Source organism: Nocardioides sp. NPDC092400 (genome assembly GCF_040684155.1).
Classification (GTDB): Bacteria; Actinomycetota; Actinomycetes; order Propionibacteriales; family Nocardioidaceae; genus Nocardioides.
Window position 1 is genome coordinate 112,501 of sequence record NZ_JBFBFJ010000008.1, and the last position, 57,671, is coordinate 170,171.

The 57,671-nt window shown below is 75.2% G+C and carries 47 protein-coding genes (2 of these 47 only partly in view); 31 read left to right on the forward strand and 16 right to left on the reverse strand.

The window, feature by feature from the left end; all coding sequences use genetic code 11:
• The 5 genes in view from AB0N29_RS19320 to AB0N29_RS19340 are tightly spaced (each overlapping or abutting the next) and all read right to left on the reverse strand, a layout consistent with a single transcriptional unit that may run on beyond the window.
• Positions 1–117, reverse strand: partial view of a nuclear transport factor 2 family protein gene (locus tag AB0N29_RS19320; RefSeq protein ID WP_364869390.1) — the start only. 387 nt of this gene lie to the left of the window's left edge; the window shows 117 of its 504 coding nt (coding positions 1–117); it begins with the start codon at positions 115–117; its stop codon lies off the left edge, out of view.
• The gene (locus AB0N29_RS19325; protein WP_364869393.1) at positions 114–992 is read right to left on the reverse strand and encodes a TIGR03619 family F420-dependent LLM class oxidoreductase; all 879 of its coding nucleotides are present in this window, start codon (positions 990–992) and stop codon (positions 114–116) included. Before AB0N29_RS19325 ends, AB0N29_RS19320 begins: the two co-directional genes overlap by 4 nt.
• Complete coding sequence (locus AB0N29_RS19330) at positions 989–1,795, reverse strand: SDR family NAD(P)-dependent oxidoreductase (RefSeq protein ID WP_302267053.1); 807 nt, start codon at positions 1,793–1,795, stop codon at positions 989–991. Before AB0N29_RS19330 ends, AB0N29_RS19325 begins: the two co-directional genes overlap by 4 nt.
• Positions 1,792–2,139 (reverse strand): hypothetical protein, encoded by a 348-nt coding sequence (locus AB0N29_RS19335; RefSeq protein ID WP_302267052.1) that lies wholly within the window; start codon positions 2,137–2,139, stop codon positions 1,792–1,794. The genes AB0N29_RS19330 and AB0N29_RS19335 overlap by 4 nt, the downstream gene beginning before the upstream one ends.
• Positions 2,139–3,293 (reverse strand): Rieske 2Fe-2S domain-containing protein, encoded by a 1,155-nt coding sequence (locus AB0N29_RS19340; RefSeq protein WP_364869398.1) that lies wholly within the window; start codon positions 3,291–3,293, stop codon positions 2,139–2,141. The genes AB0N29_RS19335 and AB0N29_RS19340 overlap by 1 nt, the downstream gene beginning before the upstream one ends.
• A 228-nt stretch (positions 3,294–3,521) precedes the next feature.
• Here AB0N29_RS19340 and AB0N29_RS19345 point away from each other — a divergent pair, with 228 nt between their 5' ends.
• The 6 genes from AB0N29_RS19345 to AB0N29_RS19370 all read left to right on the forward strand — a co-directional run bounded on the left by AB0N29_RS19345 (position 3,522) and on the right by AB0N29_RS19370 (position 8,956).
• Positions 3,522–4,343, forward strand: coding sequence for an IclR family transcriptional regulator (locus AB0N29_RS19345; protein WP_302267050.1), 822 nt, complete (start codon positions 3,522–3,524; stop codon positions 4,341–4,343).
• The gene (locus AB0N29_RS19350) at positions 4,340–5,218 is read left to right on the forward strand and encodes an alpha/beta fold hydrolase (protein WP_364869402.1); all 879 of its coding nucleotides are present in this window, start codon (positions 4,340–4,342) and stop codon (positions 5,216–5,218) included. The genes AB0N29_RS19345 and AB0N29_RS19350 overlap by 4 nt, the downstream gene beginning before the upstream one ends.
• A 121-nt stretch (positions 5,219–5,339) precedes the next feature.
• The gene (locus AB0N29_RS19355) at positions 5,340–6,524 is read left to right on the forward strand and encodes an acyl-CoA dehydrogenase family protein (RefSeq protein WP_302267048.1); all 1,185 of its coding nucleotides are present in this window, start codon (positions 5,340–5,342) and stop codon (positions 6,522–6,524) included.
• Between the two features lie 25 nt (positions 6,525–6,549).
• Positions 6,550–7,479, forward strand: a complete 930-nt coding sequence (locus AB0N29_RS19360) for a VOC family protein (protein ID WP_364869405.1) — start codon at positions 6,550–6,552, stop codon at positions 7,477–7,479.
• A gap of 109 nt (positions 7,480–7,588) precedes the next feature.
• Entirely contained in the window at positions 7,589–8,212 is a 624-nt protein-coding gene (locus tag AB0N29_RS19365; RefSeq protein WP_302267046.1) for a PaaI family thioesterase, read from the forward strand.
• A 105-nt stretch (positions 8,213–8,317) separates the two neighbouring features.
• Entirely contained in the window at positions 8,318–8,956 is a 639-nt protein-coding gene (locus tag AB0N29_RS19370) for a TetR family transcriptional regulator (RefSeq protein ID WP_302267045.1), read from the forward strand.
• Positions 8,957–8,972: 16 nt separating this feature from the next.
• On the opposite strand, the gene AB0N29_RS19375 is transcribed toward AB0N29_RS19370, so the two are convergent.
• Positions 8,973–10,640, reverse strand: a complete 1,668-nt coding sequence (locus AB0N29_RS19375; RefSeq protein ID WP_364869410.1) for a class I adenylate-forming enzyme family protein — start codon at positions 10,638–10,640, stop codon at positions 8,973–8,975.
• A gap of 402 nt (positions 10,641–11,042) precedes the next feature.
• On the opposite strand from AB0N29_RS19375, the gene AB0N29_RS19380 reads away from it, so the two are divergent.
• The 7 genes from AB0N29_RS19380 (at position 11,043) to AB0N29_RS19410 (ending at position 18,984) form a co-directional block, all read left to right on the forward strand.
• Positions 11,043–12,446: an ABC transporter substrate-binding protein gene (locus tag AB0N29_RS19380; protein WP_302267043.1), complete on the forward strand. Its 1,404-nt coding sequence runs from the start codon at positions 11,043–11,045 to the stop codon at positions 12,444–12,446.
• A 93-nt stretch (positions 12,447–12,539) separates the two neighbouring features.
• Positions 12,540–14,858: an ABC transporter permease gene (locus tag AB0N29_RS19385; RefSeq protein ID WP_364869413.1), complete on the forward strand. Its 2,319-nt coding sequence runs from the start codon at positions 12,540–12,542 to the stop codon at positions 14,856–14,858.
• Positions 14,845–15,600, forward strand: coding sequence for an ABC transporter ATP-binding protein (locus tag AB0N29_RS19390; protein ID WP_302267041.1), 756 nt, complete (start codon positions 14,845–14,847; stop codon positions 15,598–15,600). The genes AB0N29_RS19385 and AB0N29_RS19390 overlap by 14 nt, the downstream gene beginning before the upstream one ends.
• Positions 15,597–16,349 carry an ABC transporter ATP-binding protein gene (locus tag AB0N29_RS19395; protein WP_302267040.1) on the forward strand — a complete coding sequence of 251 codons (753 nt, stop codon included), beginning with the start codon at positions 15,597–15,599 and terminating at the stop codon, positions 16,347–16,349. The genes AB0N29_RS19390 and AB0N29_RS19395 overlap by 4 nt, the downstream gene beginning before the upstream one ends.
• A gap of 3 nt (positions 16,350–16,352) precedes the next feature.
• Entirely contained in the window at positions 16,353–16,706 is a 354-nt protein-coding gene (locus AB0N29_RS19400; RefSeq protein ID WP_364869417.1) for a hypothetical protein, read from the forward strand.
• A gap of 1 nt (position 16,707) precedes the next feature.
• Positions 16,708–18,135, forward strand: a complete 1,428-nt coding sequence (locus tag AB0N29_RS19405; protein WP_364869420.1) for an amidase — start codon at positions 16,708–16,710, stop codon at positions 18,133–18,135.
• A 162-nt stretch (positions 18,136–18,297) separates the two neighbouring features.
• The gene (locus tag AB0N29_RS19410; protein WP_364869423.1) at positions 18,298–18,984 is read left to right on the forward strand and encodes a hypothetical protein; all 687 of its coding nucleotides are present in this window, start codon (positions 18,298–18,300) and stop codon (positions 18,982–18,984) included.
• 7 nt (positions 18,985–18,991) lie between these two features.
• Here AB0N29_RS19410 and AB0N29_RS19415 read toward each other — a convergent pair whose 3' ends face one another.
• Both AB0N29_RS19415 and AB0N29_RS19420 read right to left on the reverse strand, forming a co-directional pair.
• Positions 18,992–19,678 carry a response regulator transcription factor gene (locus AB0N29_RS19415; RefSeq protein ID WP_302267036.1) on the reverse strand — a complete coding sequence of 229 codons (687 nt, stop codon included), beginning with the start codon at positions 19,676–19,678 and terminating at the stop codon, positions 18,992–18,994.
• Entirely contained in the window at positions 19,675–21,081 is a 1,407-nt protein-coding gene (locus AB0N29_RS19420; RefSeq protein WP_364869427.1) for an ATP-binding protein, read from the reverse strand. Before AB0N29_RS19420 ends, AB0N29_RS19415 begins: the two co-directional genes overlap by 4 nt.
• 619 nt (positions 21,082–21,700) lie before the next feature.
• Between AB0N29_RS19420 and AB0N29_RS19425 the strand changes: the two genes are divergently transcribed.
• The 5 genes from AB0N29_RS19425 to AB0N29_RS19445 are packed head-to-tail and all read left to right on the forward strand — an operon-like array spanning position 21,701 to position 28,512.
• A complete protein-coding gene (locus AB0N29_RS19425) occupies positions 21,701–23,416 on the forward strand; it encodes a hypothetical protein (RefSeq protein ID WP_364869430.1) in 1,716 nt (571 codons plus the stop codon).
• Positions 23,413–25,116 (forward strand): lipopolysaccharide biosynthesis protein, encoded by a 1,704-nt coding sequence (locus AB0N29_RS19430; protein ID WP_364869433.1) that lies wholly within the window; start codon positions 23,413–23,415, stop codon positions 25,114–25,116. Before AB0N29_RS19425 ends, AB0N29_RS19430 begins: the two co-directional genes overlap by 4 nt.
• A complete protein-coding gene (locus AB0N29_RS19435) occupies positions 25,098–25,997 on the forward strand; it encodes a sulfotransferase (RefSeq protein WP_364869436.1) in 900 nt (299 codons plus the stop codon). Before AB0N29_RS19430 ends, AB0N29_RS19435 begins: the two co-directional genes overlap by 19 nt.
• Positions 25,994–27,322: a methyltransferase domain-containing protein gene (locus AB0N29_RS19440; RefSeq protein ID WP_364869439.1), complete on the forward strand. Its 1,329-nt coding sequence runs from the start codon at positions 25,994–25,996 to the stop codon at positions 27,320–27,322. The genes AB0N29_RS19435 and AB0N29_RS19440 overlap by 4 nt, the downstream gene beginning before the upstream one ends.
• On the forward strand, positions 27,319–28,512 hold the full coding sequence (locus tag AB0N29_RS19445; protein ID WP_364869442.1) for a hypothetical protein: 1,194 nt from the start codon (positions 27,319–27,321) through the stop codon (positions 28,510–28,512). Before AB0N29_RS19440 ends, AB0N29_RS19445 begins: the two co-directional genes overlap by 4 nt.
• Before the next feature lie 51 nt (positions 28,513–28,563).
• Here AB0N29_RS19445 and AB0N29_RS19450 read toward each other — a convergent pair whose 3' ends face one another.
• Genes AB0N29_RS19450 through AB0N29_RS19460 form a run of 3 tightly spaced genes read right to left on the reverse strand, consistent with a single transcriptional unit; the run spans position 28,564 to position 32,715 of the window.
• Entirely contained in the window at positions 28,564–29,577 is a 1,014-nt protein-coding gene (locus AB0N29_RS19450; protein WP_364869445.1) for a hypothetical protein, read from the reverse strand.
• Between the two features lie 7 nt (positions 29,578–29,584).
• On the reverse strand, positions 29,585–30,598 hold the full coding sequence (locus AB0N29_RS19455; RefSeq protein WP_364869448.1) for a glycosyltransferase family A protein: 1,014 nt from the start codon (positions 30,596–30,598) through the stop codon (positions 29,585–29,587).
• Complete coding sequence (locus AB0N29_RS19460) at positions 30,595–32,715, reverse strand: hypothetical protein (protein WP_364869451.1); 2,121 nt, start codon at positions 32,713–32,715, stop codon at positions 30,595–30,597. The genes AB0N29_RS19455 and AB0N29_RS19460 overlap by 4 nt, the downstream gene beginning before the upstream one ends.
• Positions 32,716–32,950: 235 nt before the next feature.
• Here AB0N29_RS19460 and AB0N29_RS19465 point away from each other — a divergent pair, with 235 nt between their 5' ends.
• From AB0N29_RS19465 to AB0N29_RS19475, 3 genes are all read left to right on the forward strand, one after another.
• Positions 32,951–35,122 carry a delta-60 repeat domain-containing protein gene (locus AB0N29_RS19465; RefSeq protein ID WP_364869454.1) on the forward strand — a complete coding sequence of 724 codons (2,172 nt, stop codon included), beginning with the start codon at positions 32,951–32,953 and terminating at the stop codon, positions 35,120–35,122.
• Positions 35,119–35,943, forward strand: coding sequence for a hypothetical protein (locus tag AB0N29_RS19470; protein WP_364869457.1), 825 nt, complete (start codon positions 35,119–35,121; stop codon positions 35,941–35,943). The genes AB0N29_RS19465 and AB0N29_RS19470 overlap by 4 nt, the downstream gene beginning before the upstream one ends.
• Positions 35,944–36,083: 140 nt before the next feature.
• Positions 36,084–36,788, forward strand: a complete 705-nt coding sequence (locus AB0N29_RS19475) for a LuxR C-terminal-related transcriptional regulator (RefSeq protein WP_364869460.1) — start codon at positions 36,084–36,086, stop codon at positions 36,786–36,788.
• 6 nt (positions 36,789–36,794) lie between these two features.
• On the opposite strand, the gene AB0N29_RS19480 is transcribed toward AB0N29_RS19475, so the two are convergent.
• The 4 genes from AB0N29_RS19480 to AB0N29_RS19495 all read right to left on the reverse strand — a co-directional run bounded on the left by AB0N29_RS19480 (position 36,795) and on the right by AB0N29_RS19495 (position 41,026).
• Positions 36,795–38,324 (reverse strand): hypothetical protein, encoded by a 1,530-nt coding sequence (locus AB0N29_RS19480; RefSeq protein WP_364869463.1) that lies wholly within the window; start codon positions 38,322–38,324, stop codon positions 36,795–36,797.
• A gap of 99 nt (positions 38,325–38,423) precedes the next feature.
• Entirely contained in the window at positions 38,424–40,004 is a 1,581-nt protein-coding gene (locus AB0N29_RS19485; RefSeq protein ID WP_364869466.1) for a sugar transferase, read from the reverse strand.
• 12 nt (positions 40,005–40,016) lie between these two features.
• A complete protein-coding gene (locus tag AB0N29_RS19490; RefSeq protein ID WP_364869469.1) occupies positions 40,017–40,577 on the reverse strand; it encodes a glycosyltransferase in 561 nt (186 codons plus the stop codon).
• Positions 40,577–41,026: a UDP-N-acetylglucosamine--LPS N-acetylglucosamine transferase gene (locus tag AB0N29_RS19495; protein ID WP_302267020.1), complete on the reverse strand. Its 450-nt coding sequence runs from the start codon at positions 41,024–41,026 to the stop codon at positions 40,577–40,579. The genes AB0N29_RS19490 and AB0N29_RS19495 overlap by 1 nt, the downstream gene beginning before the upstream one ends.
• A 277-nt stretch (positions 41,027–41,303) precedes the next feature.
• On the opposite strand from AB0N29_RS19495, the gene AB0N29_RS19500 reads away from it, so the two are divergent.
• From AB0N29_RS19500 to AB0N29_RS19540, 9 genes are all read left to right on the forward strand, one after another.
• Positions 41,304–47,723: a PKD domain-containing protein gene (locus AB0N29_RS19500; protein ID WP_364869473.1), complete on the forward strand. Its 6,420-nt coding sequence runs from the start codon at positions 41,304–41,306 to the stop codon at positions 47,721–47,723.
• Positions 47,724–47,813: 90 nt separating this feature from the next.
• On the forward strand, positions 47,814–48,347 hold the full coding sequence (locus tag AB0N29_RS19505; RefSeq protein ID WP_364869476.1) for a hypothetical protein: 534 nt from the start codon (positions 47,814–47,816) through the stop codon (positions 48,345–48,347).
• A gap of 64 nt (positions 48,348–48,411) precedes the next feature.
• Complete coding sequence (locus AB0N29_RS19510; protein ID WP_364869479.1) at positions 48,412–49,164, forward strand: histidine phosphatase family protein; 753 nt, start codon at positions 48,412–48,414, stop codon at positions 49,162–49,164.
• Positions 49,154–50,035, forward strand: coding sequence for an NAD(P)H-hydrate dehydratase (locus AB0N29_RS19515; RefSeq protein ID WP_364869482.1), 882 nt, complete (start codon positions 49,154–49,156; stop codon positions 50,033–50,035). Before AB0N29_RS19510 ends, AB0N29_RS19515 begins: the two co-directional genes overlap by 11 nt.
• Before the next feature lie 16 nt (positions 50,036–50,051).
• A complete protein-coding gene (locus AB0N29_RS19520) occupies positions 50,052–51,665 on the forward strand; it encodes an MFS transporter (RefSeq protein ID WP_364869485.1) in 1,614 nt (537 codons plus the stop codon).
• A 54-nt stretch (positions 51,666–51,719) separates the two neighbouring features.
• Positions 51,720–53,408, forward strand: coding sequence for a bifunctional 3'-5' exonuclease/DNA polymerase (locus tag AB0N29_RS19525; RefSeq protein ID WP_364869488.1), 1,689 nt, complete (start codon positions 51,720–51,722; stop codon positions 53,406–53,408).
• Positions 53,409–53,627: 219 nt separating this feature from the next.
• Positions 53,628–53,855, forward strand: a complete 228-nt coding sequence (locus tag AB0N29_RS19530; RefSeq protein ID WP_364869491.1) for a hypothetical protein — start codon at positions 53,628–53,630, stop codon at positions 53,853–53,855.
• Between the two features lie 84 nt (positions 53,856–53,939).
• Positions 53,940–54,467 carry a SigE family RNA polymerase sigma factor gene (locus tag AB0N29_RS19535; RefSeq protein WP_302267014.1) on the forward strand — a complete coding sequence of 176 codons (528 nt, stop codon included), beginning with the start codon at positions 53,940–53,942 and terminating at the stop codon, positions 54,465–54,467.
• Complete coding sequence (locus tag AB0N29_RS19540) at positions 54,464–55,381, forward strand: hypothetical protein (RefSeq protein WP_364869495.1); 918 nt, start codon at positions 54,464–54,466, stop codon at positions 55,379–55,381. Before AB0N29_RS19535 ends, AB0N29_RS19540 begins: the two co-directional genes overlap by 4 nt.
• Positions 55,382–55,387: 6 nt before the next feature.
• Here the strand turns inward: AB0N29_RS19540 and AB0N29_RS19545 are convergent, their stop codons facing one another.
• Entirely contained in the window at positions 55,388–56,260 is an 873-nt protein-coding gene (locus AB0N29_RS19545) for a sigma-70 family RNA polymerase sigma factor (RefSeq protein WP_302267012.1), read from the reverse strand.
• A 267-nt stretch (positions 56,261–56,527) separates the two neighbouring features.
• On the opposite strand from AB0N29_RS19545, the gene AB0N29_RS19550 reads away from it, so the two are divergent.
• Positions 56,528–57,671, forward strand: the 5' portion of a protein-coding gene (locus AB0N29_RS19550) for a methyl-accepting chemotaxis protein (protein ID WP_364869498.1). 365 nt of this gene lie beyond the right edge of the window; the window shows 1,144 of its 1,509 coding nt (coding positions 1–1,144); its start codon is at positions 56,528–56,530; the stop codon falls past the right edge of the window.

The following is a 57,671-nucleotide window of genomic DNA, read 5'->3' on the forward strand; positions in this document are numbered from 1 at the left end:
GACCAGCGGGCCGTAGCCGGTGATCAGGTGGGTGATCTCGCGCTCGTCCTCGAGCTGTCCCAGCCGGCGCTCGAGCGCCTCGAGCCGGGCGGTGGTCTCCTCGGGCGGGGTGCTCATCCGATCTCCTCGCCGACGGCGGCCAGCGCCGCCAGCTGCTCGCAGTAGTGGTCGGCCGACTCGGCGTGGACCGCCGTGCTGACCAGGGTGGCTCCGGCGCCCAGCACGCGGCGCAGCCGGTCGGCGGTCGCCTCGGGGTCGCCGAGGGGGTCGACAGGTCGGCCCGGGGAGAGGACGACCTCGAATCCCTCGGGCACCTCCGCGCGCGCCAGCATCTCGGTCAGCGCCGAGAGCCCGAGACCGAAGGGGACCCAGCCGTCGCCGAGGGCCAGCGCGCGGCGCAGCGACCGCGGGGTGCGTCCGCCGATCCACAGCGGCACCCGGTCCTGGACGGCGTGCGGCTCGACGACGACGTCGCCGAAGGAGAAGTGCGGGCCCTGGTAGGACGGCGTGCGGCGGCCGAGCGCCGCGCGGAGGGCGGCGAGGGCGTCGTCGGCGATCGCGCCGCGGCCCTCGAACGTCGCGCCCAGCAGCGCGAACTCCTCCTCGAGGGAGCCGACGCCGAGCCCCAGCACCACGCGTCCGCCGCTGACCAGGTCGAGGGTGCCGTAGCGCTTCGCGATCTCCAGCGGGTGGTGGTAGCCCAGGACGAGCACCTGCGTGGCGAGCCGGATCCGCTCGGTGCGGGCGGCGAGGTAGCCGAGGGTCGCCAGCGGGTCCCAGTACGTTGCGCCGCGCTCGGCCGCGATCGCGGTCGGCACGGCGACGTGCTCGCTGCAGGTCAGGTGGTGGAAGCCCAGCCCGTCGGCCACCGCCGCGATCCGGGCGAGCTCCTCGATGCCGGCCCCCGCCTCCCACTCCTGGTGGGCGCCCGGGTTGGCGGTCACGACCGGGCTGACGACCCCGATCCGCAGCGCGGGCGCGTGGGCGCTCACCGGGCCGGCGCGGAGGCCGGGGGCAGCATCTTCTTCGACGCCTCGTGCGCGCCGAGCACCAGCCGCGCGCGGTCGGTGCGGCTGCGGACCTCGACGGCCTTCTCGTTGCCCGCGGCCACCTGGACCGGGCCGTCGCCGAGCGAGGCGAGCGCCTGGCGGGCGACGTCGTCGGGCTCGGAGACGTGCAGGCCGGGGATGTCCATGGACAGCCCGGCGCGTGCCATCGCCGGGGTGCGCGTCACGCCCAGCACGAACTCCAGGACGTCCACGTCGTGCTCGCGCATCTCCAGCCACAGCCCCTCGGCGAAGACGCGGCAGAACGCCTTGACCGCGGCGTACACCGAGATCTGGGCGGAGCCCATGAAGCCGGCCAGCGACCCCACGAGGAGCAGGCCGCCGCGGCGGCGCTCCTTCATGAGCCCGCCGAAGTGGCGGACCAGGGCGAGCTGGGCGGTGATGTTGAGGTCGATGACCTGCTGGAAGCGGTCGAGCTCGCCGGACACGAACTCGTGCCCGTAGGTGTTCGCGCCGGCGTTGTAGACCAGCAGGCCGACCTCGAGGTCGGCGGTGACCTCGGCGATCCGCTCCATCGCGTCGGCGTCGGTGAGGTCGACGGCGAGCGTCCGCACCTCCGCGCCCAGGGCGCGTGCCGCCTCGGCGGTCTCCTCGAGCGGGCCGGGCTTCCGGGCGAGCAGCACCAGGTCCAGGCCGGCCTCGGCGAGCTGGGTGGCGAAGGACGCGCCCACGCCCTCCGAACCGCCCGCGATGACCGCCCAGGGGCCGTGCCGGTCGACGTCGATCATGCGTGGGACACCTCGTGTTCGGGATTGCCGGGGTGGTCGGGGTTGCCGGGGTGCTCGGGGTTGGTCGGCAGGGGAGCGCCGTCCTGGACGGGCAGCTCGCCGCGGACGGCGGCCTCGCGCACGCTGTCGCGCAACGCCTGGCAGCCCGGGAAGGCCGTGCCGTTCGGGCCGGGCCGCGGACCGCTCGCGCGCCGCTCGAGGCACCGCTCCACGGCGTCCTCGTGCCACTGCACGGTGGTCTGCTCCCAGCTGCTCTTGCGGGCCTCGACCCGGGCGCCGCACGTGGTGCAGGCGACCGGCGTCATCGGCCCGTCGGAGAGGCGGTTGTCGGGACGGACCGCCATCAGACGGGCTGGCCGCTGGCCTCGGCCTTGCGGGCGAGGTTCGCCTCGACCTCCCGGCGCCAGGCCTCGTTGGGCCGGGTGGTGTCGATCTCGAACTCGAAGCGCTCGGTCATCTCGGGGGTCACCGCGGCGGCGTCGACGTAGAACTGCTCGTACCAGCGGCGGAGCTGGTAGACCGGCCCGTCCTCCTCGCACAGCAGCGGGTTGTCGATGCGGGCCTTGCTCTTCCAGATCGCGACGTCCTGCTCGAAGCCGAGCCGGATGAAGTTGCCCATCTTCTGGGCCATGACGGCCGCCTCGGCGTCGTCGAGGCCGGGCAGCTTCTTGACCATCACGCCGTACTGGAGCACGAAGGTGTTGGCGTCGACCGGGTAGTGGCAGTTGATCAGCACGCTCGGGACGTCGAAGTCGTCGTAGTGGTAGACGAGGTCGTCGATCATGAACGACGGGCCGTGGTACGTCGCGACCGAGGTCTGGGCCTTGACGGCGGGCGGGCGACCCGCCTTCGGCGGGGGCAGGATGTCCTCGCGGCTCTCGCCGTTCATCCACTGCGTCGCGGTGTGGCCCTCGAAGACGTTCTTGAAGTACGTCGGAAACGAGTAGTGCACGTAGAAGAAGTGCGCCATGTCCACGACGTTGTCGACGATCTCGCGGCAGTTCGCGCCCTCGATCGTGGTGGTGTACCAGACCCAGTCGCTCCACTCGGGGTCCTCGTAGCCCTCGATCCGCGGGATCGTCACGTCGGCCGGCGGCGGGTTGCCCTCGGGGTCGTTCCAGACGAAGAGCATGCCGTCCTGGACCAGCGTGTGCCAGGCCTGGGTGCGCGCGCGGAGCGGGACGCGGCGGGCGTAGGGGATCTGCTTGCAGCGGCCGTCGCCGCCCCAGCGCCAGTCGTGGAACGGGCAGGCGAGCTCGTCGCCCTTGACCATGCCCTGGGACAGGTCGCCGCCCATGTGGCGGCAGTAGGAGTCGAGGACCTTCACCTCGCCGTCGCTCGTGGCGAAGACGACCAGCTTCTGGCCGAACGCCTCGATGCCGTGCGGCTTGCCGTCACGGAAGTCCCGCTCGAGCCCGAGGCAGTGCCAGCCCCGGGCGAAGCGGGTCGGCGCGGCCTCCGCCTCGATCTGGCGGACCTCGTCCTTGGCGACGCTCATCTGCTCCTCCAACGGTGCTCGGTGCGGTCCGTCGAGTGTCGGACCGCTCGGCCGGGCCGGGATCGGGTCGTCCCGGTGAGCGGAAGCACCGCCCGTCCTCCAGGGAACCGGGTCGCCAGGGCAAAAACAAGAACGAATTCTAGTTTCGCTCTTCCATCCGGCTCAGGGATCGGTAGTGTGGCGCTCGCCACCGCACCTAGAATTCATTTCAGTTCTGGAGGAACCGCCATGACCGTCGCCCGCTCCGAAGCCCCCGAGCGCCGTGAGCTGCCGCCCTCGATGGTCGAGCGGATGACCCTGATCCTCGATGCGTTCCCGGGCCGGTCGGCCCGGCTGACCCTCGAGGACGTCGCCCGCATCACCCACCTGCCGCGCTCGACCGCGCACCGCATCCTCGACCAGCTGCTGAAGCTGAACTGGCTGGAGCACTCCAGCTTCGGCTACAGCCTCGGCCAGCGTGCGCTGCACCTCGGGGGCGTCGTCGACGACACCTCCGAGCTGCGGGCCGCGGCGTCGGCCCACCTGCACTCGCTGATGATCCGCACCGGGCTCACCGTGCACCTGGCGGTCCTCGACGAGGGTCGGGTGCACTACCTGGACAAGATCGGCGCCCGCTTCGCGACGGCCGTGCCCTCCCGCGTGGGCGGGTACGCGCCGGCGCACTGCACGGCGCTCGGCCGCGCGATGCTCGCCTGGCTCCCGGCCGAGGAGGTCGAGGAGCGGGTCGGCGAGGACCTGCGGGTGATGACCGGTCGCACCATCGCCGACGTCGAGGCGCTGCACCACGAGCTCACCCGCGTGCGCGCCCGCCACGGCCTGGCCTTCGAGCGCGGGGAGTGCTTCGAGGACATCGCCTGCGTGGCCGCGACCGTCCGCGGACCCGAGGGCCCCCTCGGGGCGATCTCGCTGGTCGGCGACTCGAGCACGCCGCTGGAGCGCGTGGCGCCGCTGGTGCTCGACGCCGCCCGGAAGGTCTCCCTCGAGCTGCACCCGGACCTCGCCCTCGGGCGCCCGGGCCAGGTCCGCCGCCTGCGCACCGTCACCGCGTGATCGCCGCCGTGCGCACCTGGACCGCCGAGCAGACCCTGCGCGAGCTGGACACCGAGGACGGTGTCCTGCGCTACCACGAGGCCGGCGACGCGGACGCGCCGCCGCTGCTGATGCTGCACGGCTCCGGGCCCGGTGTGACGGGCTGGCGCAACTTCGGCGAGAACCTGCCGGTGTTCGCCGAGCACTTCCGCTGCCTGGTGCTGGAGCTGCCCGGGTTCGGCGTCAGCGACCCCACCGACCAGCACCCGATGGTGGCCGCCCTGCCCTCGGTCGGTCGGTTCCTCGACGGGCTGGGCCTGGACCGCGTCGACGTCGTCGGCAACTCGATGGGCGGGGTGGTGGCGACCCGGCTCGCGATCGCCGAGCCCGACCGGGTACGCCGCATGGTCACCGTCGGCGGCATCGGCCAGGCGATCTTCAGCCCGTCGCCGGGCGAGGGCCTGAACCTGCTCATGGAGTTCACCGAGTCACCCAGCCGCGAGCGGCTCGTGCAGTGGCTGCACTCGATGGTCCACGACCGCTCCCTGGTGACCGAGGAGATGGTCGAGCAGCGGTGGACCCAGGCGACCGAGCCCAGCACGCTGGCCGCCGCCCGCCGGATGTACAGCCGCGCCGCGCTCGAGGGGATGGGCCGCGCCGCGGCGCGGTCGCCGGAGCCGCCGTACTGGGCGATGCTGCACCGCGTCCGCGCCCGCACGCTGCTCACCTGGGGCCGCGACGACCGGGTCAGCCCGCTGGACATGGCGCTGGTGCCGATGCGCACGATCCCCGACGCCGAGCTGCACGTGCTCCCCAGGTGCGGCCACTGGGCGATGATCGAGCAGAAGGCGGCCTGGGAGGCGGTCGTGCTGGCGTTCCTCACCCGCGCCGACTGACCCCGGCAGGGCCCCGCTCCCGTCCCACCTCCGCGCCCTCGCGGTCTCCCGGTCACCGGGAGACCCGGGGGCGCCGGCACGTGCGCGCTGGGAGCGTGGGGACACGTCTACAGGAGGTGTCATGACCAACCCCGCCCTCGCGGCCGTGGAAGAGCGTGCCGAGGAGATCGCCGCGCTGGCCGAGTCCAACGAGCGGCTCGGCCGTCTCGACGACGCAGCGGCCAAGCTGCTCCGCGAGACCGGTGTGATGCGCATGCTCCAGCCGGCGAGGCACGGTGGCGCCGAGGCGCACCCGCGCGAGTTCGCCGAGACGGTCATGCGGATCGCCTCGCTGGACGGCTCCACCGGGTGGGTCGCCGGCATCGTCGGCGTGCACCCCTGGGAGATGGCGATGTGCGACCCGGACGTGCAGGAGGCGATCTGGGGCGAGGACCAGGACACCTGGATCGCCTCGCCGTACGCCCCGATGGGCACGCTGCGGCCCGTCGACGGCGGCTACGTCTTCAACGGCCGCTGGCAGTTCTCCTCGGGCACCGACCACTGCCGGTGGATCTTCCTCGGCGCGATGCTCGCCGACGCCGACGGCAACCGGGTCATGCCGCCGCAGGCCTACCACGTGATCCTGCCGCGGTCGGACTACGAGATCGTCGAGGACAGCTGGGACGTCGTCGGCCTGCGCGGCACCGGTTCCAAGGACGTCGTCGTCACCGACGTGTTCGTCCCCGAGAACCGCACGATGTCCTTCGCCGGCTTCCTCGACGGCTCGCACCCGCGCAACGCCGGCCTCACCAGCCCGACGTACCACATCCCGTTCACCACGGCGTTCCCCATGGGCATCACCAGCGCGGTCGTCGGCATCGCCGAGGGGGCGCTCGCGGCGCACCTGGCCTACCAGCGCACCCGCGTGCAGGTGACCGGCACCAAGATCACCGACGACCCGTACGTGCTCTCGACCATCGGTGCCGCCGCCGAGGAGATCAAGGCCTCGCGGACCGCGGTGCTCGACAACGTCAGCCGCTTCTACGACGCCGCCGAGGCGGGCCGGCGGATCAGCTTCGCCGAGCGCGCGGCGTCGCGCCGCACCCAGGTCGCGGCCGCGTGGCGCGCGGTCCGCGCCATGGACGAGGTCGTCGCACGGTCGGGCGGCAACGGCCTGCGGATGGACAACCCGATCCAGCGCTTCTGGCGCGACGGCCACATGGGCCTCGCGCACGCGATCCACGTGCCGGGCCCGGTCAACCACGTCTCCGCGCTGACCGACATCGGCGTGACCCCGCCGCCCGGTCCGCTCCTGTCGATGATCTGAGGCGGCGACCCGAGGTGACGACGCGATGACCGACGTCCGCGGCCTGGGCTACCTCCGCGTGCAGACCACCGACGTGCCCCGGTGGCGCGAGCTCACGGTCGAGGCGCTGGGGCTGGCGGAAACCGGTGGCCCCGACGCCGACGGGCTCTACCTGCGCATGGACGAGCGGGCGGCACGACTGGTCGTGCTGCCCGGGGCGACCGACCGGGTCCTGGCGGTCGGCTGGGAGGTGCGCGACCAGTTCGCGCTGGCGCGCGTCGGGCGGGCGGTCGAGGCCGCGGGGTTCGGCGTCACGGAGCTGACCCAGGCCGAGTGCGACGAGCGCGCGGTCGAGGCGGCGATCCTCCTCGAGGACCCCAGCGGGACCCCGGTCGAGGTCTTCTCCGGCCCGGTGCTCGACCACGACCCGGTCCGCACGCGGTGGATGCAGCGGTTCATCACCGGGGACCAGGGCATGGGCCACGTCGTGCTCCCGACCACCGCCATGGACGACACCCTCTCCTTCTACACCGAGGTCCTCGGGTTCCTCCCGCGCGGCGCCATCCGCGTCGCCGGGCCGCGGCCGCCGGCCGGCCAGCCGCCGCGCCGCGTGCGGTTCCTCGGCGTCAACCGGCGCCACCACAGCCTGGCGGTCTGCCCGGCCCCGCACGGCGAGGCGCCCGGGGTGGTCCACCTGATGGTGGAGGTCGACTCCCTCGACGCGGTGGGCCGGGCGCTCGACGAGGTGAACCGCCGCGGCTTCTCGCTGTCCTCGACGCTGGGCCGGCACACCAACGACAAGATGGTGTCGTTCTACGTCCGCGCCCCCGGCGGATGGGACCTGGAGTACGGCACCGAGGGGGCCCTCGTCGACGAGGACTGGTACACCGCCGAGGAGATCACCGCGGACTCCTACTGGGGCCACGACTGGTCCGGCTCCGAGCCCCTCGCGGCGTTCTCGCCCCGCGCCAGGTGAGGCCGGTGGCGGTCCGTTCACCCCGGGACGCCGTCCCGGCCGGGGCGGCGGCGGACCCCGCGAGGACGCAGTGCCATCCTGCGCACGACCTCATCGACAGGAGCCACCCGTGACCGAGCGACCCGTCCTGACCGCCACCCCGAGCAACGCCGGGGTGGACGCGGCCGTCGCCGCGGCACGCCGCGTGGTGGCCGCCCTGCTGCACGCCGGCGGGTCCTCCCCGGCCGAGATGACGGAGGTGGCCGCCCGGCTCACCGAGGTCGCCGAGCACCTCGAGCAGCACGCACCGACAACCGAGCAGCGGCTCGTCGACATGTGGGGCGGCGAGGGCGTCACCCGGCACGACCCGGTCACCGGGCCGGAGAACGCCGTCGCGCCGCCGCTGCCGCTGCGCGGCCTGCCCGACGGGTCGATCGAGGGGCGGGCGACGCTGGGACTGCCGTACCAGGGGCCGCCGGGCTGCGTGCACGGCGGCGTCTCCGCGCTGCTGCTCGACCACACCCTCGGCGTCGCCAACCACTGGGCCGGCGTCTCCGGGATGACCGGCACCCTCACGCTGCGCTACCACCGGCCGACGCCGCTCTTCGAGGAGCTGGTCGTGCGCGCCCGCCAGGTGTCGGTGGACGGGCGGAAGATCCGCACGACCGGGGAGATCGTCGCCGGCGGCGAGGTCTGCGTGTCTGCCGACGGGCTGTTCGTCGACAAGCACCTCCCGCGCCCCGGCCGAGGCTGAGCGGTGCACGCGGAGCGTGAGCCGCGTCTCACCCAGCGGTAGGCTGGCGGAGGTCCACGCGCGGGGGCGCGGAGGATGGGGGTCCCGATCCACCGAGGGGGAGACGTGCCACGAGTCGCGGAGGACCGGCCGCCCGCCGAGCCGACGTCGCGCGAGCAGAAGGAGCGGTACGCCCGCATCCTGCGCGCCGCCGCCCGCCACGGCGCGGCCAAGGGACTCGAGCGCGTGCAGATGCACGACATCGCCAAGGACGCCGGCGTCGCGATCGCGACGCTCTACCGCTACTTCCCCTCCAAGACCCACCTGTTCACCGCGCTGATGCGGTCCCAGGTCGAGGGCCTGGCCGCCATGGCGGTCGAGCGGGTCCCCGGTGAGTCGCCGGAGGAGGGCATCGCCCGGGTGCTGGTCCGGGCCGGGCGCGAGCTGCTCGGCCGCCCCCTGCTGGCGCACGCGATGATGCAGTCCAACAACGCCACGGTCGCCCAGACCCCGTCCGCCGGGGTCACCGAGGTCTTCATCGACCTGATGCTCGACGCCGGCGGGATCGCCGAGCCGACCGCGCACGACCTGCGCCTGCTCGGCCTGCTCGAGCAGGCGTGGTACGGCATGATCATCTCCGCGCTGAACCGCGGCACCGACCCCCTCGAGCTCGAGCGGGACACCGCCCTGGTCGTCGAGCTCCTCCTGCGGGGCCGGGACCAGGACGGCGCCGCCGGCGGTCGCACCACCGACGACGCCGCCTGAGGCGCCCGGGGGGCGGCTAGGCCTCGAGCGCGATCTCGCGCCGGACCACCTTGCCGGTCGCGTTGCGGGGCAGCGGGCTGCGCGCCACCTTCCAGCGGGTCGGGACCTTGAAGTAGGCGAGCGCGCCGGCGGCGTGCTCGCGCAGCCGCTCCTCGAGGCCCTCGAGCTGCGCGCCGGCGGTCGGCACGACGACGGCGCCGACCTCCTGGCCGAGCTCGGCGTGGGTCACGCCCATGACGATGCACTCCGCGACGTCCGGGTGCTCGGCGAGCACGCCCTCCACCTCGGCGGGGTAGACGTTCTCGCCACCGCGGATGATCAGGTCCGAGCGGCGGCTGCTGAGGCTGATCCGCCCCGCCTCGTCGCGCACGCCGAGGTCGCCGGTGTGCAGCCAGCGGTCGGCGCGGATCGTGCGCTCGGTGGCCTCGTCGTCCTCCCAGTAGCCCAGCATGTTGTAGGCGCTGCGCACGCAGATCTCGCCCTCGACCCCGTCGGGGACGGGGCGGCCCTGGCCGTCGCGCACCTCGAGCTCGACGCCGACGATCGGGTGCCCGAGCGTGCCGGGCGCCTCGGCGAGGTCCATCGGGTTCGCGGCGGCGACGGCGGTGCAGGACTCGGTGAGCCCGTAGCTGTCGACCAGCGAGGAGGCGAACGGCAGCTGGGTGCGCAGGCGCTCCTTCAGCTGCGGGGAGGAGGGCGCCGAGGCCAGCGCGAACGCCCGGAGCGAGGAGGTGTCGTACGGCGACAGGTCGGCCTCGAGCAGGCGCGTGGCCATCGTCGGGACGGCGCCCCAGTTGGTGACCCGCTCGCGCTCGACGAGCCGCATCACCGGGTCGACCTTGAACGCCCCGAGGTGCAGCGCGACCTTGCTGCCGGTGGCGAGGCGGGGGAGGGCGAGGTTGTGCAGGCTCGCGATGTGGAACAGCGGCATCACCAGCAGGTAGGTGCGATCACGCGGGTCGGTCGGGTCGCCGAAGGCGGCCATCAGCGCGTCGTTCATCCGGTGGTACTCGACGACGGAGAGCAGGTTGCGGTGCGAGTGCGTGGCGCCCTTGGGACGGCCGGAGGTGCCCGAGGTGTAGAGGATGACCGCCGGGTCGTCCTCGGCGACGTCCGCCGAGGGGAGCGGTGCGTCGGGGTACGCCGCGGCCAGGCGGCGCACATCCTCGAGCCCGAGGACCGGCAGGTCGACGTCGTCGGTCGCCGCGATCTCGGCGAGCTGCGCGCGGCGCTTGTCGTCGGCGACCACCAGCGTCGGGCGGGCGTGGGTGAGGCCGTAGGCCAGCTCGCGCGTCGACCACCAGGCGTTGAAGCCGACGGTGACCGCGCCGATCGAGGCGGCCGCCCAGAAGACGAGGATCCACTCGAGGTTGTTGGCCGACGCGATCGCCACCCGGTCGCCCTGCCGCACGCCGTGGTCCTCGCGGAGGGCGCGGGCCAGCGACGAGACCATCGCCGCGTGCTCGGCGAAGCTCACCTGCTCCTCGAGCGTCGCGACGTACGTCCGGTCACCGTGGACGACCGACTCCGCCAGGACCTCGTGCAGGGCCCGCTTGCGGTGGGCGAACAGCGTGACCGGGGCGCCGAGCACGTCCTCGCGGACCAGCTCGAAGGGCGCACCGGGAGCGGTCAGGCCCGTGACCACCTGTCGGGCGGCGAGTCGGGGGTCGGTCTGGGTGGTCATGCGTTCTCCTGGCGGGCTGGTCCGGCGACGTCGGTACCAGTGTCGTCGCGCGCGTGACGGGGGCCACAGGCGACGTACCGATGAGCGGGACTCGCCACGGGCACGCCTGGCGCGCGGGAGGCAGTCCCGGTCACCGGGACCGTCCCGGATCGGGTGGTCCCGGTCACACCCATGCTCTGCCACCAGGTACGAGTCCCCACCGACGCCGGACCGGCGGAGGCCCGGGGACGTCCGCTCGCTCGTCGCACTCGGGAGCGCGACCCATGCCGGTCACCGGCTGCCACGCACGACGTACGGCAGCCCACCCGGCCCCTTTCCCCGTCTCTGCAGCACCCCTGCAGCACCGCTGCACCCACCCCAGCCCTGTCGCCGTCGGCGGCCGGCGAGAAGGAGAACACCCAGATGCGAAACCTCAGGAGCGTGCGCGCCGCCCGGCTGGGCGTCGCCGCCCTCGCCCTGGCGCTCACCGCCACCGCGTGCGGCTCGGACCGGAGCGAGGAGGACGGCAGCCAGGCGAGCGCAGGCGGCTCCTCGGAGTCGGCGGCCACCTCGGCCACCGCGTTCGGCGACCTCGAGTCCCCCTGCGGGGAGGGCGACGCCGCCGGCGCGACCGACCAGGGCGTCACCGACGACGCGATCACCATCGGCTACGGCGACGACCGCGGGTTCGCCGCGGCGCCCGGCCTGAACCAGGAGATGGGCGACGCGGTCAAGGCGATGATCGCCTGGTGCAACGAGCAGGGCGGGATCAACGGCCGCGAGGTCGTCGGCAACCAGTACGACGCCGCGATGACCAACGCCGCCTCGGTGGTCCAGAAGTCCTGCAAGCAGGACTTCATGCTGGTCGGCCAGGGCTTCGCCTACGACGAGGCCGCCGAGCAGTTCCGCGTCGGCTGCGACCTGCCGACCGTCGCCGGCTTCGTGATCGGCCCGAACTCCGCGATGGGCCCGGACAAGTTCGAGCCCGTCCCGCTGCCGGTCGACCGCTACAACTCCGCGATGCTCGCCTCGGCCATGGAGGTCTACCCCGAGCTCAAGGAGGCCGCCACCGGCCTCGGCTCGACCTCCCCGGCGATCTCGCAGGGCGTCAACAAGGTCCTCGACGCGATCGGCAAGCTCGACGGCAACGTCGTCGACTGCGGGGTCACGATCAACCAGGACGGCGAGGCCAACTACGTGCCGTTCGCCGAGAAGCTCAAGGACTGCGACGCGAAGGCGCTGTGGATCACCAACACCCCCACGCCGATCGCCTTCGGCCTGCTCGAGGCGCTGCAGCGCGTCGACGCCGGCAAGAAGTACGTCTTCGAGTCCACCTGGTACGGCGACGTCACCAGCCAGTGGAACGCCCAGTCGGGTGCCGCTGACGGCCTGCTGACCGGCCTGGTCTTCCAGCCGATGGAGAACGCCGACGCGGTCCCGGCCGTCCAGGACTACCTCGACGTGGTCGTCGACGGCGCCGGCGCCAAGCCGGGCCTGCTGGGCATGCAGGCCGTCTCGGCCTTCCTGCTCTGGGCCGACGTGGCCAAGGACTGCGGCTCGGACCTGACCCGCGAGTGCATGGTCGAGGGCCTGTCGGGGGTCCACGAGTGGACCGGTGGCGGCCTGCACGCCCCGGCCGACCCGGGCGCCAACATGCCGCCGAGCTGCGCGCTGGTCGTCCAGCTCGAGGGGGACACCTTCGAGCAGGTCTACCCGGAGACCAAGGGCGAGTTCAACTGCGACGACTCCTACGTCCTCGAGACCGACCCGGCCAACTCCGGCGTCACGCTCAACGAGGACCGGCTCTCCACCGCCTTCCTCAAGTAGCCCTTCTCGTCGCGTCGCGGCCGGTCGCCCTCCGGCGGCCGGCCGCGGCACGACCAGCGACCTGTCCGAGGCGACCTCCGAGGTGAGCCCCGCATGACCCTCTTCCTGACCTTCACCGTCCTGGGCCTGGTGCTCGGCTCGGTGTACGCCATCGCCGCCTCCGGGCTGGTGCTCACCTACAACACCTCGGGCATCTTCAACTTCGCCCACGGTGCGCAGGCCATGATCGGCGCGTTCCTCTACTACCAGCTCCAGGTGGTGTGGGGGGTCCCGACGCTGCTCAGCGTGCTGGTGCTGCTCCTGGTCGTCGGACCGCTCATGGGCTTCCTGCTCCACCGCTTCATCATGGGCGGCCTGCGCGACACCGCGGAGGTCACCAAGATCGTCGTCACGGTCGCGATCCTGCTCGGCTTCGTCTCCCTGTCCCACTGGGTCTGGGACCCGCAGGAGGCGCGGATGTCGAAGATGTTCTTCGGCGCCGACAGCTACGTCACCGTGGGCGGCGTGGTCATCCGGTACCACGAGATCATCTGCCTGGTCGCCGCGGCGGCCATCGCCGTCGGGCTGCGCCTGCTCTTCACCCGCTCCCGCATGGGCGTGCTGATGCGCGCCACCGTCGACGACCCCGACCTGCTGCGGCTCAACGGCCACGACCCCGAGCGGATCGCGGGGCTCGCCTGGGCGCTCGGCTCGACCCTCGCGGTGCTCGCCGGCATCCTGATCACCCCGGTCGCCGGTGGCGCCCTCGAGGCCAACGCGCTCACGCTGCTCGTCATCGACGCCTTCGCCGCCGCGCTCTTCGGCCGGCTGCGCAGCATCCCCCGCACCTTCGTCGGCGCGGTCGTGCTCGGCCTGGCCAGCACCTACCTGGTCGCCTACGCGCCGTCGGAGTGGACCTGGATCACCAACCTGCGCGACGCGCTGCCGATGATCATCTTGTTCATCGTCCTGCTGGTGCTGCCCCAGGACCGCCTCCGCGGTGCCGCGGTGCGCACCCGCGAGCGCTACGAGGTGCCGACCGTGCGGCGTGCGGCCGTCTGGGCGGGCGTGATGGTCCTGCTCACCGTGGCCTACCGCCAGCTCATCGACGACTCCAGCGTCGGCACGCTGCTGCTCGGCCTCTCCTTCGCCATCGTGGCGCTCTCGCTCACCCTCCTCACCGGGTACGCCGGCGAGCTCAACCTCGCCCCGATCGCCTTCGGTGCGATCGCCACCATCGTCGCCTTCCACAGCGGCATCGACGGCGAGGGCCTCGACGCCCGGATGAGCGTCGTGGGACTGGCGCTCGGCGTGCTGGCCGCCGCGCTCACCGGCGCGGTGGTCGCGCTGCCGGCGCTGCGGCTGCGCGGGCTCTACCTCGCGCTGGCCACCCTCGCCTTCGGCGGCATCGTCTCCTCGATGGTGCTGCGCGAGACCCAGACCCGGTCCTGGTTCGGGCACGAGATGGCGCTGTTCCCCAACGGCAACCTGATCGTCTCCCCGCTCGCCGTCGGCCCGCTGGACCTGGGCGACCAGGACACCTTCCTCTACACGGTCGCGGCCGTCTTCGCCGTGCTCGGCGTCGGTGTCGTCGCGCTGCGCAACAGCGGCTACGGCCGACGGCTCGCCGCGATGAAGGACAGCCCGGCGGCCGCCGCGATGCTCGGCCAGCGACTGGTCCGGCTCAAGCTCTCGGTCTTCATGATCTCCACGGGCATCGCGGGCCTCGGCGGCATCTTCATGTCGATGGCGCTGACCTCGGTCACCTCCGAGCACTTCGTCTACACGCTCAGCCTGTCGCTGGTGATGCTGACGGTCGTGGGCGGCATCGGCTACGTGAGCGGGGCGCTCTTCGGCGGCCTGCTCGCCGGCGGCGGCTTCGCGCTCATCGTCGGCACCTTCAACGAGCTCTCGATCGACCACCCGGTGCACGCCGAGACGTTCGGGATCCTCTCGCACCTGTTCCTGGTGGCCACCGCGCTCATCGGCATCGGCGTGGGGGACAACCCCAGCGGCAACTTCCACCAGATCTTCCACGGGCAGCGCCGGCTCGCCCGGGCCCCGGAGGCGCGGTACGCCGCGGTCGCGGTCACCGCCGTCCTCTACGCCCTGGCCTACGCCGAGGTGATCGGGACCTGGACGTTCACGATCGTCGTGCTGGTGCTCTGGATGGCGCTGCCGGCGCTCGCCACCGCGCTGCGCCCGCACCGGATGCTGACGCCCGAGGCGCTGGCCGCCCGGCGGTCCGCGCCGCCGGAGCTGGTCGGCATCGACGAGCCGTACCCGCCGGTGCTGGCCGAGCACCTGGACCGCGAGCTCGGCCTCCCCGCGCGGCACCGCGCGCTCCCCGTCACGGTCGCGGTGCCCGCGCCGACCGGGCCCACCCGTCCCGCCGCCACGCCCGAGGAGGACACCCGCCATGTCCCTGCCTGAGACCACCCTCGCGCCGCTGCTGCGCACCGACGGGATCGTGGTGCGCTTCGGCGGCAACACGGCCGTCAACGACGTCGGCATCGACATCCACGCCGGCACCGTGACCGGGCTGATCGGCCCCAACGGCGCCGGGAAGACCACCCTCTACAACTGCATCACCGGCATGCAGCGGCCCGACGCCGGCCGGGTCACCCTCGACGGGGAGGACATCACCCGCACGCCGCCCGGGCGCCGGGCCCGGATGGGGATGGCGCGCACCTTCCAGCGCCTCGAGCTGTTCCTCTCCCTCAGCGTCCGCGACAACATCCGCGTCGCCGGGGACATCGTCAAGGCCAACACCCGCCGCAAGCTCGACGTCGAGGCGGAGACCGACCGGGTCCTGGAGCTGACCGGCCTCACCGACGTCGCCCACCTCGACGTCTCCGACATCCCCACGGGCCGTGCCCGCGTGGTGGAGGTGGCCCGCGCGCTGATGACCGGTCCGCGCCTGCTGCTGCTCGACGAGCCGGCCTCGGGCCAGACCGAGCACGAGACCGAGCGGTTCGCACAGATGCTGCGCGGCCTGGCCGACGACGGGCTGGCGGTCTGCCTCGTCGAGCACGACCTGCCGCTGGTCATGGGCCTGTGCTCCCGCATCCACGTGCTCGACCACGGCGTGCTGATCGCGTCCGGCACCCCCGCGGAGGTCCAGGCGTCGCCGGCCGTCATCGAGGCCTACATCGGGACGGAGGCCGTGGCGTGAGCACCAGCACGGACCAGCCCGAGCCGACGGTCGTCGCGACCGTCGTCCCGGAGTCCCCGGCCGTCGAGCTGGTCGGCGTGCGCGCGGCGTACGGCGCGATCGAGGTGCTCAAGGGCGTCGACCTCACGGTCCCAGCCGGCTCCGTCGTCGCGCTGCTGGGACCGAACGGCGGCGGCAAGACGACCACGATGAAGGTCGTCAGCGGGCTGATGCCCCTCACCTCCGGTGAGCTGCGGCTCTCGGGGCGCAACGTCACCGGCATCACCGCCACCGAGGCGAGCCGGCTCGGCGTCTGCTCGATCCCGGAGGGGCGCGGCATCTTCGCCAACCTCACCGTCCGCGAGAACCTCTGGGTCGCCACCGGCACCGGGACGCGGATGGCCGAGATCGAGGAGGTGGCGTACCGCCGCTTCCCCAAGCTCGGCGACCGCCGCAACCAGCTCGCGGGCTCCATGTCGGGCGGCGAGCAGCAGATGCTCTCGCTGGCCCGTGCCCTCGGGACCGACCCGGCCCTGCTCCTCCTCGACGAGCTGTCGATGGGGCTGGCGCCGATGATCGTGTCGGAGATGTACGACATCGTCGGCGGCCTGGCGGCGGAGGGGATCTCGATCCTCGTGGCCGAGCAGTTCGCCCGCGTCGTGCTGCCGATCGCCGACACCGCTGCACTCATGCTCGGCGGCCGCGTGGTGGAGGTCGGGACCCCGGCCGACATCGAGGCCGAACTCTCCACCACCTACCTGGGAGGCTGACCCATGCTCACCGAAGAACGCCGCGCCGAGTTCCACCAGCAGGTCGCGGACCACAAGCTGAAGGCCGACGGCTCGAAGTCGGACCGTCCCCTCCGGATCATCGGCATCCTGCTGATGCTCGGCGGCGTGGTGGGCGCGTTCGTGTCCTACAACGCCTCCCTGGCGCAGTCCGACCTCCGCGACATCACCTCCAGCCAGATCCTGGCCATCTCCTGCTTCACCCTCGTCGTCGTCGGCGCCGCGCTGTACGTCGCGACCGCGGTGGCCCGCGTGCTGCGGCTCTGGCTGCTGCGCCAGCTGGTCGAGGGCCAGAACCAGGCCGACCAGATCACCACCGCACTGCGCGAGCGCGCCTGAGGTGGCCGCGCTCGACGACGCGACCGGGATCGCACGGGCCGTCCGCGCGGGCGAGGCGGACCCCCGGGAGGTCGTCGAGCGCGCGATCGCCCGGATCGAGGAGCTGGACGGCACGCTGAACGCCGTCGCCCACTCCCGCTTCGAGGAGGCGCTCGCCGAGGTCGACGCGGGCCTGCCCGACGGGCCGCTGCGAGGCGTGCCCGTGCTGGTCAAGGACCTGTACGCCGACGTCGCCGGCCTGCCCTCCACGCGCGGCAGCCGGCTGTGGGCCGACCACGTGCCGGCCGCCGACAGCGAGCTGGTCCGGCGGTACCGCGCGGCCGGCGCGGTCGTGCTGGGGACCACCAACGTCCCCGAGCTCGGCCTCAACGCCAGCACCGAGGGAGCGCTCCTCGGGACCTGCCGCAACCCGCGTGACACGGGCCGGTCCACCGGCGGCTCGAGCGGCGGCTCGGCGGTCGCGGTCGCCACCGGGATGGTGCCGGTCGCCACCGCCAGCGACGGGGGCGGGTCGATCCGGATCCCGGCCGCCATGAACGGCCTCTTCGGGCTCAAGCCCGGTCGCGGCCGCGTCAGCCCGGCGCCGTACCCCTCCCTGCTGGCGGGGCCGGTCAGCGTGCACCACGCGCTGACCACCACCGTCCGCGACAGCGCGCTGCTGCTCGACCTGACCCACGGGTCCCTGCCCGGCGACGCGTTCGGGGCGCCGACCCCCGCGGCCTCCTGGGTGGAGCTGGCGGCGCGCGCCCCCGGCCGGCTGCGGGTCGGGTTGGCGGTGGCGCCCGGCGACGGGGAGCCCGCCCACCCCGAGGTGCTCGCCGTGCTCCGCTCGGCCGCCGACCTGCTCAGCGACCTGGGCCACGACGTCGTCGAGACCGTCCTGGACCACGCCCTGGCCGACTCCCAGGGCGGGGGAGCGGCGCTGATGGGCGCCGGCCTGGTCGCCGCGGTGGACGCCCGGCTGGCCGAGCTCGGCCGCGGGCTGCGTGAGGACGACCTCGAGCCGTTCACCCGGCTCCTCCTCGAGCACCACCGGTCGACCACGACCGGCGCGGACGTGGTCCGGGCGCTGGAGACCGCGCAGCGGGTGGGCTGGCGGCTCGGCCGCCAGCTGAGCCGCGCCGACGGCGGCTTCGACGTGCTGCTCAGCCCGACGCTCGCCGAGCCCGTCCCGGCCCTCGGCGTGCTCGACACCGCGCGGCCGGAGACGATCTGGGAGCACGCCGGCAGGTACGCCGCGTTCACCAGCGTCTACAACCTGACCGGCCAGCCGGCCATGTCGCTGCCGCTGGGGACCGACGCCGCCGGACTGCCCGTCGGCGTGCAGGTCTCCGCCGACCTCGGCCGGGAGGGGCTGCTGCTCGCGCTGGCGACCCAGGTCGAGGCGGCCGCGCCCTGGCAGCGGCACGCTCCGACCCCGGAGGCCTAGGAGCCGGCCCCGCACGAGCCGCTCGCCGGCCCGAGCCGCCGGACCGGTGCTTGCCGCGCACGGGGCACGTCTGCCAGGGTCGCCGACGGGGGGAGGAGCGACTGCTCGTCCTGGGGATGGTGTCGTGCTGCCGTGCGCACACCTCGACGCGGAGGGACAAGGGTGGACACGACCCGGGTGCACCGACCTGTCCCGGTGGTCGCCGACCAGAGGGTGTTCGGCGAGGTCGTCGCCATGGCGCTCGAGGGCCGGGGCGTCCCGGCCACCGTCGAGCCCTGGCGGGCCGGGCTCGCCGACCCCGTGCCGCACGACCCCGGCCGGGTCGGCGCCCTGCTCGTCGCGGCCGACGACGCGCTGGCCCTGGCCGGGGCGGTGGCCTTCGTCCGGCGGTCGACGTCGAGGTGGCTCGTCGTCACCACCGGACCGCCGGGGCCCCGGTGGGGAGCCCTGCTGCACGCCGGGGCCTGCGAGGTCGAGGACACCACCGCGGACGTCGACCGGCTCGTCGAGGCCGTGCGCGGGGTCATGGTCGGCGCCGGCTCGCGGCACCTCGCCACCGTCGGCGCCTTCCGGCGGTGGGCCGTGGAGTCGCCGTCCTCCGCCGTCCTGCTCGAGCGGCTGACCCGGCTCGACTGGCACGAGCGGCACACCCTGCGCGCCCTGCTCGAGTCGCGGTCGGACGCGGACGTCGCCGCGCTCGTGGCGCTGGCCGCCGGACCCGACCCGGCCGACCGGCCGGCGGTGTTCGAGACGCTGCTGCGCACCCTGGGGGTCACCACGACCACGGCCGCCGTGGCGGCCGTCCGGAGGCTCGAGCACTCCTGGGCGGGCCCCACCCGGCACGGGTGAGCGCCGGTCACCCGCTCGGCGGCACCCAGCCGACGTGGTGGGCGAGACCGACCGCGGCCAGCTGCGAGGACACCTCGAGCTTGGCGAGGATGGACTTCACCTGGGTGCGCACGGTCGCCTCGGAGACGAACTTCTCGGACGCGATCTCCCGCACGGCCTTCCCCTGCACGAGCAGCGCGAGGACCTCGCGCTCGCGCTGGGTGAGCCGGTCGAGACGCTCGCGGGCCTGCTGCTTCTCGCTGCGCTGGTCGTGCCAGAGGCGCAGCAGCTCCTCGCGCTCGGCGACGTCGGTGACCGGGAGGCCCTGGACCAGGCGGCGCACGGTCGCCAGGATCTCGGTCAGCGGGCGCGACTTGCTGATCACCTTCCGCGCACCCAGCCGCAGGCACTCACCCCACCGCCCGCGGTCCGGGCTGGCCGTCACCACGACGACGTTCACGCCGGCCCTCGCCAGCGGGCCGATGAGGCGGGCGGCGTCGCCCAGCCGGCCGAGGTCCAGGTCGAGCAGGACCACGCGCGGCCGGGTGCCGAGGACCGTGGACAGGATCGAGGCCATCGAGCCGCCGTCGTCGGGGATCGGCACCCGCCGCACGTCGTACCCCTCGACGGTGAGCACCATGTCGAGGGAGTCGGCGAAGAGCGTGTGGTCCTCGACCAGCGCCACCCGGGTGGCGTTCCGGGTGCCGCTGCTCACGAGGCCCGCTCCGCGCTGCCGCCCTCGCTCGACGCCGGCGCAGCGGGCAGGGTGAGGACGAACGTCGCCCCGCCGCCCGTGCGGGTCTCCAGCCGGAGGTCGCCGTCCTGCTCGTTCATCAGCCGGAGGGCGATGTTCAGCCCGATGCCCTGGCCCGACGAGCGCCGGCCCCGGTGGCCCCAGGCGAACACCTCCTCCACCAGGCCGGCCGGGACGCCGGGGCCACGGTCGCAGACCTGGATCTCCACGTCGTCGCCGGTCGAGCGGGCGTCGATGGTGACGTCCGTGCCGGCGTGCTGCGCGGCGTTCTCGAGCAGGATGTTGACGACCTCCACGAGGTCGTCGGGGCGGCACCGGACCTGGAGGCCGCTCGGCTGCCAGTGCACCTGGCGGCCCCGGGCCCGGTGGGCGGTCACCAGCGGCTCGAGCGCCGTGCCCAGGGCGACGTCCTCCAGCGGGCCGGTGCGGCGCCGGTCCACGAGCCGCTGCAGGCGCGCCATCTCGGCGTCGACCATGCGCTCGAGGTCGCGGCGGCGGGCCTGCGCCGGGAGCTCGCCGGAGTGCAGCAGCCGGGAGGCGTGGGCGATGCCGGCGATCGTGGCGCCGACCTCGTGCAGCCGGGCCCGGTCGGTGCGGACGTCGGCCTCGAGGTGCTCGACCCGCTCGTGCAGGCCCCGGATCGCTCCGCGCTGGCGCTGCAGCTGGTGCTGCAGCAGCGCGAGGCCGGCGGTGACGAGCACGACGCAGCCCGAGACGGTCAGCAGCACCGACGCGCCGTCGCCGACCGCGCCGCCGATGCGCGTCGGGGCGCTCAGGAGGTGGGCGCCCGCCAGCAGCACGACGGCGGCCGCGACGCGGGCGCGCACCCAGAGCGGGGAGCGGGGGAGCCGGCCGATCAGGACGGCCCCCACGAGCTGCAGGAGGACGAGCACGACCGCCGCCCGCCGCAGGGACGCCTCGGTGAGGTCCATCGAGGGCAGCTCGAGCACCCCGCCGCGGACGAACGTCGTGAGGAGGCCGCAGAGCAGGCCGAGGACGAAGGGGTCGACGCGCAGCACGTGCCGGGCGGCGAGCACGGTCACGACCACCACGACGAGCTGGACGCCGAGGTCGACCATGGCCAGCCACCCCGCGTGCTGGGCGGCGGCGCCGGGCTGGGCGAGGTGCACCGCCGACGCCCCGAGTCCCTGCGCGCCGACGAAGGTGACCCCGGCCGCGAGCCACCCGGTGGTGCTGTCCTGGCTCATCCGCCAGCTGATGTAGAACAGCAGGCCCGCCGCGAGGACCGACGGGTAGACGCACAGCTCGTGGGCGAGCGCGGCGTACCGGACGCTCCGGCTGGCGGGCACGAGCAGGTAGACGACCGGGAGCGGCGCGACGACCAGCACGAGGACGGTCAGCACCTGCCCAGCGGCCCCTGGTCCGCTGCGCATCCTGGACGACGTCGTTCCGGTCCTCATCTCCCGCCTCCGCCGGTGTGCACCGAGTGGACGCTGGAAGCCCGAGCTCACAGCTACCGACGCTGCCCCCGCGAGAAGGACCTGACTGCTTCCCCACCACGTGATCGGCCTGCTCATGACGAGCAACCGTCGTCATGTCCAGTCCGTGCGTCAGATGATCGTGTCGGGTATACCGCAAAGTGGGGAACTTCACACTCTCTGGTTGACGAGAACCGGAGAACTTCCGGCCCGGCCCGCGGCCGTAGCCCGGCCGGAGCTCGAGCAAGAGCCCCGGCCGGGCCCACCAGCCAGCCGTTGTGACGGCCCGGGCGCTGGGCAGGCGAGCCGCCCTCGGGGGTGGGGGTGGGGCGGTCGCGGCGCGGGCGGTCCTGGCTGGTGGGCCGGCTCCGACGACGATGCCGCAGGCGATCACCCCTCCGCATCACTGATTTGAGGGAGCAGTGGTCGTCGGTCGGCGGCGCGGGGCAGCGGCGTCCCCAATACGGGGGAAGAAGGTCCGGCAGCGCTGCCCGGGCCGGAGGTGCGACCCGACGATGGCGGCTCCCAGCGAGAGGAGCCTGTCGTGCTCGACCGGACCCACCAGGTGGCCACCACCGAAGACGTCCACCGCCGCCGACGTCGCCGTGCGCGGGCGGTCGCCGCGCTCGCCATCGTGGTCGGCCTCGTGGCCGGCGGCCTCGCGGGGACGTGGTGGGGCCTCCGGCAGGCCGAGGTGCACGAGGCGTCCTCCGTGGTGCTGGTGAACCCGCTGGAGGGCAACCCGTTCAGCCCGGACGGGCGCGGCGACGAGCTGGTGAACCTCGAGACCGAGGCCCAGCTGGTGCGCTCCGACGTGATGGCGGAGCTGGTGGGGGCCGCGCTGGGCGAGGACGCCGGCACGCTGCTGGCCGGCCTCTCGGTCTCGGTCCCGCCCAACACCCAGCTGCTCGAGGTCTCGGCGCGGGCCGGGACGCCCGAGGAGGCCGCCCTCCGGGCGCAGGCCTTCGCCGAGACCTACCTGGACTTCCGGCAGAGCCGCACCGAGTCCACGCGCTTCGACCGCGCAGCCGAGCTCGAGGAGCAGATCCGCGACCGGCTCGCCGAGCAGGAGACCCTGTCGGACCAGCTGGCCGCGGCACCGCCGCGGACGTCGCGCTCCGCCGTGCTCACCGAGCAGGTCGTCAACATCTCCGCCCAGATCGACGAGCTGCGGGCGCAGCTCGGCGCGACGCGCGGCTCCACGCCGGACCCCGGGCAGGTGGTCACGCCGGCGGTGGTCGGCAGCACCGGCCTGCCGGGCGGCACCGTGACCGCCGCCCTGCTAGGCGCTGCGGTCGGCGGCGTGCTGGCCTGGCTCCTGACCGCCGGTCTGGGCCGGGGCGGCCCGGCCGGGGCGGTCGACGCAGCCGGCACCGCCGGGGGGCCCGGCAGCTCCGGCAGCGCCGGCGGCCACGCCGGTGCGGTGCCGGGGGTCGCGGCGCGCCTGCCCGCCCCGCTGCTCGGTGCGGTCCCGGCCGCGGCCTCGGCCGAGGCAGCCGTGCCGCTGCGGGCCGCGCTCCTCGCCGCCGAGCGGGCACGCCCGCTGACGGTCCTGCTGAGCCACCCGAGCGGCGCGGCCGGGTCCGCCAGCGCGGTGGGCCTCGCCCGGTCGCTGGCCGCGGCGCACCTGCGCACCGTGCTGGTCGACGTACGTCGCCCGCTGGGCCCTCCGGGTCGCGGGCTCGCCGACGTGCTGCGCGGTGACGCCTCGGTCGACGAGGCGGCGCTGGGGGAGGGGAGCCACCTGCGGATGCTCGGGGCGGGCACCACGCCCCAGCACCTCGACGACCTGGCGGCCAGCCCGGAGGCGGCCCGCCTGCTCGAGCAGCTGCGCGCCGACGCCGACGTGCTGCTGGTCTGCACCGGTGGCCCGGCCGAGCCCCGGACCCAGGCGCTCGCGGCGCACGCGGACACGGTCCTCCTGGAGGTCCACGAGCAGCGCCTCGGTCCCGACGAGCCGACCGGCGTGGGCGACCTCGAGGCCGACGTCGACCAGCTGCGCCGCGTGGGGGCGCCCTCGGTCCTCCTGGTGCTGGTGACCCCGGCCTCTGCGCGCGCAGCGGCCCCCGAGGCTGTGGCACCGGGGACCACCGCGCCTGCCCACGAGGCGTCTCGGGCGCGGTCGGGGGTGATCGCCCGCTCCTGGCGGCGGGTGCGCCTGGGGGTGTCCCGAGTCGTGACCGGTCGCGCCGCGCCGGTCGCGGCCGCGGCGACGGGTCCGGGTGCCGCGAGCTCGCGGGGGCCCGGGAGCGTGCGGTGACGCAGGGGGCCTCCGAGCACCTGCGGCAGGTCGCCCGAGGGGGCCTGGTCGGCCTGCTCGGCTCGGCGTTCGCCGCCGTCTGCGGGCTGGCGCTGACCGTGCTGGTGACGCGCGGGCTCCCCGCCGGCGAGGCCGGGCTCTTCTTCGCGGTGGTCGCCCTCTTCGTCATGGTCGCCACGGTCTCCGGGCTGGGCGTCGACACGGGGCTGGCGCGGTTCCTCCTGCGCCTCGAGGCGCAGGGGCGGGGGCAGGACGTGCGCCGGGCCGTGGTGGTGGCGGCCGTCCCGGCCGGGCTCGTCGCCTGCGCCGTCACCGTGCTCGTCATGCTCCTCGCCGGGCCGATCGCGTCGGGAGCCGGCCTCGGCGACGAGGGCGCGACGGTGGTCCGGCTGGCCGCGCCGGCCCTGCCCTGCTGCGTCCTCGCCGACGTCATGCTCGCCGCGACCCGCGCCTTCGGCCAGATGGGCCAGACCGCGGTGGTCGACCGGGTGCTGCGTGCCGGCGCCCAGGTGGCGGTGGCGGCCGTCGTGCTGTCGGCCGGAGCCGGGCCCGCGGCGCTCGCCCTGGGCTGGTCGGCGGTCTACGCCGGCTCGCTGGTCCTCGCCGCGGCGGCGCTGCGGCGGTGCCTCCGCGCCCGACCGAAGGGCGCGGCGACGGTCCCCGAGCGGTCGCTGGCCCGGGAGTTCTGGTCGTTCACGTGGCCCCGCGGCGTCGCCGGCCTCGCCCAGGTGGCGGTGCAGCGCGCCGACATCGTGCTGGTCACCGCGCTCCTCTCGCCGCTGCACGGTGCGCTCTACACCGCCGCGACCCGCTTCGTCGCCGTCGGGCAGATGGCCAACCAGGCCATCCACCACGTGCTGCAGTCGCGCTTCACCCTGCTCCTGCTCCGCCGCGACGACGACTCGCTGGGCCGCACGTTCTCGGTGACCACGGCCTGGGCGGTGCTGCTGGTGTGGCCGGTCTACCTCGTCGTGGGCGCAGCGGCGCCCGTGTACCTCGCGATCTTCGGCGAGGAGTACGTCACCCGCGGCGCCGTCGTCACGGTGGCGGTGATGGCCTCCACGATGCTGCTGGCGGTGGCCTCCGGGCCGGTGGACACGCTGCTCCTCATGGCCGGCCGCAGCGGCCTCAGCATGGTCAACGGGCTGGTCGCCCTCGCGGTCGACGTCGCGGCGTGCCTGGTCCTCGTGCCCCGGGTCGGCATCGCCGGTGCGGCCCTGGCCTGGGCGCTGGCGCTGGCGGTCCGCTGCTCGCTCGGCGTCTGGCAGGTCCGCCGTGCCGTGGGGCTGACCCGCTCGATGTGGGCCGCACCCGCGCTCGCCGGCGGCGCCGCCCTGGCCTGCTTCGGCGTGCCCGGCCTGCTGCTCGCCCTGCGGGGCGACCCCTCGCCCGGACCCGTGCTCCTCGTGGCCGTGGCCGGCTCCGGCGCCTACGCGGTGCTGCTGGTCGCCCTGCGGCGCCCGCTCGGCCTGGGCGAGGCGGCGGCCGCCGTACGCCGCCGGGCCGGCCGCGAGGCAGCCACCACCCCCACCGCGACCGCCGGCGACCCGGCGCAGCCGCACCCAGGAACCCCGCCGCTCCCGACCGGGGGCGGCACCCATCCAGACGACCGGATCCCCGGCGCGGCACCCACCCGGGTGTCCGGCGGGGGAGCGGCGCGACCGAAGGAGAGTGACGAGCCGTGCTTGCTCGAGACCTGACCCGGCAGCTGGGCGACCACCTGTCCCCGCGCACCACGAGCCGGCTGCGGGCCGCGCTGGGGGCATGGGGGTGGCTGACCGCACCGGTGCGGATGGAGCCGGACCTCCTCGTCGTGGGGGCCCAGCGGGCCGGCACGACGACGATGTTCCGGCTGCTGTCCGAGCACCCCGACCTGGTCCGGCCCACCGTGACCAAGGGCACCAGCTACTTCGACGACGAGTACCAGCGCGGTCCGCGCTGGTACCGCTCCCACTTCCCGGTCAGCGCGCTCGCGGCGCTGGCCCGGCCCGGCCGCGACCTGCGCGCCTTCGAGTGCAGCGGGTACTACCTCTTCCACCCGCTCGCCGCCGAGCGCATCGCCCGCGACCTGCCCCGCGCCCACGTCGTGGTGCTGGTCCGCGACCCCGTCGAGCGGGCCCGCTCCGCGCACCGGCACGAGGTCGCCCGCGGGTTCGAGTCGCTGCCGTTCGACGCCGCCGTCGCGGCGGAGGAGCAGCGGCTGGTCGGCGAGGAGCAGCGGCTCGTCGACGAGCCGGGGTACCGCAGCCACGAGCACCGCCACCACGCCTACGTCGGCCGCGGGCGGTACGCCGAGCAGGTTCAGCGCCTCGTCGACGCCCTCGGCCGCGACCGCGTGCACGTGGTCGACGCCGACCGGTTCTTCGCCGACCCGGTCCCGCAGTTCGTCGCGCTCCAGCGGCGGCTGGGCCTCTCGGTGTGGGTCCCCGCAGCGGTCGAGCGGTGGAACGCCCGCCCGGCCGATCCGCTGCCCCCCGACGAGCACGCCGAGCTGCTGCAGAGGTTCGCGGACTCCGACGCCGCGCTCGCCGACCTGCTCGGCGAGGAGCCGTCCTGGCGCACCGCGGCGGTGACCCGATGAGCACGCTGACCACCGCCCTGCACCGCTCCAGGGTCCGCGGCCTGCGGCACCGGATCGGACGACGCATCCACGACGGCACCGCGGCGGGGACCGCAGCGGTCGGCCGCGCGCCGATGCCGCCGCCGATCAAGAAGGCGCTCTCGGTGGCCGTCTGGCACCAGGGCACCAGCCGGGTCCCGCTCGCCAAGGTGCTCCTGGGCGGCCAGAACGGCCTGCCCGCCTCCGCGGTCGCGGAGGCCACCGGCGACCTGCTCTGGGGCTCGCGCACGGTCGCGGAGGGGCCGCACGCGGCCCTGCTCCGGGCGGGCCGGGAGCGTCCGCTCACCGACGAGGAGGTGCTCGGGAGCGAGTACGCCGCGCTCGCGCGCGCCTGCATCCGGGTGTCGGGGCAGTACTTCGGGGCCACCGACGACGCCGGCGTGCTCGAGATCGCCCGGGAGTTCCTCGCCCGAGCGGCGGACGCGACCGACCTCGGGACGGCCGAGCGCGAGCCGACCCGGCCGAACCAGAGCGCCGCCGGCTCGCCGGTCCTGCTCGCACCGGTCCGGGACTCCGACTGCTACCAGGTCGTGGACGGCCACCACCGGCTCGCCCTGGACGTCGAGCACGGAGCGGTCGCGGTGGAGGCGCGCGTGCGCCGGCTCGCGGTCAGCACCCCGCTGCAGGACGTCCTGGACTCGATGTCGTGGATCGGTGGCGAGCACGAGCTCTACCAGCCCGTCGACGCCCCCGAGCTCCGCCGGTCCTGGCGGGTCGTGCGGCGCTGCACCGACCGGCTCGAGGCGATGTCCCCCCTGCTGGAGGAGGTCGCGGCGGGCAGCGACCACCCGACGTACCTCGACGTGGCCGCCTGCTACGGCTGGTTCGTCAGCGAGGTCGGCAAGCGGGGCTTCGAGGCCGAGGGCATCGAGCGGGACCCGGCCGCGCCGGGCCTCTCGGCGGCGCTGCACGGCACCGACCCCGGGAGCATCCACACCGGCGACGCCGTGGACTTCCTGCGCGGCGCCGAGCGCCCGTGGGACGTCGTGTCCTGCTTCAGCCTGCTGCACCACTTCGTCCTGGGCCGCGGCACGTCCTCGCCCGAGGAGCTGGTGCGGCTGCTCGACCGCGCGACCGGGCGCGTGCTCTTCCTGGACACCGGGCAGGCGCACGAGCAGTGGTTCCGCGAGTCGCTCCCGGAGTGGGACGCCGAGCACGTGCGCTCCTTCCTCGCCGAGCACGGGACCTTCGACCGGATCATCGACCTGGGTCCCGACAGCGACGCCGTCGCGCCCTACGAGCGGAACTACGGCCGTCACCTCTTCGCCTGCGTGAGGGACCGGTGACCGGCCCGGCGGCGCGGCCGGCCTCGCCGGTCCCGCCGCCGGACGGGGCGCTGGTCTCGGCGTTCCGGTCGTTGTGGCCCGCGGCGACGCTCACCGAGGGCCCCTCGGGGGCCTGGGCGCTCGTGCCGAGCGCCCGGACGCCACGCCTCGTCGTCCCCGTCGGCTCGCGCAAGGCCGCCGCCCGCTCCCTGTGCCGGTTCAGCACCGACACCTCCGTGCCCCAGGCGGTACGTCGCGTCGCCGGCGCCGCCGTCGTCGGCACGACCCGGGGCGCCCTGCTCGGCACCCGGGTCGAGGTGACCGGCGCCTCGGAGGACTCCTTCGCCCGGCACCTCGAGGAGCTGCTGGGCCACCCGGTCGTCTTCTCGGTCGGCGTGGGCTCGGAGCGGGTCAACCGGAAGCCGGTGCTGCAGGTCTTCGACACGTCCGGGCACACGGTGGCCTTCGTGAAGATCGGCGACTCCGAGGTGTCCCGGGTCGACGTGGCGGCGGAGGGCGCTCACCTGCGTCGGGTGGGTGCCGTCCCGTTGCGGCTCCTCCGCGTCCCGCGGGTGCTGCACGAGTCGGTGTGGCACGGCCGGGTGGTGCTGGTCCTCGAGCCGCTGCCGACGGGTCGGCCGCGGCTGTCCCCGCTGCCCCCGGCCCCGCCGGCGGAGGCGATGGCCGAGCTCGCCTCGGCGTTCGCCGAGGCGCCGGGGACCCTCCCGTCGCTGCCCTGGTGGGCCCGCCAGCGTCGTGCGGCGACGGGTTTCGCCGACCCGGGCTGGTGCCGGCGGCTGCACGACGCGATGGACCGCGTGGAGGACGCGTCGGGCGACCACGTGTGGTCGGTCGGCGCCTGGCACGGCGACTGGACCCCGTGGAACATGGCGCGGGCGCGGGGGCGGGTGCAGCTGTGGGACTGGGAGCGGTTCGAGACCGGCGTCCCCCACGGCCTGGACCGGCTGCACTTCGCGGTGAACGTCGCGACCACGCGGCGCGGCACGACCCCGGCGACCGTCCTGCAGGCGGTCACCGCCCCGACGACGGCGCGCGAGGACCGGCCCGGGCCCCGTGGCGTGCTCGCTGCGGCGTACCTCGTCGCGGTCACCGAGCGCTACCTGACGCTGGCCTCCTCCGCCCAGGGAGCCGCCATCCGCGACCGGGGGCTCTGCACGCTGACGGCGCTCGAGGACCTCCTCGACCGGTGACCGGTCCGAGTGGGTCAGCGCTGTCAGCTCCGTCGAGCGCCGTCAGCGCTGTCAGCGCACCCACCAGGCGCGCGGGCTGCTGAGCAGCGTCTCCCGGAAGGCCTCCTGCTTCGTGCGGGTCTCCAGCGGCCACGAGCCGATCGAGTTCAGGTAGGAGTCGAAGTAGGTGAACGCGACCCCGCCGTAGTGGACCAGGTCGGCGTAGGTCTCCTGGATCCACCGGGGCTCGACCTCCGCGGCGGTGTCGGTGATGCCGGTCTCCGCCAGGCCCCAGGCCACGTCGTGGGCCGCCGCCCAGGCGGCGATCGGGGCGAAGTACTCCGCCCCCAGGTCGGGCCACTCCAGCTCGGTCCGGCCCCCGCGGGTGACCCCGACGTCGTTGTAGACGTCGAAGCCGGCCAGGTCGATCGTGACGTCGCGCGGCCACACCCGCTCCAGCGAGTACTTCTCCTCGCCGTACATCTGGTTCCAGCCGGTGAGCACGACCGTGAAGCCCACGTTGTCCGCCAGCCCGCGCACCAGCGGGGCCAGCCTCTCCTGCATCCGCCGCCAGTCCTGGATGTCGCCGTCACCCTCGGGCTCGTGGTGGAAGGCGACCCACACCGGACCGGGGAGGCGGTCGAGGCGTCGTGCCACGCGACGGGCCCAGGGGTCGCCGTCGCCGGCGGCCATCGCCGCCCAGTCGGTGGGGAGCTTGAAGCTGATCCAGGGCAGTCGCCCGCGGCGGAGGTCCTCACGCGCGGTGCGGACGGCGCGCCCGACCTGCCCGGGGGTGTAGAACGTGCGGCGGATGCCCAGCGGGCGCCCGGCCGCGGCCTCCAGGGACGTCGGCGGGGTGTTCGCGCCGTGCGTCGCCCCGACCAGCGCGCCGCAGGTGGGCAGCCCCCGGGCGGTGAGGGGGCAGTCGACGCCCGGCCCGGCCTGCGCGGCGGGTCCGGCGTCCGTGGTGCCGGGGGCGGGCGCGCCGGCGCGCGGCACGCCGGGGGAGGTCGCGAGCAGCGCCCACAGGACGCCGGCCGCGAGGACGGCGGCGAGCGCGGTGGAGGCGCGTGCGGAGATGGCCACCGGGCGGTCAGCCCACGCGGCCGCGGCGGTCGGCCCGCTCGACCACCGCGTCGACGGACAGCAGGTGGAGTGCCACGGCGCCGGCGACGTACCCGCTGGGGTCCCAGGGCCACGTCCGCAGGGCGCGCGCGGCGGCGACGAGCGCCCCGTGCTGGCCGGAGGCGGCGAGCGCGACGGCGCGCTGCCCGTGGAGCCGTCCGAGCGCCCGGGGGTCCTCGGCGAAGGCGGCGTGCTTGGCGATCAGCCGGTCGATCGCCGCGACGGCGGCCGGCCACTGCGGGGCGAGGGGCCGGGGGCGGGGGCGGGCGAGGACGAGCCCCATCTCGACCACGGCGAACCGGTCGACGGTCGCGGCCCGCAGGACCCAGTCGTAGTCCTCGGCGTACCCGCCCGGCAGCTCCTCGTCGAGCAGGCCGATGTCGTCGAGCAGGCGTGAGCGCCGCACCATGACGGTCGGGACGTGGCCCGCGGCGGTCGTGCGCCGGGCCAGCCGGTGCACGGTGAGGTCCTCGGGCCGGGGGATCCGTGTGGTGCGGTGGTCACGGTGGTCGACGACCACGCCGGTGACTGAGGCGGCGGCGCCGGTGCGCTCCAGGACGGCCACCTGGCGGGTCACCTTGTCCTCGAACCACACGTCGGCCTCGTCGCAGAACGCGACGAGGTCGCCGCTGCCGGCGAGGATCCCTGTGTTGCGCGCACCCGCCGGGCCGGGGGAGCGGGTGTTGGCGAGCACCTCAACGGACCGACCGGGTGCCCGGCCGTCGAGGCCCTCCAGGCCCCCCAGCCCGTCGAGGCCGCCCGGGTCACCCGCACCTCCGCCCGGTCCGTGGTCCCGGTCGCGGACCACCAGGCAACGGATCCGGCCCGCGTAGTCCTGGGCCATCACCGAGGCCACGGCGGTGCGCGCCCGGCGCGGGTCCGCGCCGACCGCGACGACCACGTCGACGCTCGGCAGCCGGCGGCGGCCCTGCCTGCGGGCGGGAGTGGTGGGGGTGGACGTGGCGGGCCGGTCGGTCCTCACGGGCGCTCCTCCTCGTGCTGCGGGGGCAGTGGTATGCGCCCGGTCGGGCGCTGGGTCGGGCGCTGGGTCGGGCGCCGGGTCGGGCGCCGGGTCGGGCGCCGGACGAGGACCACGCCGGCGAGCAGGCCGAGGCCCGCACCGGAGGCGATCGGCACCTCGCTGCGGTCCGGCAGCCGCACGGCCGGCATGGTGCGGATGACCTCGCCGACCTTCGGTCGCGAGGTCTCCAGGTAGTCGATCTCCCGCGCGATGCCCTGCCGCTGGGTCTGGGACCCACCGACCCCGCTGTCGAGGGCGGCGAGCTCGCGGGTCAGGCGCCGGACGAGGTCGTCGCGACGCTGGAGGAGGAACGCCTCGCGCTCGCGCAGGTACGACGAGGCGACCTCCGCCGCCGCCGTCTGCGCCTGGGCCGGGTCGGGCAGGTCGACGGACAGCTCGAGCACCTCGGAGTTCGGCGGGGCGACGACGGCGACCGCGTCGCGCAGGTCGGTGACCGCCACGCCGGTGGCCGCCGAGGCCCGGCGCAGCGAGCGCTCGGAGATCAGCAGGGCCGCCTCGGTGTCCACGGTGATGTTGCGCGGCGGGTCGTAGTCCTCGCCGGCGGCGACGCGGTCCGGCCCGGTCGAGAGGTAGACCGGTGCGGGGGTGAGCATGATGAGCACGCGTGCCCGGTGCTCCGGCTCCTGCGGGGCCGCGGCCACCGCCGCGCCCCCGAGGGCGCCCAGCAGGACGGCCCCCGCGGCCACCGGCGCCGCCCGGCGCAGCCGCCGGCCGAGGTCGTCGACCCGCCTGCGGGCCGGCAGCGCGCCCGCCCGCTCGGACCGCTCCCGGGCGGCGAGGCCGACGGCGACCATGACGATGTAGAGCGACATCCCGAGCGTGTCGTACACCGGCAGCTGGACGAGCAGGAAGAGCAGCGCGAAGGCGCAGACCGTCTCGTTGGTCGTGCGGCAGCGCCAGGTCCGTGCCAGCGCCAGCGCGACGAAGGTCAGGAACAGGCCGAGGCCCACCCAGCCCTGGGAGAACAGGACCAGCCACAGCTGGCCCTGGGTGCCGAGCGGAGGCACGCCGCAGGCGGGGCAGTCGGGGGTGGCGGCCCCGCTGATGGAGGCGAAGCTGCCCTGCACGTCCCGGGTGGTCCCGAAGCCGGCGACCGGTGAGCCGGTGGTCACCGACGCGGTGGTCGTGGCCACCAGCTGCCCGCGACGCCCGTTGCTGTGCTGGTTGTCGAAGCGGTCGCCGTAGATCGCGCCGAGCGGGCTGGCGAGCAGCGCGCCGACACCGACGACCACGGCGAGGGCGAGGCCGACCGCGGCCCGCCGGTCGCCGCGTGCGGCGCGGAGCACGACCAGCGCGACCGCCCCGATCGCGATGCTGACCCACAGCCCCCGGTTCAGCGAGTAGACGACCGGCCAGGCCGCCACCACGAGCAGGGCGGGAATCGCGACCCTGAGCCACGGCCGGCGGCGCCGGTCCAGCGCGACGAGGAAGACGAGGGCCAGGGAGAGGACGCTGCCCCACGTGTTGGTGAAGGCGAACGGCGCCTTGGGGCGGGGCTCGGGTCGCCCGAGGACCCACTGCACGTCCGCGACCTCCGCGTGCACCAGCGACGCGACGAAGGCGTTCTCGCGCAGGGCGCCCGGCAGCAGCGCCTCGGTCAGCGAGGTGATCTCGAGGTCGGGGTTCAGCAGCCCGACGATGCCGCCCGCGGTGCAGACGAGGAACAGCCAGGCGAGGAGCCCCCGAACGTGGCCGTCCGAGAGGTGCTCGCGCCGGCTGCTGGCGACCCACACGAGCACGACCGCGCAGGCGGCGTACCACGCCAGCCGGAAGGCGAAGACGAGGAGGCGGGAGGGCCCGCCGCCGCCGGGCACGGCGCTCGGCGCGTCGGTCCACAGCAGCGCTGCACCCAGCAGGATCCAGCAGAGGAACAGCAGGTACCACCCGAGCCCCGCGGGCAGGACGACCGTGCGCCCGCGCAGCAGCTGCCGGGCCATCGGCACGGCCAGGGCGAGAGGGAGGAAGGCGTCGATGCCGAGCAGCCACCACAGGGGGTAGCCGGCGAGGAGGACCGTGATCGGCCAGCCCGGACCGGTCCAGCGCCCGGGTCGTGCCACCCCCGTCGAGCGCCCGGCCGGCGGTGCGACCGGGGGTGCGACCGGGGGTGCGTTCGGGGGCGGGACGAGGACAGCCGGATGCATGGGTTCCAGCCAACCCACGGGCGCCGCGGCTGCCCTCACCAATGTTGAGGAAGTCCGCGCGAGCGGCGCTCCCGGGCCTCCTCGGCGCTCCTAGCCTTCGAGCCTCGACGACCGGACGTGTCGTCGCCTGCTGCCGAGAGGTCGGACCTTGATGAGCCTTCGAGCTGCCACGTCGCCGGTGACGTCGCCGGTCACGCTGCCGGTGGCGGTGCTCGTCACCGTGCTGCTGGTGTGCGCCGGCCTGGCGGCCCCGGCCGCCCTCGCGGGGACGCCGGGCACCCTCCCGGCCCGCTCGGCGGGCGGTGTGGTCGGGGTGCCCGGCATCGGCGACCACCTGGCCTCCGAGCAGCCCTCGGCGGGCACGCCGCACGTCCTCAACGGCCGGGTGTACTCCATCGCGCAGGTCGGCGACACGGTGTTCCTCGGCGGGACGTTCACCCGGGTGCGCGAGGACGGACCCGCCCCGCTCGCCACGCCCATCCTCCAGCGGCGAGGCCTGGTGGCGTTCAGCGCGAGCACGGGACGCGTCCTGACCACCTTCCGGCCGCAGGTGGTCGGCGGCGTCCGCGTGGTCGAGCCGGCCGCGGACGGGGAGAGCCTGTACGTCGGCGGCACGTTCACCACCATCGACGGCGGCCGGTACGCCCGGCTCGCCCGGCTGCGCACGAGCGACGGCGCGGTGGTGCCCTCCTTCGACCCCTCCCCGGTGGCCGGCAAGGTGCGGGACCTGCGCCTGCGCGACGGCCGCCTCTGGGTGGCGGGCGCGTTCACCCACATCGGCGGGCGGGCCCGCAAGGCTCTCGCGACCCTCTCGCCCACGACGGGCCGCCCGACGGGCTACATGACGCTCCGCGTGGCCGGCCACCACCGCCGCGGCCAGACCCAGGTGCTGAAGCTGGACGTGTCGCCGGACGGATCGCGGCTCGTCGCGGTCGGCAACTTCGCGCGCCTCGCCGGCGCCCGGGCGCACCAGCTCCTCACCCTGGACCTGCGCGGGACGGTGGCCCGGCCGGGGCGCCTGCGGACCCGGTTCTACGAGGAGCCGTGCTCGCGCCACAACGACTCCTACATGCGCGACGTCGACTTCTCCCCGGACGGCCGCTACTTCGTGGTGGCCACGACCGGCGCCTACGGCGGCGGGGCGGCGGCCTGCGACTCGGTCAGCAGGTTCGAGTCGGCGGCGACCGGCCGGCGCGTGCAGCCCTCGTGGAACGACCAGAGCGGCGGCGACACGACGTACGCGGTCGAGGTGACCGGCCCGGCGGTCTACGTCGGCGGTCACGAGCGGTGGTGGAACAACCCGTTCGCCGGCAACCGGCCCGGACCGGGCGCGGTGGCCCGCAACGGCATCGCCGCCCTCGACCCGCTCAACGGCCTGCCCCTGGCCTGGGACCCCGGCCGGGACCGCGGGACCGGTGTCTTCGACTTCCTCGCCACCGAGCAGGGCCTCTGGCTGGTGTCGGACACCGTGCGTGTCGCGGGGGAGTACCACGCCCGGGTCTCGCTCCTCCCGCGCGGCGCCGCGGTGCCGCCCCCCGTGCGACGGTCCGCCGTGCCCAACGACGTCTACGTCGGTGGCGTCGGCGGCGCGGACCGGCTGGAGCGGCGTCGGCTCGCTGGTCCCTCCGGCCCGGTGGAGGGCGGCGCGACCGCTCCGGACGGCGGTGTCGACTGGTCCTCGGTGCGGGCGGCCTTCATGGTCGACGGGTGGCTCTACCTGGCCCTCCCGGACGGCTCGCTGACCCGCCGGACCTTCGACGGGACCACGTACGGCGCCGCGGAGCAGGTCGCGACCCAGGACCGGATCCGCGTCCTCACCTCCTGGCGCGACGACGTGCGGAACGCGACCGGGATGTTCTTCCAGGACGGGCGGATCTACTTCACCCGCAGGGGCTCCGACGCGCTGCACTACCGCTACTTCTCGCCGTCCAGCGGCGTCGTCGGTGCCCGGCGCCGCGCCGCCGCCCAACGGGTGCGGGGCTTCCATCCCGCGGACGTCCGCGGCATGGCTGCGACGAGCACCCACCTGTACGTCGCCGGCGCCGACGGCGGGCTGCGCCGGATCGGGTGGCGACCGGGCAGCCGGCACGGCGTACCCGTCGCGTCCTCGGCCCGCCGCCTCTCGGGCCCCGCGCTCGACGGGACCAGCTGGGCCGGCCGCGCCCTGTTCCTCTACTCCGGCCCCGGCGGTGCGCCGGCCCCTGCCCCGACCGCGCCGGCACCCGCGCCGGCACCCGCGCCGGCACCGGAGCCGGCTCCGGGCGCGCCGCCGCAACCGGCACCCGGACCCGGGCTCGCTCCCGGAGCGGGGTCCGCGCCGTGACCGCCCGGGCCCGCCGCGTGGCCACGGTCGCCGTCGCCCTCCTGGCGGGGACCTCGGTGGCCTGCACGCCGCAGCAGACCCGGCTCGCGGGTCGCGCGGACTTCCCGGTCGACGACCGGCCCCGCGAGCTCCGCCTGGACTTCGAGGGAGGGGCCGGCACACCTGGCGCCGTGCTCGCCGGTGTGTCGAACCGCGGCACCCACCCGGTCGTCGTCGACGTGACCACCGAGGACGGCGGTCGGGTGCTCCTCGACGAGGGGGTGCCGGGCACGGGCGCGCGGTTCCCGGGCCTCGGCGAGGACGGCGCGGCCGCGGTGGTGGTGCGCTCGCAGGGCGGCCGCGACCGGCTGAGCCCGGGCCTGGTGCGCTTCGCGTTCGGCGCCGACTTCGCGCTGGACGCCGAGTCCGACGGCACCGGCACCGACGACGGCGACAACCTGCTGCAGCGGGGGCTCTTCGCCGACGGTTCGCAGCTGAAGCTGCAGGTCGACCACGGCGTGGTCTCGTGCCGGGTCGCCGGCGACCGGGGCGCCGTGACCGTGAGCGCACGGTCCGCCGTCGAGCGGGAGCGGTGGTACCGGGCCTCCTGCTCCCGGAAGGGGCGGCGCCTGGTCCTCACGCTCGCGCGGGCCCGGCCGGACCGGACCTGGTCGCCGCCGAGCCGTGTCTCCGCGGTCGGCCGCATCGGGGCCGTCGCCTTCGACCCCGCGGTCCCGGTCGCGGTGGGCGCCAAGGTGCTGCCAGGGGGCGTCATCGCGGCGTCCGACCCCGACCAGTTCAACGGCGCGGTCGACAACGTCTACGTCGACCAGGGCGGCTGAGCGCGGTGGCCACGCGCGCGGGGGACGCGACCAGCCTCACCGGCGGTGAGGCCCCGGACGGAGCCGGGGCGGCGCCGTCGACCGGACCGTCGCAGGCACGGTCGTCGGGCACTGCCCGCGGCCCGGTACCGGCCGGCCCGGTGGTCCCCGACCCGACGACGACCGACGAGGCGCGTCGCGGACCCCGGCCCCGGCTGGTGCTGATGGCGGAGGACCGGCTCGTGGGGGACACCGTGCGCGTCGCCCTCGCCAGCCGCGGCTTCGAGGCCATCGACCTCGGATGGCCACCGCCGCACCGCTCGGCGGAGGACCACCGGCGACGGGTCGCCCCGGCCCGCGCGCGGGTCGGGATCATCTTCGGCGACCTCACCTCGACGCGGCACCGTGCGGAGGCGCGGGCCGTGGTCGAGGCGGTGCCGCTGCGGTGGCTCCTCGTGGTCAAGGACCCCACCGACCCGGTGTGGGGCGGCATGGTGGAGGCCGGGGCGGCGGGCGTCCTGCCCGACTCCGTCGGCCTCGACGACGTCAGCCTCGCCCTGACCATGCTCCTGGCGGGGGAGGAGCTGCTCTCCCCGGCCCGCCGGCGGCGCATGGTGCAGGACTGGTCCGAGAGCCGGCGCACCGACGCCCACCTCGCCGCGCTGGTCGCCCGGCTCACCGCTCGCGAGCAGGAGATCCTCGCGCTGCTCTACCAGGGCGTGACGGTGGCGGAGATCGCCCAGCGCACCGGCGTCACCGAGCAGACGGTCCGCAGCCAGGTCAAGGCCGTGCTGCGCAAGCTGGAGGTGAACTCCCAGCTCGCGGCGGTCGCGGTGTACCGCCGCGTGCTGGGAGGTCCTCGCTGAGCCGGCTCAGGGCAGGCGCAGCGCCGCCGTGCCGTCGATCGCGTCGGCGAAGTCCTGACGCTTCGAGGCGCTGGCGATCCGCCACGACCCGGCGCTGTTCAGCTCGGTGTTGAAGTACGCCGCCGCGACGCCACCACGGGCGACCAGCTTCTCGTAGGTCGTCTGGATCCAGTCCGGGTCGCGCTGGTGCGCCTCGTCGGTGTAGCCCCACTCCGCGAGGCCCCAGGCGACACCCTCGTCCGCGGCCCACTGCTGGATCTTGGCGAAGTAGTCGCGGTCGATCTCGGTCCACTTCGTGGACTTCTTGCCGTCCTTGACCTCGCCGAAGCCGTTGTAGATGTCGAAGCCCGCGACGTCGATCTTCACCCCGCGCGGCCAGAGGTTCGCCAGGCTGTAGGTGCTGGCGCCGTAGAGCTGGTTCCACCCGGTGAGCACCACGGTGTAGGCGACGTTGGGGGCGGTGCGGCGCACGAGCGGGGCGAGCCGCTCCTGCATCCGACGCCAGGCGGCGATGTCACCGTCGCCCTCGGGCTCGTGGTGGAAGGCGACCCAGACCGGGCCGTCCAGCGCGGCGAGCTTCCGGGCCAGGCCCGTGGCCCACGCGTCACCCGCGCCAGAGGCCATCTGCTCCCAGGAGTGGGGGAGCTTGAAGCTCATCCACGGCAGGCGGCCCTGGGCGAGGTCGGTCCTCGCCTGGCGCACGGCCGAGTCGACGCCGGAGGCGTTGTAGAAGGTGCGGCGCACACCGAGGCGGCGTCCCACCTGCGACTCGAACGCGGTCGGGTCGGTGTTGCTGCCGTACGCCGCGCCGAAGTAAGCGCCGCAGGACGGGATGCCCCGAGCGGAGTAGGCGCAGCCGTTGGTCAGGGTCCCTGCACGCGCGGCGTCGGGGGACGCCGCGCCGGCGCCTGTGCGGCGGCCCACGAGGTCGGCGTCGTCGACGAGCAGTCGGACCCGCGAGCCGCTCGAGCGCACGACCAGCCGCAGCTCCACGGTCGAGCGGGCGCGGGTGGTGGTCATGGGCACGCGGAGCCGGGTCCAGGTGCCGGCGACGGGCGTGACGGCGCGTCGCTCACTGCGGACCCAGCTCCCGCCACGGAGCTCGCGCGCCACGAGGGTGACCCGCTGGCCACGCACGGCGGACCGGACCCATGCCCGGGCGGTGGTGGTGCTGCCGGCGGGGGTGCGCGTCGCGCGGGGGGCGGCGGTGCCGTCGAGGCGCACGGTGCCGGGCCGGGCCGAGCGCACACGCAGGGCGCGGTCGCCGCTGCGGCTGGTGGCCGACGTGGTGAGGCGGGCCTTCGGCGAGCTGGTGAGCGACCAGCCGCTCGTGCCGCGCTCGGCGCCGCCGTTGACGACGCCGGCCGGGCCGCCGGCCGCGGCGGGGGCGGCGGTGGCGCTCGGGAGGGTGGACGGGGCTGTGGAGAGGAGCAGGGCCGCCGTTCCGACGGCTGCGGCTGCTCGGTTGCGGATCGGGTGGATAGGACTGGACCTCTGCGCTCGGGGACGCCCCTCCCGGTCGGGGGAGCGGGTCACCGTAGTCACGCGAAGGAGGCCGCAGGCGCCGCGTCATCCCCCATATGGGGTACGACGTGGCCGGTTCCACACGCGGGAGGTGTGCGGAGCTGGACCGCGTCAGTAGGCCCCGTCGTGGCCCAGGACGGCGTGGAGGGTGCGGCAGAGGATCTGCAGGTCGAGGCTGAGCGACCAGTTGTCCACGTAGCGCAGGTCGAGGCGGACGGTCTCCTCCCACGAGAGGTCCGAGCGGCCCGAGACCTGCCAGAGACCGGTGATGCCGGGCCGCACCGCGAGCCGGCGGTGGGTGTCGGCGTCGTACCGCGCCACCTCCTGCGGCAGCGGCGGGCGGGGCCCGACGAGCGACATCTCGCCGCGCACGACGTTGACCAGCTGCGGCAGCTCGTCGAGCGAGTAGCGCCGCAGGACGGCGCCGACCCGGGTGACCCGCGGGTCCGAGCGCACCTTGAACAGCACGCCGTCGGACTCGTTGAGGGCCTCGACGGCCCCGCGGCGGGACTCGGCGTCGACGCCCATGCTGCGCAGCTTCAGCATGGTGAAGGGCCGGCCCCCGCGACCCACGCGCTCCTGCCGGAACAGCGCCGGGCCAGGGGTGTCGAGGCGGACGGCCAGGGCGAGGAGCGCGAGGAGCGGGGACAGCAGCACCAGGGCGGCGGCGGCGAGCGAGCGCTCGGCGGCGGTCTTGAGCATCCGCCGGGCACCGGTGAGCTCGGCGTGCCGGACGTGGAGGAGGGGCAGGTCGCCGGCGTACCCGATCCGCGCCCGCGTGGCGGAGACGTCGAAGAGCCCGGAGGCGACGAGCAGGGCGGTGCCCGAGGACTCCAGCTGCCAGCCCAGCCGGCGCAGCGTCATCGGGTCGAGGTGGCGGCAGGGCACGACGATCACGGCACGGGCGCCGTGCTGGACCGCGACGGTCGACAGCCGGTCGAACCCGCACGTCTCGGGCACGCCGAGGTCCCTGCCGTGGGGGCTGGGGACGCACACGCCGGCGACGCGGTACCGGTGGTGGCGACCGCGGGCGAGCTCGTGCATCACCCGGGCCACCTCGCGCCGGTGGCCCGCGACCACGACCGGCACCTGGGCGGTCCGCCTGCGGCCCCAGTGGTCCCCGACGACCCGGTGGGCCGCGCTCAGCGCGGTCGCGGTGCCGGCGAAGAAGACCAGCTCGACCGGCCGGAGGTCGGGGCGGGTGAGCGCGGCGGCGACGGCCGTGACGACGGTGAGGCCGGTACCGCACCGCAGCACGCGGCGCACCTGGTCGAAGCGGGAGCCGACGTGCCGGTCGTAGCAGTGGTCGGCCGAGAGCAGCAGCACCCAGGCCACGACCACGAGAGCGAGGACCGGGAGGGGCGGCAGCCCGCGGGAGGCGGGGGTGGTCGCCACGACGACGGCCAGCGCGTCACCGGCGGCCAGCACGACGGGCGGGCGCCACCGCGGGACCCGGCCGCCCGTGACGTCGGTGCCGAGGAGGGCGGTGATCGGGCTGGGCGACCGGAGTGCGTCCGCGACCGCGGCGCCGTCCTCCCCGCTGTCGACGCCGCCGTCGTCGGGGACGGTGCGGGCTGCGGGCGCCGGCTCGGCAGCGGGGTCGACGGCGCTCCCGGTGCCGGGAGCCGGTGGGGCCGGGAGGGCCGGCGGCGCGGCCAGCACGGGGCCGGGCGGCGGGATCGTCGCAGTCACGGAGGTCGTCGCTCAGGCCCGGCGGACCAGCTGGTCCACGAGGACGCCGAAGCGCTCGGCCGCCGTCGGACCCGTCGGACCGCCGGGCACCGCGGCGCCCGGGTCGCCGGGCAGGCCCGGCACGGCCGGTGCGCCGGAGGTGCGCCGGTCGGTCCGGCCCGCGACCAGGCCGGCCGCGACGGCTCGGCGGTAGGCCGGCACGTCGGTGGCCGCGGCGACCAGGCCGGTGCGGGCGATCCGGGCGACGAACCGGAGCTGGTGGTCGTCGACGTGCTCACCGCGTGCAGGGTCGCGGGGCACGACGACCGGGAGGTGGCCGGCGGCCCGGGCCTCCATGATCAGACCGGGCCCGCCGTGGGTCGTGACCACGGTGGCGCGGCGGAGCAGGGCGTCCAGGTCGCGGACGCCGAGCATCGGCGCACCGTCGAGGTCGGCCGGGAGCGGGGTCGCCCCGTGCTGCACGAAGACGTCGGCGCCGGTGACCCGGCGGACCTCGGCGGCCCAGCCGGTCAGCCGGGTGAAGGGGTGGTGGTCGGTGCCGAGCAGCACGGCGACGAGCGGACGGGCGGACATCACCACACCTCCCCGAGCAGGACGCTCGACCGGTACATCCGCTGCTGCTCGGGCCACTGCACCAGGAACAGGTCCGAGACCGGGCGGCACAGCCGGCCGGTCAGCGTGGGCGTCTCGATGCGGTCGAACACCTCGAGGTAGACCGACGCCGCGCCGAAGGGGCGGTGCAGCCAGAAGAAGGGCACGGCCACCCCGGCCCCGGTGGTGACGACGACGTCGGGCCGGAACTGCGCCATGAGCCGCAGGGCGAGCGCGGTGTTGCGGGCGAGGTTGCGCACGTTGCGGGTCGTGGGGTGGTGCGCCCAGGTGACCTGCTCGCCCTCGAGCTTGCTGACGGCGTCCTCGGTGTCGAAGGTGACCCAGTGCCGCTCGTGCCCGTCCCACCAGGGCCGCAGGCACATCAGCTGGGCCAGGTGTCCTCCGGACGAACTGACGAGCAGCACTTTCATGGGCGTCTCCTCGGGTGACGCGGCGTGGGCCGGTCGACCCAATCTCGGGCCGGGCGCCCGGGGACGCATGCCCAAATTCGGTGAGGTGAGGTCGGCGCGGGTGGTCGGGCCGGGCCGACCGGGACCGCCGGACGCGGTCGCCGCGAGGTCGATCAAATTTGGGCATGAGGCGGGGTCCCGGTGGCGCCGACGATGCGGCTAGGCCGCTGTCCGGCGGCCGTCGTCCCTCTGTGGTGGGTGAGCTCCTGTGTCCCGTTCCGTGCCCCGGCCTCCCGAGGTGTCCCGCACCTCCTCCTCCGTCTCGCCGCCCCGGCGGCGCCTGCTGACCGTGCTGCTCGCGGTCCTCGTCGCCCTGGTCCCCGCCCTGGCGGTGACGGTCGTGACCGCGACCGTGCCGGCGCAGGCGGCCCCCGGGGTCGTCGACTTCGTCGCGGCCGACAGCACCGCCGGCAACCGCACCGCGCACACCGTGCGGGTGCCCACGGCCGTCCAGGCGGGGGACGCCCTCGTGCTGGTCCTCACCACGAACTCGACCACCTCCACCGTCACGGACACGCTGCCGGGCTGGACGCTCCTGCAGTCTCGCGACGGGGACGGGATCCGTGGCCGGGCGTGGACCCGGACGGCCACGGCCGGCGACGCCGGCTCGACCGTCACCGTCACCGGCAGCGCGCTAGCGAAGTCGGTGCTCGCCGTCTCGGCGTACCGCAGCACCGGCGCCGCGTCGGTCGTCGCCTCCGCCATCGGGGGACGCGACGCGAGCGGCACGAGCCACGCCACCCCCGCGGCCGCCGTCACCCAGGCCGGGTCCTGGCTGGTGAGCGCCTGGGCGGAGAAGTCCTCCTCGACGCTGGCCTGGACGCTGCCGGCGGGCACGACCGCGCGCACCACCGCCGCAGGGACCGGCTCGGGCAAGATCAGCGGCGTCGTCGGGGACTCCGCGGGCCCCGTGGCCGTGGGAGCGCCCACCGCGCGGACGGCGACCACCGACGTGGCGGCCTCCCGGACCTCCCTCCTCTCGGTCGTCGTGGCGCCCGGCGAGGTGGCCGCGCCGACCAACACCGCACCCGAGGCGGTGTTCACGACCTCTTGCGACGCGCTGTCGTGCACCTTCAACGCGACCGGCTCGACCGACGCCGACGGCGACGAGCTGACCTACGCCTGGGACTTCGGCGACGGCAGCAACGGCACCGGCGCCACCCCCACGCACGCGTACGCCGCCGACGGCACCCGCACGGTCCGGCTCACGGTGAGCGACGGCACGGCGACCGGCACCACCAGCCAGCCGGTGACCGTCTCCCGCGCGGTCGCCCAGGGCGAGATCTCCTTCGTCGGCGCCGCCAGCACCCAGGGTGCCCGGACCAACCACCGTGTCGTCGTCCCCGCCACCGTCGAGGCCGGCGACGTCCTCGTCCTCTTCCTGACCACGAACACCACGGCCGCGACCATCACCGCGCCGGCCGGCTGGACGCCGCTGCAGACGCGCACGGGTGACGGGATCGTCGGTCGCACCTGGACCCGCACCGCCACCGCCACGGACGCCGGCGCGGACGCGACGCCCACCACCAGCGTCACCGCCAAGGCCGTCGTCGGCGTGGCGGCGTACCGCAGCACCGGCGGCGCCGACGTCACCGCGTCCGCCATCGGCGGCAGCAACACCTCCGGGTCCAGCCACACGACCCCGTCAGTGCCGGTGGCCCGCACCAACTCCTGGGTGGTCAACGTCTGGAGCGAGAAGTCCTCGACCACCGCGACCTGGTCGCTGCCCGCGGGCGTGACCGAGCGCACCGCCAACGCCGCGACCGGCACCGGGCGGATCAGCGCGGTCCTGGCCGACTCGGCGGCTGCCGTGCCGATCGGCACCGCACCCGGACGCACCGCGACGACGAGTGTCGCGGTCTCCCGCACGGCGCTCTCCTCGATCGTGATCGGTCCCGAGCAGGAGGCGCCCAACCAGCCGCCGACCGCGGCCTTCACCTCGAGCTGCGACGCCCTGGTCTGCACGTTCGACGCCTCCGGCACCACCGACGCGGAGGGCGACGAGCTGACCTACAGCTGGGCCTTCGGCGACGGGCAGAGCGGCACCGGCCGCAACGCGCAGCACACCTACGCCGCGGGCGGCCAGCGCACCGTCACGCTCACGGTGGGCGACGGGGTCGACACCGACACCGCGACCGGCACGGTCTCGCCGACGCCCAGCGTCGTGCAGGGCGACATCTCCTACGTCGGCTCGGCCAGCTCCGCCGGCAACCGGCCCTCCCACACGGTGCGGGTCCCGGCGACGGTGAAGCCGCTGGACCGGCTGGTGCTGTTCCTGACCACCAACTCCACGGAGGTCGCGCTGCCGACCGACATCCCGGGCTGGACGCTGCTGCAGTCGCGCGACGGCACCGGCATCCGCGGCCGCGCCTGGACCCGCAGCGCCACCCCGGCCGACGCCGGCGCCGACGTCACGGTCACCACGGCCTCGTGGATCAAGTCCGCGATGAGCGTAGCCGCCTACCGCAGCACGGGCCCGGCGCTGGTCTCCGCCTCGGCGGTCGGCGGCAGCAACGTCAGCGGGACGAGCCACACGACCCCGAGCGTCCCCGTGGCGCACGCCAAGTCGTGGCTGGTCAACGTCTGGAGCGAGAAGTCCTCGACCGACGGCACCACCTGGACGCTGCCGACCTCGAGCACCCAGCGGACCACCGCGGCGTCCACGGGCACGGGCAAGGTCAGCACGGTGCTCGGCGACTCGGCGGGGGAGGTCCCCGTCGGCACCGCCGCCGGCCGCACCGCCACGACGAGCGCGTCGGTCTCCCGGTCGATGCTGTTCTCAGTGGTGATCGACCCGGGCACGGACGCCACGGAGACCAACGAGGCGCCCACGGCGGAGTTCTTCGCCGGCTGCTCCGGCCTCACCTGCGAGTTCGACGCCGGTGACTCCTTCGACCCCGACGAGGACCAGCTCACCTACACCTGGGACTTCGGCGACGGCACGACCGGTGACGGCGTCGACCCCTCGCACACCTACGCCACCAACGGGCAGCGCACCGTCAAGCTGACGGTGAGCGACGGCGTGCTCAGCGACGAGGCGACCCGGACGGTCGCCACCTCGCCGGTGAACCCCGCGCCGGGGCACACCCGCATCGTCCCCGACACCCCCCGCACGAACATGCCCTACATCGCCAACGGCGAGATCTGGGACATCGAGTTCGTCGGCAACCGGGCGTACGTCGCGGGCACCTTCACCACGATCGCCAACCGCGCGAACGGCAGCACGACGACCTACCAGCAGGCCGGCCTGGCGGCGTTCGACGCCAGCACCGGACTGGTCGACGCCCGGTTCCGCCCGGTCCTGGGCCTCGGTGGAGTCGAGGCCGTCGAGGCCTCGCCCGACGGGCAGCGCCTCTACATCGGCGGCGACTTCGGCACCGTCAACGGGGTCTCGCGCAAGGCGATCGCCCGGATCGACCCGGTCACCGGCGCCCCCGTCGAGGAGTTCCAGGCCAACGGCAACGGCAAGGTGCAGGAGCTGGCGGTCACCAACACCACCGTCTACGCCGGCGGCCGGTTCACCTCGGTGAACAACGTCCCGCGCAGCTCGCTGGTCGCCGTCAACGCCATCACCGGCGAGGTGAGGGGCGACTTCGTCAACAACATCACCGGCGGCATCGGCACCAACGGCGCGACGACGGTCCAGCGGCTCAAGCTGACCCGCGACGAGGGCCGGCTGCTGGTCGTCCACACCGGTCGGCAGGTCAACGGCCACGACCGGTACGGCGTGGCGATCATCAACACCCGCACCAACCAGCTCACCGCCTGGCGCAGCCGGATCTGGGAGGAGAACCTCCAGTACGTCGGCGGCATCCAGCGCATCTACGGCGGCGACATCTCGCCCGACGGCTCCTGGTTCGCGGTGAGCAGCGGCTCCGGCGGCGACCGGCCGCCGATCAACGACACCGTCATCGCGTTCCCGATGGAGGGCGGCGACGACGTCAAGCCGATGTGGATCTCGCGGCTCTTCGACAGCGTCTACTCGGTGGCGATCTCCGAGCAGGCGGTCTACGTCGGCGGCCACTTCGCCTGGAACGAGTCGCCGACCTCGCCGCAGCCGTGGCCGGGGCTCGACGACCAGGGCTACGGCACCGGCCAGGGGCTCTCGGGCTACGGGCTCGGCGACGCCGTGGTCAAGCGCGAGCACCTGGGGGCGCTCAACCCCGTGGACGGCACCGCCGTGGAGTGGAACCCCGGCTCGAACTCCTTCGAGGGCAACAAGCACATCGAGCTCACGCCCCGGGGCCTGTGGACCGGCGGTGACGCCTCGACGCAGGGGGAGTTCAACGTCGGCCGGCTGGCGTTCTTCGACTTCGGGTCCGTGCCGGCGGCCAACGGCGTCGAGACGGTCATCACCGACCCGATCGAGGGCCGGATCAAGCCGGTCGCCGAGGAGTTCACGATCAGCGGCACGGCCTCCGCGGCCAGCGGGGTGCGCAGCGTCCAGGTCGAGATCATGGACCGCGGCTCGCGCCGCTACCTCAACGACGACCTCACGACGTGGGGCACCACGACCAGCAACACCATCACCGCGACCCTGACGACGCCGGGCGCGACGTCGACGGGGTGGACCCTGCCGCTGTCGATGTCCTCGAACCGGGAGCTGAAGGTGCTGGCCCGGACGGTCGCCGCGAACGGTTCGCAGGACCCGTCGAAGGCGACGAAGAAGTTCGAGACCTTCGGCACCGCCGACCAGCCGCCCAGCACGAACGTCACGGGCCCGTCCGGGTCGGTCATCAACACCACGACGTTCACGATCACGGGCAACGCGACCGACGACATCGGCGTCAACTCGCTGACGCTGGCGGTCAAGGACTCCCAGAACCGCTACCTGCAGGCGAACGGCACGGCGACGTCGACCTACTACGCCTTCCGGGTCACCCCGGACGTGGTCGGAGGCGTCTCCACGACGTGGTCGCAGGAGATCACGGTGCCCTACGAGGACACCTGGATGGCGATGGCGCGTGCGACCGACACCGCGGGCCAGGGCGACCTGGACACCGCCGACCGGTCGTGGCTGGTGGCCACCAACGCGGTGGCGCCGACGGTGACCATCAGCAAGCCGGTGACGATGACCCCGCCGACGGCCGTCGGCACGGTGCAGGTCGCCCCGGGCCAGCCGGTGACGTTCTCCGGGACGGCCACCGACGACCAGGACCTGCGCGAGGTGTTCATCAGCCTGCGGAACACCACGACCCGGGAGAACCTCGGCGCCGACGGCAGCTGGGGGGTCGACGTCATCGCCGGGGCCTACCGGGTCTCGCCGGTCAACATCTCGGGGAAGACCTTCGACTGGAGCTGGACGACCCCGTTCAACCTCCAGCCGGGCTCCTACTCCTTCTCCGTGGGCGCCGAGGACGACCTCGGGCTCAGCACCCCCGGCTCGATGCAGGGCCGCCTGACGCTGGCCGCCCAGATCGCCGGTGACGCGCCGCCCAACGGGCTGCTCAACACCACCGGGACGGTCACCGGCGGCCAGTCGCTCCACCTGGACCTGGCCGGCACGGCGACCGACGACAAGGGCGTGGCCGAGGTCCGCGTCGCGATCGAGGACCAGGACACCAACCGGTACCTCCAGCCCGGCGGCACCATGGGCGCGGCGTTCGCCACCCGCAACGCGGTGCTCGCCACCCCCGGCGGCACGAGCACCACCTGGACCCTCCCGGTGGACCTGCCGACGCAGGGCGACTGGGCGGTCACGGCGTTCGCCTTCGACACCGCCGGCCAGCAGGACACCTCGACGACGGGGGCGACGGCCCGGTACCGGATCTACCCCGGTGACCAGCCGCCGGTGCTGACCGACAACCTGTTCGCGCCCACGGAGGGGGCGACCTTCCCCGACGGCAAGATCTTCATCAGCGGCCGGGCCGAGGACGACCAGGCCATGCAGCGGGTGGAGGTGGCCGTCGTGAACGCCGCCGGGCAGTACATGAGCTCCAGCGGCACCTTCACCAGCACGACCGCCAGCTGGCGTTCGGCGTTCCTCAACAGCCCGGGCACGCCGGGGTCGAACTTCTCCTACACGACCCCGGTGATCCCGGCCGGGGCCTACACGGTCCGGGCGCGGGCGGTGGACCAGCACGACCAGGTCACGCCGGTGCCGACGGAGCGGCACGTGACGGTCACGGTGCCCGACGGCAACCAGCCGCCGGTCCCGAGCTTCACGGTCACCTGCAACCAGAACGTCTGCACCCTCGACGCCCGCGGCTCGACCGACGAGAACCCGACGGCGCTGACGTACTCCTGGAACTTCGGCAACGGCAGCGGCTCGGGCGCGGTCGTGACGAGGACCTACACCGCGGCGGGCACCTTCACCATCACCCTCACCGCGAGGGACGAGTGGGGCGTCACCGCCACGGCCACGCAGACGGTCACGATCACGGAGCCGCCGACCAACCGGCCGCCGACCGCCGTGCTCAACACCCCGGCCTGCACCAACCTGTCGTGCAACTTCTCGGCCGTCGGGTCCACCGACCCCGACACCGGCGACACGTTGACCTACCGCTGGGTGTGGGGTGACGCCACACCGAACTCGACCACGGCGAGCGCGACCCACGTGTTCCCTGCGGCCGGGACGTACACGGTGGTGCTGACGGTGACCGACGGCTGGGGCAAGGCGACCACCGTCGAGCGGCAGGTGACGGTCTCGGCCGGCTGACCGGCGGTCCCGGCCCGCGCTCCCGGGCGCGGGCCGGGCCGCCGCCATCGATCCCAGCGTGCCGGCCGAGGGGCCGGGGAGGAGGACGACATGGCCAAGCCCGACCTTCGGCCGCTGCGTGAGGCGGTCGCCCGCTCGACGAGCCTGCGCGAGGCCTCCGGCCACGCGGCGGCCTGGTCGGTGGCGCACCTCGCCGCGGACCACGCCGGCATCGCGGTGCACCCCCCGGGGCGTCGACCGGTCCGGCTCGCGGCGACCAGTCGGGCGCTGCGGGTGCTCGACGAGGTCGTGGAGCGCCACGGCTGCGGCTTCGGCCACGAGCCGCTGCCCGAGGGGCTGGCCGCGGTCCTCGACGACACCCGGCTGGACCTCGAGTGCCCACCGTGGACCCGGGCCGCGCAGCGGCAGCAGGTCCGGTCGGCCTGGTCGGTGGGCCTCCCCCCGATCCGCGGGGTGCCCGCGACCCTGCTCCTCCTCTCCGCGGACGCCGGCACGTACGCGGGGCGGGGCGCCCCGTCGAGCGCGACGGTGCAGGCGATCGGCTACCTGCTGCTCCGCGCGAGCGCCGACCACCGCGTCCGTCCCGCGCGTGCGGTCACGCACCTCCCCGGCGTGCGGACCTGACCTCGGCCGGATCCGACCGGCTCGGCGCGGGTACCCGCGCGGCACGACGACGAGCGGAGGTCACGTGAGACCGAGGTGGGACGACGGGCCGGCGGAGCTGGTGCTGGTGCGGCACGGGGAGAGTGTCGGCAACCGGGCCGACGCGGCAGCGCACGAGGCGGGGTCGGAGGTGCTCGACCTGTCGGTGCGGGACGCCGACGTCGAGCTGTCCGGGACCGGGCGCGCCCAGGCGGCAGCCCTGCGGACGTGGCTGGCCGACCAGGACGGCGCCGCCGTACCGACGGTGGTGGTCAGCTCGCCGTACCGCCGCGCGGCGGAGACGGCGGCCATCGCCCTGGACGGCCTCGGCCCCGCCGTCGACCACGACGAGCGGCTGCGGGAGCGGGACCTGGGGCTCTTCGACGGGCTCACCGGCCTGGGCATCCGCACCCGCCACCCCGAGGAGGCCGAGCGGCGGCGGAAGCTGGGCAAGTTCTACTACCAGCCGCCGAACGGCGAGAGCTGGGCCGACGTCGCGGTGCGGGTGCGCAGCCTGCTGACCGACCTGCGGCACGGGTACGACGGCGAGCGGGTCTGGCTGTTCAGCCACCAGGCGGTGATCATGACGTTCCGCTACGTGCTGGAGGGCATCGACGAGGCCGACCTCCTCGAGCTCGACCGGGGGACGCGGGTGCCCAACGCCTCGGTCACGCGCTACCGCCGGTCGGGCCGCTACCTGGACCTGGAGTCGTTCGCGGACACCACGGCGGTCGACCGGGTCGACGTCGAGGTGACCCACGAGCAGCCGCAGCGCGGGAGGGGCGACGATGCCCACTGAGCAGCCGGAGGTCGTGACGCCGGCGTCGCTGCGGGCGTGGCCGCTGCCCGGCCCCGAGGGGCACAAGGACGCGCGCGGCCAGGTCGTCGTGGTGGGTGGCTCGTGCCGCTCCCCGGGTGCACCGGTGCTGGCCGCCCACGCCGCGTTCCGGGTGGGGGCGGGGCGGGTGGCCGTCGCGACGGTGGACCCGGTCGCACCGGCGCTGGGGGCCGCGGTCCCGGAGGCGGCGGTGGTGTGGCTCGAGGCCAACGACGCGGGCAACATCGCCGTCGGCGCCGCCGACCGGGTGGCCGAGGAGACCGGATCGGGAGACGTCCTCCTCGCGGGCTCGGGGATGGTGGACCCCTCCGACGCATCCGCGCTGCTGGCCCGTGCGCTCCCGCTCGTCGAGGCGACCGTCGTGCTGGACGCGCTGGGGTCGGCGTTCCTCACCGATCATCCCGGGGGTCTCCACCACCTCGGTGGCCGCGCGGTGCTGTCGGTCAACCCCGACGAGCTGGCCCACGTCGCCGGGGTCGACGCCGAGGACGTGGACGCCGACCCGGCGGCCGTCGCCGCGGACGTCGCGCGGCGCAGCCGGTGCGTGGTGCTGTGCGGCGGCACCTCCAAGCACCTGGTCGCGCCCGACGGGCGGTCGTGGGTCGTCCGAGGTGGCGGCCCGGGCCTCGGCGTGTCGGGGTCCGGGGACGTCCAGGCCGGCCTCGTCGCCGGCCTGCTGGCGCGCGGGGCCGAGCCCGCGCAGGCGGCCGTGTGGGCGGCGTACGTCCACGGACGGTGCGGCGAGCGGCTCGCCGCCTCGGTGGGTCGGCTCGGCTACCTCGCGCGCGAGCTGCCCGACCAGGCCCCGGCCGTGCTCGCCGAGCTGGCCTGAGGGTCCGGGCGGCGCGGTGTCCTCGCAGTCGGCGGAGAGCTCGCCCACGGCGGGCGCGCCGCCGACCACGTGGGCGCCGCTGCGGATCGCGCTCTTCCGGTGGCTGTGGATCGGCGCGCTGGTCAGCAATGTCGGCACCTGGATGCAGACCGTCGGCGCCCAGTGGCTGCTCGTCCACGAGCCGAACGCCGCCACGCTGGTCTCCCTCGTCCAGACCGCGCAGGCCCTGCCGGTGCTGCTGCTGGCGCTGCCGGCCGGCGTGCTGGCCGACTCCTTCGACCGGCGCCGCCTGCTCATCGGGGTGCAGGGGTTCCAGGCGTCGGTCGCGCTGCTGCTGACCGTCCTCACCGCGATCGACCGGATGACGCCGGGCCTGCTGCTGGCCCTGACGTTCGCGCTGGGGGCCGGCTCGGCGATCCAGGCCCCGGCGTACCAGGCGCTGGTCCCGGACCTGGTGCCGCGCGCGCTGGTCCCGGGGGCGTCGGTGCTGGGGTCGATCAACGTCAACCTGGCCCGGGCGATCGGCCCGGCCGTCGCGGGGGTGGTGGTCGCCCGGGCCGGGGTGCCGGTCGTGTTCGCCCTGAACGTGGCGACGTTCCTCGTCTTCGCCGCGGTCCTGGTGACCTGGCGCCGCCCGGCGGAGGCCCGGGGCGACGAGCCGTTCCTGCCGGCGCTGCTCGCCGGCGGCCGCTTCGTCCGGCACTCGCCGGTCGTGCGGCGCATCCTGCTGCGCTGCGTGATGTTCATCGTCCCCGCGAACGTGCTGTGGGCGCTGCTGGCGCTGGTCGCGCGGGACCGCCTCGAGCTCGGCGCGGGCGGCTACGGCGTGATGCTCGCCGCTCTCGGCGTGGGCTCGATCGGCGGGGCCTTCGTGCTCGGGCGGGTGCGGAGCCGGTGGAGCGCCAACCGGGTCGTCGCCGCGTCGATGGTGCTGTACGCCGCCGCCCTGCTGGCGCTGGTCACCACGCCGTGGGCGTGGGTCGGGGTGCTGGCGCTGCTGCCGGCGGGGGTGGCCTGGATCGGCGTGCTCTCCACGCTCAACGCCACCCTGCAGACCTTCCTGCCCGTCTGGGTCCGCGCCCGCGGCCTGGCGGTCTACCAGCTCGTCCTCTTCGGGTCGATGGCCGGCGCGGCGGCGGCCTGGGGTGCGGTGGCGGACCGGGTCGGCCTGGGCCCGGCGTACGTCGCCGCGGCCGTGCTGCTGGCCGCCGGGGCGGGGGCCGGGGTGCTGCTGCCGCTGCGCGAGACCGCCGGGCTGGACACGCTGCCGGCGAGGTTCTGGCCCGAGCCCCGGGTCGAGCTGGACGTGGCGAGGTACCCCGGAGAGGTGCTCGTGACCAACGTCTACACGCTCCGCGAGCAGGACCGGGCCGAGTTCCTCGCCCTCGCACCGGCGCTGCGCCGGATGCGCCGGCGGACCGGCGCCACGTCCTGGTCGATGTACGTCGACGCCGCCGACCCCGGGCGGCACGTGGAGCAGTACACGGTCGCCTCCTGGGACGAGCACCTGCGCCAGCACGAGGGCCGGCTGACCGGCGCCGACCGCGAGCTCGACCTGCGCGCGCGGTCGTTGAGCCGGACGCCCACCGAGGTCGCCCACCTGTTCTCCGCACGGCTGCCCGAGCACTGAGCCGGTCCGGCCGGGGCCGTCGGGGTTGTCGGGGCCGGGTGACAGGGTGTGCCCGTGGACCGGATCCGTCTCTCGCGCCTGCCGGGGGAGCGGGTGCTCGTCGTCGGGGACGGCCCTCCCGGCGAGCGCGAGCGGGTGCTCGACGCGGCCGACCTGGCGGCGTACGTCGCCGAGCGCGAGGCCGCGGCCGGGCCCCGGTGGGTGTGGGACGACACCGCGCGGTGGTACCCGCCGCTGCTCGCCGCCGGGGTGCGGGTGGAGCGGTGCCACGACCTGCGCCTGGCCCGCCGGGTGCTGCGCCGCGCGCCGGCGGTGGACGTGCGCCTGCTGGCCGGGGACGAGGCCGAGCACTGGGACCGGCTCGCGCCGAGCGCCCCGTCGGACCCGGCGCTGTTCGCGGTCGAGGACACCGCCGAGCACCTCCGCGCCGACCTCGAGGACGCCCGCCAGCTCGCCGCGGTCACCGCCTCGCCGGAACCCGCGCGGCTCGGGCTGCTGCTCGCGGCGGAGTCCGCGGGCGCGCTCGTCGCGGCGGAGATGACGTGGGCCGGGGTGCCCTGGCGCACCGACGTCCACGAGCGGCTGCTCGTCGAGCTCCTCGGGCCGCGGCCACCGCGCGGGGCCCGGCCGCAGCGGCTCGAGGCGCTGGCGGGCGAGGTGCGCGCCGCGTTCGACGCCCCCGGCCTCAACCCGGACTCGCGCCCCGAGCTGCTCGCCGCGCTGCGCCGCGCCGGGCTGGAGGTCACCGACACCCGGGCAGGGACGCTGCGCCGGGTCGACCACCCGGGCGTCGAACCGTTGCTGCGCTACAAGCGGCTGGCCCACCTGTTCTCCACCAACGGCTGGTCCTGGATCGACCAGTGGGTCCGGGACCGACGCTTCCGCCCGTCGTACCAGCCGGCGGGCTCGGCGACCGGCCGGTGGTCCTCCAACGGCGGCGGCGCGCTGTCGTTCCCGGTCCAGGTGCGGTCCGCCGCCGTCGCCGACGAGGGCTGGGTCCTCGTCGTCGCCGACGTGGCGCAGCTCGAGCCTCGCGTGCTGGCCGGGATGAGCGGCGACCGCGCCCTGGCCCGCTCGGCGCGCGGAGCCGACCTCTACCAGGGGATGGTCGACGACGGGGCGGTCGCGAGCCGCAACGACGCCAAGCTCGGCCTGCTCGGGGCGATGTACGGCGCGACGAGCGGGGAGAGCGGACGGATGGTCGCCGAGCTGACCCGGCGCTACCCGGCAGCCTTCGGCCTGGTCGAGGCGGCCGCACGCGCGGGGGAGCGCGGCGAGGTGGTCCGCACGCTGCTGGGACGGGGCTCGCCGGGCCTCGGCGACGCCTGGGACCGGGACCCGGACGACCCGCCGCTCGACCCGGACGGCGAGGCGCGCCGGCGGCGGGCGCACGGGCGGTTCACCCGGAACTTCGTCGTCCAGGGCACCGGCGCGGAGTGGGCGCTGTGCTGGATCGCCGACCTGCGCAACCGGCTCTGGCGGCTGGCCGGCACCGGGCCGGTGACCTCGCGCCCGCACCTGGTCCTCTTCCTGCACGACGAGGTCGTCGTCCACGCCCCGGCCGGTCTCGCCGCGGCCGTCGTCGCGGAGGTGACCGAGGCGGCCGCCGCGGCCGGGCGCCTGCTCTTCCCCGGCGCGGCACTGGACTTCCCGCTCAGCGTCTCGGTGGTCCGGTCCTACGCGGACGCCGGGAAGGGCGGCGCGTCCGCCGAGGACGGAGCGGCCGGCGAGGACGAGTCCTGACCGGTGACCGGGTCGGACCGCCAGTGGCACCTCCGGCTGCTCCTGCAGCGCGACGCCGGCTTCGAGCCGACCGCGTGCCCCCGGGATGACCGACCCCGCCGCTCGCCGCCGTCCTGCCTTGCGGGACCATATCCCGCGCAACGACCGATGCCACCCGACGCCGCAGCTGGCCCGGGTGGCGCACCACGAACCCGTGCCGCCGCACAGATGGGTGACGCCGTGGCTGTGCACCACGTCCTGACCGTGCCGAGCGAGGTTCCCGCGCACCTCGCCGACGCCGTGCTGACCGCCGTCGAGCAGGCCCTGCTCCGGGCGGGCGCCACCAGGATCTGGATCGACCCGACCGTCGTCCCGGACGCCGTGGTCATGGCCGAGCTCCCCGAGCCCCCGGTGGCGGCTCCGGACGCCCCTGCGTCGTACGACGAGCCGGACCAACAGGGCGGGTGACCGGGCCGCGCGAGGCCGCGTGAGACCTCGGCGGGGCCCCGGCGCGTCTTCTCGGTGTACTGGCCCCGGCAGGGAGGAGACACCGTGCGTGTGCGCGGCCGGGACGACACGGAGTTCACCGAGTTCGTGGTCCTGCACTCCGACCGGCTCTACCGGAGCGCCTACCTGCTGACCACCTCGCCCCACGCCGCCGAGGACCTGCTGCAGACCACGCTCGCCAAGGCTTTCGCCGGCTGGCGGCGGCTGCGCACCGCCGACGACCCGGTGGCCTACTGCCACCGCATCCTGCTCAACACGTTCCTCTCCGACCGGCGGCTGCGTCGCAGCGGTGAGCTGCCGGTCGGGGAGCTGCCCGGACGGGACGCTGCCGGCACTGCCACGCCGTCCGCCGACGTCGCCGACCGGGTCACGCTGATGGCCGCCCTGGCCGAGCTCGCCCCGCTCGACCGGGCCGTGGTGGTGCTGCGCTTCTGGCACGACGCCAGCGTCGCCACCACGGCCGCCCACCTCCACCTCACCGAGTCGGCGGTGAAGAACCGCACCGGCCGGGCCCTGCGCCGGCTGCGCGACCTGCTCGCCGACGACATCGACCTCCCGAGGAGCACCTCATGAACGACCCCATGGACGACCGCACGGACGGGACCGAGTCCTTCGACGCACGCGACCGCCACCTCGGCGAGCGGATGGAGCGCGCCGTCAGCGGCCTGCGCGCCCCCGACGTCGCCCACCTCGCGATGGTGCGCGGGCGGCGGCAGCGCACCCGTCGGCGCCTCACCTGTGCCGCTGGTGGCCTCGCCGCGGCCACCACGCTCGTGCTCACCGTCCCGACCGCCGCCACGGACTGGACGGGCCGGGACCAGGACCCCTCCGCACCCTCGGTGGCGACCGACCCGGCCGCCACCGCACCGGCTCCGGGCGCAGGCGCGTCCGGCGCGCCGTGCGGTGCGGCTGCGACCGGGTGGTGGAGCAGGTCCTCGACCCAGGTCGAGGCGGACCTCTCCGCGCTCCTGCCCGGGGCCGTCCGCATCGGCGGGACGGACGACCGCGGGGCCGGCACGTGGGGCGGCGACCTCCTCGCCGGTGGCGACGCGGACTTCGCCAGCCTCACCCTGCTGCCCCCTCCGGGCGTGCCGGGCGGGCGGACGTCCCTGGAGGAGCTGGCGGAGGGAGGGCCCTGCGCCGGGGGCAGCAACGCGCCGATGCAGGCGGTCGAGCCCTGCGACCAGCTCAGCGGCCTCGTCTCCTGCCAGGAGATCCGGTCCGAGGACGGCGCGCTCGTCGGTGTCATCACCGAGGGCCTCGAGCAGACGGTCGTGGACGTGAAGGACCGCGCCACCGACCGGAGCTACGTCCTCGCCACGGTCGCCGTGCCCGACGGCGGGCACGTCGAGCTGTACGTCGCCGAGGGCACCCGCGCGGACCGGCCGGACACGGTGCACGACCCCGCCGACGAGCCCGCGCTCACCGTGGACCAGGTCCGCGACGTCGTCACCGACCCCGTGTGGACCGCGCCCGCCTCCGGCTGACCCGGGTCAGACGACACGCGGCAGGTGCGCGGCCCCATGGGCGGCCGTGCTCCGGCCGGCCGCCTCGCGGGCGAGCACGCTGGCGGCGTACGCGTCCCGCCGCCGGGCGGCGACGCCGTCGGCGGGCCCGGCCGCGGTGGTGACGCGCTCCGGGGTGAGGACCGGGTGCAGCGCGTGGCAGATGAGGGACAGGGCCTGCGCCCGCATCTGCGAGATCCGGGACTCGGTGACGCTCAGCTCGCGCGCCAGGTCGGCCATCGGCCGCTCCTCGAGGAAGTAGCCCTCGACCACCCGGCGCAGGCGGGCGGGGAGCTCGGCGATCGCCGCCTCGAGGTAGCGCAGCCGCTCGCCGGTCTCGGCGCTGGCCTCCGGCGACGGGCTGGTGGCGGGCACCTGGTCGACCAGGGGCGCCACCTGGCCCGCCTCCAGGGAGGCGACCTGCGAGCGGGCGACGTCGCCCTCGTGGCGGGCGAGGTCCTGCACCCCGATGCCGAGCGCCTCGGCGACCTGCGCCGGCTCCGGCAGCCGACCCAGCTGGACGGCCAGCCGCTCCCGGGCGGTCTCGACCTCCCGGCTGCGCTGCCGCACCGAGCGGGGCGCCCAGTCCAGCGAGCGGAGCTCGTCCAGGATGCCTCCGCGGACCCGGGCGGTGGCGTAGGCGCCGAACGGCACCCCGGCCGTGGGGTCGAACCCCCGGGAGGCGCGCACGAGCGCCTCGAGCCCGGCGGACCGGAGGTCGTCGCGGTTGACGAAGGACGGGACCCGCCCCATCGTCGCGTTCACCAGGTGGGTCACCAGGGGCAGGTGGCACCGGACCAGGTCCTCGGCGGGTGCGTCCCCGTCGCGTCCGTCGTGCCCTGCCTCGTGATGGCTCGTCAACGTTCTTGCCTCCTCCGCGTGGTGCGGCCACAGAACGTCCCCCCGAAGTGACGTCCAACTTTCAACATCTCCACGGAGTAGGACTCCCGGACCGGCGATTTCATGCCCCGGCGGCCCGCCCGTCTAGACGACCGGTCGCCGACCGTTCAGGTGGGTCGCGGGTGCGACCGATGTCCGGCTCCCAGCCCGGCGGCACACCGTCGTGCCCGGCGCGTCGACACAGGAGTGGACACCATCGTGCGGAGCATTCGATCCATCCGCTGGACCGTGGGACGGCGACTGGCCGTGGTGACGGCGCTCGCCCTCGTGGCGATCTCGGTCGTGGCCGCGGTCGCCTGGACCGCCGCGACAACCGTCGACACGGACGGTGACGGGGTCCGCGCCTCGGCCGAGGCGGAGGCCGGCTACCTCCGCCTGGACGGCCTCGTCAGCGAGCTGTGGGCGGCGCACCTGGCCGGCACCTCCGCGGGCACCGCGTCCGTGGCCGCCGAGGCGGAGTCCACGGTCCGCGAGCTGGCGGCCGCCGCCGGCACCGACGCCGAGCGGCGCCGGGTCGACGGTGTGCAGCAGGCGGTGACGACGTACGCCGCGGAGGTCGCGGCGGCGGGGGAGGGGCGGCGCACCGCGGCCGCGGACGGGCGCGTCGAGGCCGCCGCCGAGCAGGCGCACGACGTGCTCGGGGACGCCGTCGACGCGAGCGCCGCGGACAGCGCCGAGGCGGGCGACCACCTGCTCGACGCCACCGCGTCGATGAAGACCGGCGTCGCGGTCGCCTCGCTGGTCGGCATGGCGTTGCTGGCGCTCGCGGCACGGGCGATCACCCGCAGCCTGGTGCGGCCGCTGCGCGCGGCCATCGACGCGCTCGAGCAGTTCGCGGAGGGCGACCTGCGTCCGCGGCTCCCGGAGACCGCGACCGGCTGCACCGGCGACCTGCAGGTCGCCTTCAACCGATCGGCGGAGAACATGAGCAGCATCATCGCGACGCTGTCGGCCTCGGCCGACGCCGTCGCGGCCTCCTCGGAGGAGCTGTCGGCGTCGAGCCAGCAGATCGCGGCCGGGGCCGAGGAGACGAGCGTGCAGGCCGGCGTGGTCTCGGCGGCCGCCGAGGAGGTGTCCCGCAACGTCGCCACCGTCGCGGCGGGAGCCGAGCAGATGGGGGCCTCCATCCGGGAGATCGCCCACTCCGCCGACCAGGCCGCCACCGTCGCCTCGCAGGCCGTCGCCTCGGTCGAGTCGACGACCGAGACGGTCGCGAAGCTCGGCGCGTCGAGCCGGGGGATCGGCGACGTCGTCAAGGTGATCACCTCGATCGCCGAGCAGACCAACCTCCTCGCCCTCAACGCCACCATCGAGGCGGCCAGGGCCGGCGAGGCCGGCAAGGGGTTCGCCGTCGTGGCCAACGAGGTCAAGG

Coding starts and splice junctions, on each gene's coding strand:
- AB0N29_RS19330 (WP_302267053.1), bottom strand. CDS start 1,795: ATGATCGACGTCGACCGGCACGGCCCCTGGGCGGTCATCGCGGGCGGT.
- AB0N29_RS19335 (WP_302267052.1), bottom strand. CDS start 2,139: ATGGCGGTCCGTCCCGACAACCGCCTCTCCGACGGGCCGATGACGCCG.
- AB0N29_RS19340 (WP_364869398.1), bottom strand. CDS start 3,293: ATGAGCGTCGCCAAGGACGAGGTCCGCCAGATCGAGGCGGAGGCCGCG.
- AB0N29_RS19345 (WP_302267050.1), top strand. CDS start 3,522: ATGACCGTCGCCCGCTCCGAAGCCCCCGAGCGCCGTGAGCTGCCGCCC.
- AB0N29_RS19355 (WP_302267048.1), top strand. CDS start 5,340: ATGACCAACCCCGCCCTCGCGGCCGTGGAAGAGCGTGCCGAGGAGATC.
- AB0N29_RS19360 (WP_364869405.1), top strand. CDS start 6,550: ATGACCGACGTCCGCGGCCTGGGCTACCTCCGCGTGCAGACCACCGAC.
- AB0N29_RS19375 (WP_364869410.1), bottom strand. CDS start 10,640: ATGACCACCCAGACCGACCCCCGACTCGCCGCCCGACAGGTGGTCACG.
- AB0N29_RS19380 (WP_302267043.1), top strand. CDS start 11,043: ATGCGAAACCTCAGGAGCGTGCGCGCCGCCCGGCTGGGCGTCGCCGCC.
- AB0N29_RS19385 (WP_364869413.1), top strand. CDS start 12,540: ATGACCCTCTTCCTGACCTTCACCGTCCTGGGCCTGGTGCTCGGCTCG.
- AB0N29_RS19390 (WP_302267041.1), top strand. CDS start 14,845: ATGTCCCTGCCTGAGACCACCCTCGCGCCGCTGCTGCGCACCGACGGG.
- AB0N29_RS19400 (WP_364869417.1), top strand. CDS start 16,353: ATGCTCACCGAAGAACGCCGCGCCGAGTTCCACCAGCAGGTCGCGGAC.
- AB0N29_RS19440 (WP_364869439.1), top strand. CDS start 25,994: ATGAGCACGCTGACCACCGCCCTGCACCGCTCCAGGGTCCGCGGCCTG.
- AB0N29_RS19465 (WP_364869454.1), top strand. CDS start 32,951: ATGAGCCTTCGAGCTGCCACGTCGCCGGTGACGTCGCCGGTCACGCTG.
- AB0N29_RS19490 (WP_364869469.1), bottom strand. CDS start 40,577: ATGTCCGCCCGTCCGCTCGTCGCCGTGCTGCTCGGCACCGACCACCAC.
- AB0N29_RS19495 (WP_302267020.1), bottom strand. CDS start 41,026: ATGAAAGTGCTGCTCGTCAGTTCGTCCGGAGGACACCTGGCCCAGCTG.
- AB0N29_RS19505 (WP_364869476.1), top strand. CDS start 47,814: ATGGCCAAGCCCGACCTTCGGCCGCTGCGTGAGGCGGTCGCCCGCTCG.
- AB0N29_RS19515 (WP_364869482.1), top strand. CDS start 49,154: ATGCCCACTGAGCAGCCGGAGGTCGTGACGCCGGCGTCGCTGCGGGCG.
- AB0N29_RS19540 (WP_364869495.1), top strand. CDS start 54,464: ATGAACGACCCCATGGACGACCGCACGGACGGGACCGAGTCCTTCGAC.